Origin of the sequence: Halorussus amylolyticus (assembly GCF_004143485.2) — an archaeon.
GTDB classification, from domain to species: Archaea; Halobacteriota; Halobacteria; order Halobacteriales; family Haladaptataceae; genus Halorussus; species Halorussus amylolyticus.
In genome coordinates this window covers 336,579-391,395 of the sequence record NZ_ML974130.1, presented here as the reverse complement: position 1 = coordinate 391,395, position 54,817 = coordinate 336,579, and the positions used below count along the sequence as shown (strand labels likewise).

Genomic DNA, 54,817 nt, shown 5'->3' with positions numbered 1-54,817 from the left:
CCGCCGTCTCGGGCGGTCTCCATCGCGGTCTCGATGCCGTCTACCTGCTCGTCGTAGGGGTCGTCGTGGCCGAAGATGTCGCGCCACGAATCGGCGGAGGTCACTGGGACGAGGTAGCGCGCCATCGGGTTTGAACGTTTGGATGCGACGGGTCGGACGATGTTCGGAAATCAGAATCGTCGGTCCACAAGAGACGGCCGAGGCGTTTTAGAAAGCCCCCGCCCGGTCGCGGTCGTTGCTCGGCATATCTGCGCTCTCTGCACGGCCCGCGCAGATAGAGGCCGAGCAAGCGACCAAGATAAACGCGACCGGGCGGCCCCTTTCAGTCCCACCCACTGCAGTTGGCCAACCGAGCGTTCGCCCGCGAACCGCCACGCGCGCAACGACATTGCGTTTTTATCGGGAGACGCACAAACCGTGGACAATGGCGAGCGCGAGCGCGGACGAGAATCCCTACATCGAGGACCCGCCGACGGAGTTCGAACCGGTCGAGGAACTGAGCGAAGCCGAGGCCACCGAGCAGGCAGAACTTCTCCGGAAGGCGATTCGCTACCACGACCATCGGTACTACGTCGAAAACGACCCCGCCGTCGCCGACGAGGCCTACGACGCGCTGTTCACCAGATTGCAGGACCTCGAAGCCGCCTTCGACGTGCGGACCGACGACAGTCCCACCCGACGGGTCGGCGGCGAACCTCTCGACGAACTCGGCACGGTCGAACACGTCGCGCCGATGCTCTCCATCGACTCCAGCGGCGAGGCCGACGACGTGCGGGAGTTCGACGCCCGGATGAAACGGGAGGTGGGCGAGGCGGGTGAGCAGGTCGAGTACGTCTGCGAACCCAAGTTCGACGGCCTCTCGGTCGAAGTCGTCTACGAGGACGGCGAGTACGTCCGGGCCGCCACGCGCGGGGACGGCCAGACGGGCGAGGACGTGACCGAGAACGTCCGAACCATCGGCTGTATTCCCCACCGCCTCCGGGGCGACTACCCCGACTTTCTGGCAGTTCGGGGCGAGGTGTACATGCCCGAGGAAGCCTTCCGAGAGCACAACCGCGAGCGCGTCGAGCGCGGCGACAACCCCTTCGCCAACCCCCGGAACGCGGCCGCCGGGAGCCTCCGACAGTTGGACCCCGCCGTCACCGCCGAGCGGCCCCTCGACTGCTTCTTCTTCGACGTGCTCGACGTTCGCCGAACCGGACGCGATTCGTCGGACTCGTCCGACGAATCGCTCGCCGCATCGCGGGAGTTCGACACCCACTGGGAACAGCACGAGCGCCTGCCCGAGTGGGGCCTGAAGGTCAACGACCGCATCGAGCGCACCAAGGACATCGAGGACGCCATCGCGTACCGCGACCGACTCATGGACGACCGGGCCGACCTCGACTACGAAATCGACGGGGTGGTCATCAAGGTGAACGACCTCCGGGCGTGCGAACGACTCGGGACCACCGAGCGCGCCTACCGGTGGGCGTTCGCCTACAAATTCCCGGCCCGCGCCGAAGTCACGACTATCACCGACATCGTGGTGCAGGTGGGTCGGACGGGGCGTCTCACGCCGGTCGCGCTCCTCGAACCCGTGGACGTGGGCGGCGTCACCGTCTCGCGCGCCAGCCTCCACAACCCCGAGGAAATCGCGGCGATGAACGTCAACGTCGGCGACGACGTGCGGGTCGAGCGCGCGGGCGACGTGATTCCCTACGTCGCGGAAGTAGTCGAAAAGCGCGCCGAGGGCCATTACGACTTCCCCGACCGGTGTCCGGTCTGCGACAGCGCGGTCGAGTTCGACGGCCCCATCGCGTACTGCACCGGCGGACTGGCCTGCGACGCCCAACTCCGACGCGCTATCGAGTACTACGCCAGCAAGGACGGTCTCGACGTCGAAGGACTGGGCGGCGAGCGCGTGGACCAACTCCTCGACGCCGGACTCGTCGCCGACGGTCTCGCCGACCTCTACGACCTCACCGACGACGACCTCGCAGAACTCGACGGGTGGGGCGAGACGAGCGCGGCGAATCTGGTGAGAGAGTTAGCGGACTCCAAGCACCCGCCCTTGCGCGATTTCCTCTCGGCCATCGGTATCCCGAAGGTCGGTCCGGCAACTGCGGCCGCCCTCGCCCGCGAGTTCGGCGACATCGAGAAGATTCGGAGCGCCGACCGCGAGGCCTTCGAAGCCGTGGACGGAATCGGTCCCAAGGTCGCCGACCAAATCGCGGAGTTCTTCGACTCCGAGCGGAACCAAGACGCCATCGACGACCTGCTCGACGCGGTCGGACCCCTCGAAACGCCGGACGAGACCGAGACGGGCGAGGAACTCGACGGGCTGACGTTCGTGTTCACGGGCGCGCTCTCGAAGCCGCGAAGCGAGATGCAGGAACTGGTCGAGCGCCACGGTGCGAACGCCACGGGGAGCGTCTCGGGCAACACCGACTACCTCGTCGTCGGCGAGGGCGCGGGCCAGACGAAGTTGGACGACGCCGAGGAGCGCGGCGTGGAGACGCTCGACGAGGACGCGTTCGCGGAGTTGCTGGCCGAACGAGGGGTACGGTAGCGGGCCGTTACGGCGGATTCGAAAGCGCGTTCAATTTCTCGGGGTCTCCCGCCTTCGCGGCCGCGTACCAACACTTGATAACGGCGAGCGTGACCCGTTTCACGTCCTCGTGGCGGATGCACGACTCTCGGTGGGCGTGGAGGTCGTCGGGGGGATGAAAGTGTTTGTCGGGAAACTCGGGACGAATCTCCCATCCGAATCGGAACTGAAGTCCGTTTTCGTTGCCTTCGGTGTAGTGATATTTGTACCCGTGTTGGGTCCACCACGCCACGTCGAATCTGGACTCGGCGGCGTGAATCCCGTCTCGAAGTTCGATTCGCAGGTCTTCGAGGCCAACGTCGTAATCGGGGTGCCACTCCACCGACTTGACGAGTCCGTTCAGCCGCTTTTGGAAGGTTCGTTCGACCGTGTTGAGCCTCTCGCGCGAAATCCGACCTCGCGGTTCCCTACGCATGCTTCGACGCGTCCGACGGATGAGCCGTCCACTTCGAGTCACCGAGGTAGTCTTTCACAGACAGTGCGGCTTCGAGGCGCTTGCGGTCGTCTTCGAGCGTCCGCCACTTGGAGAGGTCGTCCCATCCATCGTCGTCGTCGGGGGCCAGTTCCTCGGCGAGTTCAGTCGGCGAATCGACGGCGTACTTTCGTTCGATGTCTCCGAGACGTGTTTTCGCACGCCTGAGTTTCCCATCGAGTTCCGCAGGGGCGTGATTGTCGGCGAGTTCGGCGACCCGGTTGAGACGGCGCTGGGTCGAACTCCACACGTATCGGGTCATATTTCCGGTCGTCCGGGCTTCGACCATTCCGGCGTCGAGGAGCGGTTCGATGTGTTTGCGAACGGTCGGTTTGGTGGTCGCGGCCTTGTCGGCTATCTCGCCGGTCGTGTGCGGTTCGTAGGTGTTTCTGAGAACGGCGTGGATTCGCTGGAAGGCGGTTGCGGTCGCTTTCCACTCCTCGGTCACGGCCTCGTCGAGGTCGTCCGAGACTTCCCCCGAGAGGGCGTCGGATTCGAAGGGACGTAGCTCCGCAACGGAAGTCGGCCCCTCCTCGTCGTTCGCGGGCATAGTCGAATCGACGTGGTGGTGAAAGTAATATTTTGGGGTGCGAATATATGTGGAACCCCGAGACGAGTTAGCTACAGGTCCGCGTTCTCGAAGACCCAGTAGCCGACGCCGACCGAGACCAACAGCCAGAGCAGGAGGTACGAGACGACGAAGCCGTTCGACAAATACACCGGCAGCGACTCGCCGAGCGTCTGTGCGGCGACCTGCTGGCGCATGAAGCCGAACATCATGATTCGCGACTGGACCGCGGATTCGAGCAGGAACGAGTCGATGAGCGTCTTGTACGCCTGCGTCGGGTTCAGGAGTTTCAGGAACAGCACCGCGTGCAACTGGGTCGCGTCGGCGAGTCCGACATACTTATCGAGCAAATTCACGAGCTGGTTCGCGAACGCGTTCCAGAGGATGACGAACATGAAGAACGCGCCGGTCGCCGACATCATCGCGCGCCGACCCGTGCTGGCCGCCGCCGAGATACCGACCGAAAGCCCGACGAACACGAGACCGAGCACCACTGTCAGCACCGCGAACAGCACGAAGTTCGCCAGCTTGAACGACAGCGAGGTGGCGAGTATCAGCACCGCTGCGACCACGAAGCCGAGGACGATTGGGAGCGTCAGGACGCCCGCTCGACCCACGACTTTGCCGAACACGACGTCCTCGCGCGAGTGGGGAAGCGAGAGTAGGAGCTTCAGCGACCCGGACTCGCGCTCTTGGGTAATCGACGCGTACGCGAGCACGATGGCGATGAGCGGGACGAGCACCGAGGTTCCCTGCTTCATCAGGAAGATGAAGGCGTCGGAACTTCCCTGCTCGCCCTGCGGTGGTGCCGACCCCATCTCCAGATAGAACTGGAGGATGGCGGGCAGCGAGAACACCAGCACGAACAGCGCCGACAGCGCCCAGAGCCACTTCGAGCGCACCGCGTCTTGGAAGTCCTTCCGGGCGACGGCCTGCCACGTCATGCTTCCACCTCCTGTTTGTCCGCGGTGTACGCCATGAACAGGTCTTCGAGCGACGACTCCTCCATCTCGAAGTCCTCGACCTCAGCGCCCGCGGATTCGAGCGTCGTGATGACCGACGCCTTCACGCCGCTGTCGCAGGTCACTCGGAGGGTGTGGTCCTCGCGGCCGACTTCGGCGACGCCCTCGATACCGCGCAGGTCGGCGAGGACGCCCTCGGGAACCGAATCGACCCTGACCTTGAGCGTCGAATCGCTCCCGACGGCGTCTCGAAGTCCCTCGATGGAGTCCTCGGCGACGAGTTCGCCCTCCCGGAGGATGCCGACGCGGTCGCAGACCGCCTCGACTTGCCCGAGGATGTGCGACGAGAAGAAGACGGTCGCGCCGCGGTCGGCCTCCTCGCGCACGATTTCGCGCATCTGTTTCGCGCCGTTCGGGTCGAGACCGGTCGAGGGTTCGTCGAGAACGAGGAGGTCGGGGTCGTCCACGAGACTCATCGCGAGGACGAGTCGCTGGGCCATTCCCTTCGAGTAGCCGCCAGCCTTGCGGTCGCCGTCGCCCGAGAGGCCGACCCGTTCGAGGAGGGCGTCGGGGTCGGCGTCGGCGTCTTTCGACTCGATGGCGAATTCGAGGTGCTGGCGTCCGGTGAGTCGGTCGTACACCGAGAAGCCCTCGGGGAGGACCCCGAGGTGTTCGCGGACCGCGACGCTCTCGTCGTGGACGTCGCGCCCGAGGACCCGGATTTCGCCCTCGGTCGGTCGGACGAAGTCCAACAACATGTTGATGGTGGTGGACTTGCCCGCACCGTTCGGACCGAGGAAGCCGAACACCTCGCCCTCGGCGATATCGAGCGAGAGGTCTCGGACAGCGACCACGTCGCCGTACCGCTTGGTTACTCCGTCTATTTCGATGGCGGCCATAGTTCCGGCTTTTGCGTCACCGTACGTAAACCCTTGTCTTATCCGGATTGTGTGTGTCGGGTTGACGCACCGGTCCGAAACACCGTGTCAAAAGCACACTTATTTCACAGAATATTTCCTTCAATAAATATTTTAAGAACAGGATTCTATCATCTGGTCGTGATACGAAAACAACTACTAGCGGCGATTCTGACGGTAGCGCTCGTTACGAGTATGGCAGTCGCCGGAAGCGCGGCAGTTGCCGGAAGCTCGGCGGTCGCGCCGACGGCTGACGACGCGAATTCGAGTAGCATCAGCGGCTCAGTCACCGTGACCGTCACGAGTGCGGCCGACGGCGACACGGTGGACGTAGAGTACGAAAACGGGACCACCGAGACGGTTCGACTGCTCGGCGTAGACACCCCTGAGGTCCACGTCGAGAACTCGCCGTCCGAGTTCGAGGGCGTCCCGGACACGCAAGCGGGCGAGGACTGTCTCCGTGATGCAGGTGAAGATGCGAGCCAGTACACGAAGGACGCGCTGGTCGGAGAGACGGTCACGCTGAAGTTCGATAGCGAGTCCGACCGACGCGGCGATTACGGCCGTCTGCTCGGGTACATCTACACCGACGGCGAGAACTTCAATCACGACTTGGTGGAGACCGGTCACGCTCGCGTCTACGACAGCACCTTCAGTCAGAGCGATTCGTTCTACAGCGCCGAAACCACGGCGCAGAACGACCTCCGCGGTCTCTGGGAGTGCCGAACCGTCGATGACGGCGACGGCGGCGACGGCGGCGACGGGACGGCCTCTATCGAGTGGGTGTACGCCGAGGCGTCCTACCTGAACGACGAACGCGTCCAAATCAAGAACACCGGTGACGGCGAACTCGACCTGTCGGGCTACACGCTCGTAGACGAGGCCGGACACACCTACACCTTCCCGAGCGGATTCACGCTCGATTCGGGTGCCTCGGTCTGGGTCCACTCCGGGAGCGGTAGCGACGATTACGACGACCTTTATGCCGACTTCGGCCACGAAATCTGGAACGACGACGGCGATACGGCGTACCTCTACGACGAGAACGGCGACGAAGTCGACCGTCGGTCGTACTACTGACCGACGCGGTTCACGGTCTTTTTTCGGCCGAGAAGGGAACCGAACCCTTAGACCGTCTCCTCGGGGTCGTGTCGCTCGGCCATCCGAGTCGCTTCGTCGGCGTACCGAGTCCGAGTCTCCTCGTCTTCGACCGCCTGTAGTTCGTCGGGGTCTGCCGCGATAGCGGCGGTCACGCCGTCGGACTGTCGGAGCGCGTTCATCGACCGCTGTCGGTGGAGACTCCGTCCTCCGTCCGGGGTGGCGTACACCAGCGAGACGAGACCCTTGTCGGTGTACGTCCGCTCGACGAGCCAGAGTTGCGCGTCGTCCATGCGTGGAGAATGGCGGGGGCGAGGGTTGAATCCACCGGGTTCCCTCGGGCGCCATAGGTTCGTATCCCCGGGTCGTCTCGGCTCCGTGTCTCTCGACCCGTCTCGGCTCACCTCCAATCGTTGACACCGCCAGTAGCGTTAAGGCCGGAAACGATGTATCGGTACGCGAATGAAAGACTACGGGTGGCAGACGTGTATGCAGTTTCGGACACGGGGTACGGGTAGCGACCGGTTCGGTGTGCGTTCGGCGACGAGATGACGATGAGCCAGTCCCCGCTGTCGCAGGCGACCGACGACCGCCTGTCGAGCATGCTCTTCCAAGGTGAGGAGGTCGAAGAAGAGCTGTCGGTCGATGGCGCGCGAATCGCGGTCACGACCCACCGCGTCCTGGTGTTCACGCCGAACGGAGAGGGCCGACGGTTCGACCACGAGGACCGGCCGAACGTCCTCGACGCGAGCGTCGAGACCGTCGGCCGAGACGCCTACGCGTCGTGGGGCGCCAAGAGCGCCGTCTACGGCGCGGTCCTGCTCGGCGGCGGCGTCCTGCTGACCGCGAGCGGCGTCCTCGAACGACTCGACGCGGCGACCCCCTCCGAGGGCGCGCCCGACGCGGGTCTCGGGCAGTTCATGGGCATCCTCCCCGACGCGTTCGGGATGTTCGCGACCGGATGTCTGGTCGGCGGCGGCGTCCTGCTCGTCGCGGCCGCGGCGCTGGCCGCGGTCTACGTCAGTTCGCGCTCGAAGGAACTGGTCATCGAGCGCGCGGGCCGCGACCCGATGCGCGTTCCGCTCCGCAACGACGACGGCGAGCAGGTCGCTCGACGGCTTCGAACCGCATTAGGGACAGCTTCAAAGCCGTCGAACGACTAACTCCGTTCGATGGACGGGGACGCGGTTCGGGAGCGCGCCGGGGAGCTACCCCGCGAACCCGGCGTGTACCAGTTTCACGACGGCGAGACGGTCGTCTACGTCGGGAAGGCGGTCGAACTCCGCGACAGAGTGCGGTCGTACGCCGACCCGCGGGGCGAGCGCATCCGCCGGATGGTCGAGCGAGCCGACGCCATCGACTACTCGGTGACCGACACCGAGACGCAGGCGCTCCTGCTCGAAGCCAACCTCATCAAGCGGTTCCAGCCCCGGTACAACGTCCGACTGAAAGACGACAAATCGTACCCGCTGGTTCAGCTCACAGACCACGAGCATCCGCGAATCGAAATCACGCGCGACCCCGACCCGGACGCGACCGCCCGGCGCGGGTCGGGGCGCTCCCACGGGTCGGGCCGTCGCCGCGGGACCCGCGGCGACGGCGGGGGACCCACCGCGAGCGGGCCGCGCGTGTTCGGCCCCTTCACGCAGAAGACGCGGGTCGAAACCGTGGTGAAGGCACTCCGCGAGACCTACGGCGTTCGGGGCTGCTCGGACCACAAGTTCGCCGGGCGCGACCGACCGTGCCTCGATTACGACATCGGTCTCTGCACCGCGCCCTGCACCGGGGAAATCGACCGCGAATCGTACGTCGCCGACGTGGAATCGGTCGTCCGATTTTTCGAGGGCGAGACGGGTATCCTCGCCGACCCGCTCCGTCGGGAGATGGAACGCGCCGCCGCGAATCAGGAGTTCGAGCGCGCCGCGAACCTCCGAGACAAACTCGACGCCGTCGAGGGGTTCCACGGCGGCGCTGGCGACGCGGTCGCGAGCCAAGCCGACGAGCGCTCGGTGGACGCGCTGGGCGTGGCGCTCGAAGGCGACTCGGCGACGGTCGCGCGCCTCCACAGCGAGTCGGGGCAGTTGGTCGAACGCGAGCGCCACGCCGTTGCGGTTCCGGAGGGAGACGATGGGGACACGGATACCCGCGCCGGGGCCGTCCTCTCGGCGTTCGTGCCCCAGTACTACGCCGAACGCGACCTGCCGGACGCCCTCCTGCTCTCGGAGCGCCCGGACAAGGAGGTCCGCGACTGGCTCGACGCCGAGGGCGTCTCGGCCCGCGTCCCCGGTGCGGGCCGCGAAGCGACCTTGGTGGACCTCGCGCTCAAGAACGCTCGGCGGGGCGCGAGCGAACCCGACGCGCTCGCGGCGCTCCGAGACGCGCTCGGACTCGACGCGGTGCCCCGGCGAATCGAGGGGTTCGACGTGAGCCACGCCCAGGGGTCGTCGGTCGTCGGGAGCGACGTGGTGTTCGACGGCGGGTCGCCCGACAAGTCGGGCTACCGCCGGAAGAAGCTCGAAGACCGCAACGACGACTACGGGAACATGTACGACCTCGTGCGCTGGCGCGCCGGACGCGCGCTCGCGGGCCGTGACGACCGCCCGGACCCCGACCTCCTGCTCATCGACGGCGGCGAGGGGCAACTCTCGGCGGCCCGCGACGCGCTCGCTGACACGGGGTGGGACGTGCCCGCCGTCGCGCTCGCGAAGGCCGAGGAGGTCGTGGTTACGCCCGACGGGAGCTACAACTGGCCGAGCAACGCCGCCCACCTCCACGTCCTCCAGCGCGTCCGCGACGAGGCCCACCGGTTTGCGGTTCGGTACCACCAGACGCTCAGAGACGACGTTTCGACCGAACTCGATAACGTCCCGGGCATCGGTCCGGCGACTCGCCGGAGTCTCCTCCGGCGGTTCGGGAGCATCGAGGGGATTCGGGCGGCGTCGGTCGCGGAGTTGCGGGAAGTCGAAGGCGTGGGCGAGAAGACGGCCGAGACTGTGAAAACGCAACTCTAATCCATCCTATCCCGCACTCGTCCCGTCCACCCCAGCACCAGCGCGACGGCCAGCAGTACGGCCAAGCCGAGTAGAAACGGCGACTGCAACAGCGCCAGCACCACCATTCCGATGGTCCCCAAGAGCGAGATGCGATACCGTTCGGTCCAGATGCCCGCCGCGCCCGCGACCGCGAAAAAGAGCGAGAGCAGGTACGCGAGCAGACCCTCTCCGGCGAAGCCACTTCCGAGCAGGACGTATCCGCCGACAAACAGGAGGACGATGACCACTGCGACCGCAAAGCCCTTCGCCAGTGCCGTGCGCGTGTTCGCCATACCTGCCGTTGTTCGCGCTGCGACATAAACGTCAACTGTTAAGCCCGTGGGGACTCGTGTAAACAACATGAACAGCCCGTTCTACGAACTGGGTCGGCTGACCTCGGGCAAGGACCTCGCGAAGACCGGGGCCGCCGCGGTCGCCATCCTTCTCATCGTGTTCACGCTCCCGCTGTTCGACCCGATGGTGTTCGTTGGGCTGTTGGTTCTCGGACTCGTCGCGACGGTCCTCTACAGCGCGGTCGAAATCGTGGACGCGACCGAGAAGCGCGCACTGACCGTGCTCGGCGAGTACCGGAAACTCCTCGAACCCGGTCTCAACCTCGTGCCGCCGTTCGTGAGCGCGACCCACACCTACGACATGCGGACCCAGATGCTCGACGTGCCGCCCCAAGAGGCCATCACGGAGGACAACTCCCCCGTGACCGCCGACGCGGTCATCTACATCCGCGTAATGGACGCCAAGCGGGCGTTTCTGGAAGTCGAAGACTACCGGAAGGCCGTTGCGAACCTCGCCCAGACGACGCTTCGGGCGGTCATCGGCGACATGGAATTAGACGACACGCTCCGAAAGCGCACGGAGATAAATTCCCGAATCCACGAGGAACTCGACCGGCCCACCGACGAGTGGGGCGTCCGGGTCGAGGCGGTCGAAGTGCAGGCCGTGATGCCGACGCCGACCGTCGTGAGCGCGATGGAGAAACAGACCTCCGCCGAGCGCCGACGCCGGGCGATGATTCTCGAAGCCCAGGGCGAGCGCCGGAGTACGGTCGAGCGCGCGCAGGGTGACAAGCAATCGGACATCATCCGGGCGCAGGGCGAAAAGCAGAGCCAGATTTTGGAAGCCCAAGGCGACTCGGTTTCGACCGTCCTCCGCGCGAAATCCGCCGAGTCGATGGGCGAGCGCGCGGTCATCGAGAAGGGCATGGAGACGCTGGACGCCATCGGACAGGGCGAGAGTACGACGTTCGTCCTGCCCCAAGAACTCTCGTCGCTCGTGGGCCGATACGGCAAGCACCTCACCGGAAGCGACGTGAAAGTCGATGGCGAACTGCTGGAGAGCAAGGAGTTCGACGCCGAGACCGAAGAATGGCTTGGACTGGACGACGTGGACGAGCTATTGGCGGAGTTGGACGATACCGAGAACCTAGAAGACTTAGAATCGCCGGAAGCCGACGACTGACCTAAAACTCCCCTTTCGGCTCCGGAACCCCGCCTTCCACGTCAACGTCCACGTCGAACTCCTCGCGCATCTCTCGAATCCGGTCGCGAATGTCCGCCGCGAGTTCGAACTCCAGATTGCTCGCGGCCTCCTGCATCCGGTCTTCGAGTTCCTCGATGTGTCGCGCGGCCTCGTCGTCGGTCTCAGGGTCGCCCGAAGTGATGCCGCCCGTGTCGGTCTTGCTTCCGGGAAGGTTCGCTTCCGAAACTTCCTTGTCGATAGTGGTCGCCTCGAAGCCGTGGTCGTCGTTGTACTGCTGTTGAATCTCGCGGCGGCGCTGGGTCTCCTCGATTGCGGCCGCCATCGCGTCGGTGGTCTCGTCGGCGTAGAGGACGACTTCGCCGTTGACGTTCCGGGCCGCCCGGCCCATCGTCTGGACGAGCGAGGTCTCCGACCGGAGGAATCCCTGCTGGTCGGCGTCGAGGATGGCGACGAGGCTGACTTCCGGGATGTCGAGGCCCTCCCGGAGCAGATTGATACCGACGAGAACGTCGAACTCCCCGAGTCGAAGTCCCCGGACGAGCTCGTGGCGTTCGAGCGTATCGGTCTCGTCGTGCATGTACTCGACCGCGACGCCCGCTTCCTCCAGATACTCGGTGAGGTCCTCGGCCATGCGCTTGGTGAGGGTGGTGACGAGGACGCGCTCGTCGTCGTCGGTCCGGTTCTCGATTCGGTCCATCAGGTCGTCTATCTGACCGGAGGCGTCCGTGACCTCGACCTTGGGGTCCACGAGGTGAGTCGGGCGAACGATTTGTTCGACAATCTGCTCGGACTGCTCGCGCTCGTAGTCGGCGGGAGTTGCCGAGACGTAGAGGGTCTTGTCGGTCTTCTCCTCGAACTCCTCGAACGAGAGCGGGCGGTTGTCGTACGCGGTCGGGAGTCGGAAGCCGTTGCCGACCAGCGACTCCTTCCGGGACTTGTCGCCCGCGAGCTGGCCCTTGATTTGAGGCACCGTCTGGTGGGACTCGTCGATGACCGTGAGGAAGTCGTCGGGGAAGTAATCGAGCAGCGTGAACGGCGCGTCGCCCACTTCGCGGTCCGAGAGGTAGACGGAGTAGTTCTCGATGCCCGAGCAGTAGCCCGCTTCGCGCATCATTTCGAGGTCGAACGTCGTACGCTCCTCAATTCGCTGGGCCGCCACGAGGTCGTTGTTCCGCTCGAAGTACCGGACACGGTCGTCGAGGTCCGACTCGATTTCCGCGATGGCCTCTTCCATCGTTTTCTCGGGGATGGAGTAGTGTTCTGCCGGGTGGACCAGAACCGCTGGCTCTTGGGAAACGACTTCGCCCTCCAAGGGGTCTACCTTCATCATGCGGTCAATTTCGTCGCCCCACAGCTCAACGCGCACCGCGTACCGGCCGTACATCGGGAAGATTTCGACGGTGTCGCCCCGCACCCGAAACGTGCCCTGCGTGAAATCCACGTCGTTGCGCTCGTAGTTCAGGTCCACGAGGCGCGCGAGCATCTCGTCGCGCCCGATTTCGTCGCCGACTTCGAGACGCAGGCTCATCTCCTCGTAGTTGCTCGGGTCGCCGAGTCCGTAAATCGCCGACACCGACGCGACCACGATTACGTCGTCGCGGGTCAAAAGCGAGCGAGTCGCAGAGTGTCGCAGGCGGTCGATTTCCTCGTTGATGGAGGCGTCCTTCTCGATGTACTTGTCGGTCTGCTCGACGTACGCCTCCGGCTGGTAGTAGTCGTAGTAGCTGACGAAGTACTCGACCGCGTTGTCGGGGAACAGATTCCGAAACTCCTCGTACAACTGCGCGGCGAGCGTCTTGTTGTGGGCGATGACGAGCGCGGGCAACTGCGTTTCCTCGACCACCCACGAGACGGTGTTGGTCTTGCCCGACCCCGTCACCCCGAGTAGGGTCTGTTTGTCCATCCCGGAGTCGAACCCCGCGGCCAACTGCTCGATGGCCCCGGGTTGGTCGCCCGCGGGGTCGAAGGGCGCATCGACCCGAAAGTCGCTCTCGGCTTCGGGTCGGTCCGGCGAAAGCGGGCCGGAGTCGGCGTCACTCATTGTGGAGTAGGGTAGGGATTGAAGCTACTTTACCCTCTCGTCGTACCGGTCATAATGGTCGCTGACGCATTAGTTCGTACACTCCTTTACCGTACAACAAACAGAGGCATACAGAGGTAAGTGTCAGTATTGTTGAAGACAACGTGCCGGTCGTAACTGAGGTTAGAAAGATAATCCCGGAACCAACAAACATGATAAGGTTGAAAATAAGCGAGAAAACGTGTCCTCGCTTATAGGGGCCTGCAATAATTCGACGGGGGTGACGAATATCACGGAGAGTTATTTTGCTCCGTGCGAACCACTGTTTCCGTTTTTGACTCACTTGCTCGACCCTCTGAAACTCTCGAAACAGGTAAATCAAACCGAGAGAGATACCGAAGATTACGACAGGGATGAGAGTCGGTGCGGTACGAATTAACAGAGCCATCGTGGCTTTCCAAGCGTAAAAAGCTACGAAACCACCAACCGCTGCAACCACAAACACTATCCTCCGTTCACGTACCGTGGTTCTGGGCGTTAGCCATCTACGCGTAAAAAGTGGGATGCCAAGAATCGGAATCAACGCTAAGAAGACGAGTAGTATTCGCGGAAAATTAGCAAACGAGATGCCTGTGAACCGTTTGATTCCGAGAGTAGCATCAATCGGGAAAACGACACCCATAGCGAACGAACTCGAAAGAATTACCGTTACCACTAGCAATAAACGAGAAGGCTCTAATTCGTGTTCGTCACCGACCATTGTATTTCCGGCCACTAATATCAAATAGAATATTATTAATCTGTTCCTTCAATCGTGGACTTCGAACGGCAAGTCTCGCGGGTCTTCAGCCACGACCCACCAGTGGAGGTCGCGGTCGGGATGTCTTCGCTCGATGTGGTCTTCGAGGTCGCCGCCGCTCTCGAAGTCCTTGCCGCAGAGATTGCATCGGTGGTGCTTCTTGTGAGGCATACCGACCGGGCTACGCCGCAGAGAAGCTAAACCTTGGCGGCAAAATCGGACCGATTAGCACACCGGCTTCGGATTCACACCCATCCCCTCCAGCGTCTCGGTGTACTCGTCGTACGCCGCCTGAATCGCGCCGCTCGCGGCCTCCAGCGCGCGCTCGAAATCCTCGTCGCTCTCACAGACTTCTGCCAAAAGCTCGGTCGCGCGCTCGATTTGCCCGTCCAAGTCGCCGCCCAAGTCCCGGAACAGTTGGGCGGTCTGGGGGTCGGCCTGTCCGACGAAGAAGCCGACCATCTGCTCTTTGGACTTCCCGCTGGCGAGCGTGCGCCCGAGGAAGCCGCCGACTCGACCGGAATCGTCCTCGATTCCCCGAAGGTAGTCGTGAACCGCCGGAACCTCGCTCGGTTCGTGGTCGTCGTCCAGCTTTCCGACGACCTGCTCGTAGTGGTCGCGCTCCTGCTCGGCGAAGTCGGCGAAGGTCTCGCGAACGCTCTCGCTGGCGTCCTCGTCGTCGGCCCACGTCTGGAACGTCTCGCTCGCGGCGTACTCGGCGTCGGCGGCCGCGCGGAACACGGTCTCGGGGTCCATCTCACCCTCGGTCTCGGCGTAGAGCGACTTCGAGGAGCCGAGACGCGAAAGCGCGGTTTCGTTGTCGTCGCGGACGGCGTCGAGGAATTCGTCGGGATTCATGCGTGGGGGTACGGACGGCGGGCGTTTGTAAGTAGCGACGGCGGCGAGGAAACGACGGGATGCGTACCGATGGAATCGCTTCCCGCATCGTCGCGAAGAATGCCTCGAAAGCCCCCGCTTGCTCGACTCCCGCGGCTCGCTGCGCGCTTCAGTCGCTCACCCCGTTCGCTCCTTCCAGTGCTTGCGTCGCCGGGGTTCGCCGAGCAAGCGGCCCCTTTCAGTCCCACCCTCGGCGGCTGGTGTCACCGGGCGTTTCCCGTGGTCTGTGTCACCGAGCGCAACAGGTGGCCGGTCGGCGTTCCGTCTCGGGAGTCTCGGCGCGACGCGAAAAGAACGTTGGATGTCGTCTATTCGCCGGTCTCGATGGGCGCGTCCACGAGATTACCCCACTCGGTCCATGACCCGTCGTAGTTCACGGTGTCCTCGTAGCCCAGCAGTTCGTGGAGCGCGAACCACGCGACCGACGACCGCTCGCCGATGCGGCAGTAGGCGACCGTGGTTCCCTCGCCGTCGATTCCCTCGTCGGCGTAGAGGTCAGCGAGTTCGTCGCGGGTCTTGAACGTGCCGTCGTCGTTGGTGACCGCGGCCCACGAGATATTCTTCGCGCCGGGGATGTGGCCGCCGCGCTGGGCGGTCTCCTGAAGGCCCGGCGGAGCGAGCACTTCGCCGCTGTACTCCTCGGGCGAGCGAACGTCCACGAGGGGAACGCCGCGGTCGATGGCTTTCTCGACGTCGTCGCGGTACGCGCGGATGGACTCGCGCGGGCCGCCGGCGTCGTAGGTCTGCTCGGAGAACTCCGGCACCTCGTCGGTGGTGGGGTAGTCGTTTTCGACCCAGTACTCGCGGCCGCCGTCGAGCAGGCGCACGTCGTCGTGGCCGTAGTACTTGAACTGCCAGTAGGCGTAGGCCGCGAACCAGTTCGCGTTGTCGCCGTACAGCACGACCGTCGAGTCCTCGGTGATGCCGTGGCTCCCCAGCAGGTCCTCGAAGTCGTCCTTTTCGAGGATGTCGCGCTGGGTCTGGTCCTGAAGCTGAGTCTCCCAGTTGAAGCCGATGGCTCCGGGCGCGTGGGCCTCGTCGTAGGCCTCGGTGTCCACGTCCACTTCTACGAGTCGGTACTCGGGGTCGTCGCTCTCGAAGTCGTCGAGGTGGTCTTCCACCCAGTCGGCGGTGACGACCACGTCGTTTGCGTACGCTGAATCGCTCATACGTCTTCCCGTACGACCTCCGTCCCCTTATCCTTGTTAGCCACGGTAGGTTCCGCCACATGTCGCCCCTTCCGGAAAGGATTGCCGGGATTGCGGGCCGGGGGGAGACGTTCGCTGAATCTGATACGTCCGGGGCGGACGAAACCGGTGATCGTTTCCGGAATCTGCGAGACGGTGCGAATCCGCCCCGGAACCGGACACCTATACTCGCGGAGGACCAACCCCGAACCCATGAGCGAGAACGTCGTAGTGAGCGCCGACTGGCTCGCCGACCACCTCTCGGAAGTCCGAGTCGTGGACGTGCGCGACGCGTGGGAGTACGACGGCATCGGCCACGTTCCCGGCGCGGTCAACATTCCGTTCGACAGATTTCGGAGCGCAGACGACTCCGACGAGGGGATGCTCCCTGGCGCGGATGCGTGGGCCGACCTGCTGGGCGAAGCGGGCGTCTCGGCCGCCGACACCCTCGTCGCCTACGACGATATGCACGGCGTGTTCGCCGCGCGGTTTCTCGTGACCGCGGAACTGTACGGCCACGAGAAACTCCACCTGCTCGACGGCGACTACAGTTCGTGGACTCGCGCACACGAGACCACGACCGAAGTCCCCGAAATCGACCCGGTCGAGTACGACGTTCAAGAGCCAGCGAACTCCCCGCTCGTGGACCACGAAACCGTCGAGGACGCCATCGACGACCCCGACTCGGTCATCGTGGACACCCGCGACGACTGGGAGTTCGCGGAGGGCCACATCCGCGGCGCTATCAACCTCGACTGGAAGGAACTCGTGGACGACGAGACTCGCGGGCTGAAACCCCGCGACGAATTGGAGTCGGTTCTCGACTCCTACGGCATCGCGCCCGACAAGCGCGTGGTCCTCTACTGTAACACCGCCCGGAGAATCAGCCACACCTACGTCGTCCTCTCGTCGCTCGGCTACGAGGATTTGGCGTTCTACGAGGGGAGCCTGACCGAGTGGGAGCAGGTCGGCGGCCCCCTCGAAACCGAGGAGTGACGGCGAGTCGCGGAGTGTCCGCGCTCCGAGCGCGCACGCGCGCTCGAAGCGCGACCCGGAACCCGGAGCGTCGAGACGCTGACTGGAGGAGAAGTTCAAGGCGACTACGCAACTATTAAATGTTGTGGCTGATACCACCGCTCATAGTCGATGTCCGCGCCCTCCGACACCCTCTCCGACCCCGATTCGGTCGAATCGCCCGACGCTCCGGACGCACCGACCCCCGATAGCTCCGACGCTCCCGATAGCTCCGACGCCTCCAACCGCTCCGAGACCTCGGACCCGTCAGATGCCACGGACCCCCGACTGAACGCCGAGTACGTCCGAACCGTCTCTCACTCCGACCACGGCGACGTGACGCTCGTCGGGGTGGTTCACGACCACCCCGCGAGCGCGTTCCGCGCGCGAGCGGTGGTGCGCGAGCGCGCTCCCGAGGCGGTCGCGCTCGAACTCCCGGCGCTTGCGGTACCCCTCTACCGGGCCTACGCCGGGGACGACGGCGCGCCGCCGTCGTTCGGCGGCGAGATGAGCGCCGCGGTGCAGGCCGCCCGCGATTCGGACAGCGAGGTGGTCGGCATCGACGCGCCGACGCCCGCGTTTCTAGCGCGACTCGCCCGGAACTGCTGGGAGGAACGCGCGACGGCCGGGACCGTCCGGCGCGTGGCATCGGGAGTCGCGTCGGTGACTCGCCACGCGATGGTCTGCCGGGCCGCCGCGAGCCTCGCCACCCGGACCTCGCTCCGGGTCGAGGTCGGCGACCCGGTAGCCCACGACTGCACGCGCTCGGACCCGCCGGAGGCGCAGGCCCGCGACGAGCGCCAGCAGGCCGAGCGGTCGCTATCGTTCCTCCGGACGTTCGACGCCCCGGAGTCGATTCGACTCCGCGACGAGACGCGCGAGGAGTGCATGGCGCAGAATCTGCGGAATCTTCGAAAGCGAGGCGACGCCGTGGCTGTCGTGGGCATCGACCACCTCGACGGCATCGCGCGTCGGCTAAAGAAATAGTTCGGACGGCACCGCGCCCCCGACGGGCCTACATGTGGCTTTCGAGTCTGACTTCGTCGTCGGTAATCGTCTCGACGTGGTTCTCCTCGATTGGGTAGGTGTCCTCGTCGGCGTCGCCCCAGTCGAGTGTGGACTTGATTTTGTCGGTGATGCCCGCGTCGGGCTTGACGTGTGCGGTGCCGTGTTCGACTCGCGAAATCATGCCCACCTTTTCGTCTCCCATTACGACGGGTTTGCCCTCGTCGCGCTCTGTAAAGTTCGCCATTGCAACGGAGGTACGCCGGATTCACACATCACTGCTGTGGCCACCTGTCGAGGGACGGAGAGGGAAGCGTTCGCACGCGGTTTTCGCTCGGCACGGCAGCCGATTTCGACGGCTCAGGTCTCTTTGGAGAAGAGTTCTCTGACCAAGAGGACGGACCCGCCGAGCGTCAAAACGCCTCCGAACAGCGAGAGGAGAGTAGAGTCGAGCAGACGGTCGTATCCGAACAGCAGGGAGAGCACGTCCGGGAACAGTCCGAGAGCGCCGCCGACGGCGACCAATAGCGGTCCGGTTCGGTTCATTTTCGGTCTGCTCGTTGGAAACGAATCCGCGTTCGCACATACTATTTTTCATCGACAGTTTTTCGCGGCGAGTGCCGGACACCTGACGTTTTTCGATGGAAAGGGCGTCATTTGCGAGCATCAGCGACTTTAAGCCGTCGGCCGCCGTCAGTTCGCCCATGCGAGAGGACTTCCTCCTCCTGAATCCGGGTCCGGTCCCCGTGACGCGAGAGGTGTGTCAGTCGATGAGCGAACCGATGGTATCGCACCGCTCCGCCGAGTTCGAAGCGGTCTACGAGCGCGCCCAAGACGCGCTCGACTACGTGTTCACCGAATCGACGCTCGACGGGTCTTCGACCGCGAGCGACGGCACGAGCCTCATCTTCAACGGGACCGCGACGATGGCGATGGAGGCCGCGGTCGCCAACCTCGTCGGCGACGGCGGGAAGGTCGTCCCGCTCGTCAACGGGAAGTTCGGTCGGCGATTCAAGCGAATCGCCGACCGGTACGCCTCGGTCGATGCGGTGGAGGCGACGTGGGGCCAGTCGCTCGACCTCGACGCGGTCGCCGACGCGGTGGACGACGACACCGACGTGGTGACGATGGTCCACAACGAGACCTCGACCGGCCTCCTGAACCCCGTCGAAGCGGTCGGCGAAATCGCGGCCGAACACGACGCCACCTTCGTGGTGGACGGCGTGACCTCCATCGGCGGCGACGAGTTCCGCATCGACGACTGGAACGTGGACGTGGCCGTGACCGACGCCCAGAAGTGTCTGGCCGCGCCGCCCGGAACCTCGGCGATGTACGCCACCGAGCGCGCACAGGAGGCGTTCGACGGCGAGTCCGCGCCGTTCTACGAGGACTTAGACTGGCATCTCCGGAAGGCCGAGTCCCACCAGACGCCGTTCACGAGCGCGGTTCCGCTGTTCCGCGGTCTCGCCATCGCCGTCGAGGACATCGCCGACGAGGGGATGCCCGCCCGCATCGAGCGCCACCGCCAGCAGTCCCGAGCGTTCCGCGAGGGCTTCTATGCGATGGGTCTCGAATCGTTCCCCGAGCGCAACGACGCGACCGAGTACTCGAACACCCTGACCGCCATCTCGCTCCCGGCGGACGTTCGCGAGAATCCGGACGCCTTCTTCGACGCGGTGGCCGACCGCGGCGTCTCCATCTCGGGCGGCCAAGCCCACCTCGGCGGCGAAATCTTCCGCGTGAGCAACATGGGCCACCTCTCCGCGGAACAGATTCTTCGCGGCGTGCGGACCATCGGCGAAGCCTTCGAGGAAGTCGGCGCTGACGTGGACAAGCAGGCCGGAATCGACGCGGCGCGAGAAGAACTGCGGTAATCGAGACAGTATCCGTACGGATACGTGGCTCTAGTCGCTCGTTCTTCGTCCTGGGTTGATAGCGGAGTTCTTGAGGTTCCAACTATACCGAAAAGGTATACAGTCCGAAAAGACAAAGTTGCTAACGTGAAGAACAGAGCGAATATCCGGTCCTCCGTGACGGAGAAGTGGAGATACAGTGTTCCCGGTGGAATTTTAGCGGCCGTTTTTGTTGCGTTGAGCTATTCGGATGACGGGTCAACGGTGTCTCTCGGAGCGGTGTTCTTCGTCGGCATACTCGTCGGCGTCCTCTCTAAACGACACTACGGCACCAGTAAAGGAACAGGGGTCCTGACGGGACTCGTCGGAGCAGTGCCGGTCGTTTGGATGCTCGGTCAGATGCTCACAGATGTCTCCGGGTTGTCTGGCCCTGCATGGTTCACCGCCACAGCTACAATCATGACGCTATTTGTCGTAGCCTTCGGGTTCGCACTCTCCGCTGTCGTCGGAGAGGTCGGCGCACGAATCGGAGGAGCAATCACGGGAACCGGCCCCACTCCGGACGCTAACTGAAGGCGACACCTCATTCTGCGGTCCGGAACAGTGAGCAGTTCACGGAATTCGAGATTGTCGTGCCGTCGCTGAATCGGAGTATAACTAGGGGAGGAACCTCGAAACGACCCGAAATGTTTTATTTATGTGACGAACGAACAGGAAGCCGTGAGAAGTGTTCTGAGTCGTTCATTTTGGTTTCCGGACCATGCGCCGACCTGGAGCGACATCGTAATGGCGGGGTTGGCCGTCGTGTGGACCGCACTCAACGTCCAAACGGTCGAGAGCATCGTTTGGGAACTTTCGGTGTTCGGGTTCATTTCGACGATGATAGCGATGGGGCCGATTGCGAGTTCGTCACTCGGAAAGCGGGTCGAAAACTGGTTCGAAGCAATCGGAATTCTCGGCCGAGCGTTACTGCTCGTTCTCTTTGTCGTTTGCATCTGGGGCCTCGCGCAGGTAATCGAAATCCCGACCACATTGGTCTTCAGTTTCGTCAGCGGGAGTATGCTCGCTATCGCGTCGTTCGTCGTGGTACACGTTCTGTACGCGGGCGAGGTGTCGGGATGGCAACGGTAGCCGAAGCGCAAGCGGAGGTCCAATCTCTACCGCCCGAAAACGGCCGTCTCTCCCGTCTCCCCAATTTTCAAAAACGCCGGAATCGAGACCAGCGCAATCACCGTCTCCAGCACACCCGCCACGACGAACGCCGCGAGGAAGCCGACCTCGTCGGCGACCGTCCCGCCGATGAGGATGCCGCCGAGAAAACCCAAACTCCCGAAGACGTTGAATCCGGCCATCGCGGTCCCACGGCCCGAATCCGGCGAGAGGTCGGTCACGAGCGCCATCGTCGCGGGGGCCATGAACGCGCCGATGACGCCCACGCCGACCATCGCCGCGCCAGCGGTCGTGACGGTGGGCGCGAGACCGACCGCGAGGACCGCGAGACCGTACACCGCCGACCCGGCGACGATGGGTAGCGTGCGCCCGATGCTGTCCGAGAGGACGCCGAAGGGGTACTGGAGTAGCGCGAACGGCGCGAAGAATAGGCCGAGCATCAGGCCGGTCGCGGCGGCGTCGAGACCGAACGCCTCCCGGAAGTAGACGGTGCCGACGAGCGCGAAAAAGCCCGCCGTAAAGCGGTCGATGAACCCGAAGACGTAGGGCACGCCGAGCGCCGGGCGCGCGGTCAGGGTGTCGATTGCGCGGCGGAGTCGCCCGCCGTGCACGGCGGGCGACTCCGCGGGCGCCCGGTCGGGCACGAGGAGCGCGAGAACCGCGGCGACGAGAAGCAGGCCGCCCGCGGCGTACACCGGGGCGAGCGCGCCGACGCCGTAGAGTCGCCCGCCGAGCGGCGCGCCGATGGCGGTACCGAGACCGATGGCGATGCCCGCCGCGCCCATGTTCTTGCCGTGGCCGCCCTCCAAGTCCATCAGCATCGTCATCGCCAGCGAGAACGCGCCGATAGTGGTCGCGCCCTGAAGCGCGCGGACCACCAGCACCTCGCTGAACGACAGCGAGAGCGCGGCGGGAAGGAGCGCGAGCGCGAAGTAGCCGACCGCACCGCCGACCGCGCCCGCGACGATGAGCGGGACGCGCCGACCCAAGTTGTCGCTCATCGCGCCCCAGACGCCCGCGAACGCGACGAACGCCGCGAACTCCGCGGCGAGAAACCACATGCTGGCGTCGAGCGCGGTGGTCGCGCCGACCGCCGCCACGAGGTCCGGAACGCCGGGGTAGAGCAACACCTGCGCGAGCAGGACCGCGAACACCACGGCCGCGAGCAACTGTCTGGCGCGTTCGGTGGAGGTCACGGTTGAATACTTCCGTGTGGGAACTCCGCCGCCTTATAAATCGGTGAAGGGAGTCGGTGGACCAATTGTCGAACGCGATTTGCGTACTCATATGGGGAATCGCGGTTCGCAAAACGCTTATGACAATCACGGGGGATTTTCCGAAAAGGAGGGCCGAGAAATCACCGAACCCGAACGGAATGCCGACGAAATCATCGAAGACCTCGAACGTCGAATCGAACAAGCAGCGTCACAGCGGAAACCGATACCCTGCGACGAGCTGAGCGCCGAAGCCAGCGACCATCTCGAAAGTATCCGACGACGAGCAGATGGCCAGTAATGCGAATTGAACGAGTATTTCGAACGTGAGACCGAGAGGCGCTCAGCCGCCGAAAACAAGGCGCTCGCTCTCAGGGTCAAGTTCCGCGACCCCGCCGACCGGAACCGGAATCGCGGGCGCAGTGTGGCCGAAGTCCACGTCGAAGACGACCGGCGCGTCGGGGTTGTACTCGGCGACCACCTCCGCAATCGTCTCGCGCTGATTCTCGCGGTACTCCGCACGGGCCTCCGGGCCGGGGTCTTCGAAGAGATTGCGCGCCTTCGCGCGCCCGACGAGGACGCCCGCGAAGCGGGAGAGCAGACCGCGCTCGCCCATGCCGATTAGAATCTCCCGGACGTGTATCGCATCGGGCAGTTCCTCGGACGTTTCGAGCAGGAGAATCCGGCCGTCCAAGTCCTCGGGTGCCGGGAGGAAGCGGCCGGTCCGGAGTTGCATGTCGAGCGATTCGAGACACCCGCCCCACGTTCGGCCCGAAACCGCGCGGTCGGCCCCCCGCCACGTCAACCCCGGATTGGGTTCCATCTCGCGATGCTCGTCCAGATTCTCGGGGTCGGCCCAGTCCAGGTCCTCGTCGGTGAACCGCTCTGCGGGACGAATATCGCCGAAGGCGTCGAGGTCGTCGGCGAAGAACGCGCGTTCGAGATGCTCGACGGTGTAGTCGTGCATCGACCCCTGCATGGCGAGGTCGGTCAGCACAGTTCCACCGTAGAACGAGACGATGCCGAGATTCCAGAGGTAGCACGCGAGGTTGGTGTTGTCGCTGATGCCGTAGAATCTGGTGGGGTTCTCGCGCAGCACTTCTGGGTCGAGATGCTTTAGGATTCGAATCTGGTCGAATCCGCCGAGGGTCGTGACGACGCCCGAAATCTCGGGGTCGGCGAAGGCGTCCATCACGTCCCGAGCGCGCTTCTCGGGGTGGTCGTAGAGGTACTCGCTGTCTTTCGTCGCGGTCGGGAATTCGATGGGTTCGAGGTCGAAGACTTCGCGGAGGCGTTCGAGTCCGAGTTCGTAGACGTGGGGGTAGTCGGTCGCTCGGTTGGAACCGGGCGCGACTATCGCCACGCGGTCGCCGGGTTCGAGCGCGGACGGGACGACGAAGTCGGTCATGGTCGAACAGTTTGGTGTCGGCTTCCGTAGGAGTTTCGGAGCGGTGGTCGAGACATCGGCGACGGCGAGATTGTCGATGAGAACGCTACTGTCGGACAGCGTCACCGAGGCCGTACGCTCTGTTTTGTGTTCTTTCGTGCTTCGTGAGCCTTCTCTGCGGCGTCCGAGTCTGACCAGAGGCCTGCACCCTCACGGATGCTCTTGCTCAGGTCTCTTAGTAAGCTGATTCGCATACAAGGACATTGCGGTGACTTTTCGACCGAATTCGCAATCCTTGCCGTAACTGAGAGTTATAAACTCCTCCAAGAATATGACTCTAACACATGACCGACCGCGACGACGAGCCGCGCTTCGACACCCGGAGCCTCCACGCGGGCCACGGTGCCGACCCGGCGACGGGGGCGCGCGCGCCGCCAATCTACCAGACTACCTCCTACGCCTTCGAGGACGCCGAGCACGCCGCCGACCTCTACGCGCTCGACGCCGAAGGCGACGTGTACTCGCGCATCTCGAACCCCACGACCCGCGCGCTCGAACGGCGACTCGCGTCGCTGGAGGGCGGAACCGGTGCGGTGGCCACCGCGAGCGGGATGGCCGCGCTCGATTCGCTCACGCTCGTCCTCGCCGACGCGGGCGATAACGTGGTCTGCTCGACTGACACCTACGGCGGGACGACTGCGTACCTCCAACACACCGCGAGCAAGCGCGGCGTCGAAGCCCGATTCGTGGACACCCTCGACTACGACGCCTACGCCGACGCTATCGACTCGGACACCGCCTACGTCCACCTCGAGACGGTCGGAAACCCCTCGCTCGTCACGCCAGACATCGAGCGCGTGGCCGAGGTGGCACACGACGCTGGCGCGCCTCTCGTCGTGGACAACACCTTCGCCACGCCGTACCTCTGTCGCCCGCTCGAACACGGTGCGGATGTCGTCTGGAACTCCACGACCAAGTGGCTCCACGGGAGCGGGACCACAGTCGGCGGGGTGCTGGTAGACGGCGGGAGCTTCGACTGGGAGGCCCGCGCCGAGAAGTATCCCGAACTCGCGGGCGACAACCCCGCCTACGACGGCACCGACTTCTCGCGGGACTTCGCGGGGGCCCCGCTCGCGGCGGCCGTCCGATTCCGCGCGCTCCGGAGTCTGGGCAATCAGCAGTCGCCGTTCGACGCGTGGCAGACTCTCCAAGGGCTGGAATCGTTCCCGCTCCGGATGGAGCGCCACTGCGAGAACGCCGCCGTCGTCGCGGAGTACCTCGAAAATCACGACGAGGTGGCGTGGGTCGCCTACCCCGGACTGGAGAGCCACCAGACCCACGACAACGCGAGCGAGTATCTGGACGGCGGCTACGGCGGGATGATAGCGTTCGGACTCGAAGGAGGGTACGAGGCCGGGAAGACGTTCTGCGAGCGCGTCGAACTCGCGAGCTTCCTCGCCAACATCGGCGACGCGAAGACGCTCGTGATTCATCCGGGAAGCACGACTCACGGCCAACTCTCGCCCGACGAACAGCGTGCCGCGGGCGTCTCGCCCGACCTGATTCGGCTCTCGGTCGGCATCGAGGACCCCGCGAATCTGCTCGCCGACTTCGAGCAGGCAATCGAGACAGCTACCGACGCGGCGGGGGTGCGAACATGAATCGGACCTGCGACACCACCGACCTCGGGGAGTTCGAGTTCGAGTGCGGCCGGACGATTCCCCTCGAAATCTCCTACGAGACCTACGGCGAGTACGACGGCGACAACGCGATTCTGGTGTGTCACGCGCTCACCGGGAGCGCCCACGTCACCGGCCCGAACCGGGGCGCAACGGACGGACAGGCCGCGGCGTGGTGGAGCGACGTAGTCGGGCCGGGCAAGGCCGTAGACACCCGCGAGTACTTCGTCGTCTGCGCGAACGTGCCGGGGTCGTGCTACGGCACGACCGGTCCCGAGAGCGAGGACCCCGAAACCGGAGAGCCGTACGGCACCGACTTTCCGGCCGTGACCGTGACCGACTGGACTCGCGCGCAGGCCCGACTCCTCGACCACCTCGGAATCGGCCCCCTCCGCGCGGTTATCGGCGGGAGCGTCGGCGGCATGAACGTCCTGGAGTGGGCGAAACGCTATCCCGAGCGCGTGGACCGCGTGGTTCCGGTCGCCACCGCGGCCCGCCTCGACCCCCAGATTCTCGCCATCGAGGCCATCGCGCGCCGGGCCATCACGAGCGACGACGCGTGGAACGGCGGCGACTACTACGGCGTCTCCGGGAGCGACGCGACCGGAGGCTCGTCGGACTCGTCCGACGGCGAGGACCGTCCGAACCCCGAGGAGGGTCTCGCGGTCGCGCGCCAGCTCGGTCACGTCACCTACCTCTCGAAGGATTCGATGGACCAGAAGTTCGGTCGGCGGTCGGCCGGGATGGTGATTCCCGACGGCTTCGCGCCCGACGACCCCGCGGGCGAGTACTTCCCCTACCGGGAGGTCGAGTCGTACCTCGACTATCAGGCCGAGAAGTTCGTGGAGCGATTCGACGCCAACAGCTACCTCTACCTCAGCAGGGCGATGGACGACTACGACCTCGCGTCGGGCTACGACTCGGACGCCGACGCGCTCGCGGGGTTCTCCGGCGAAGCCCTCGTAATCAGCTTCACCGGCGACTGGCACTTCACGGTCGAGCAGGCCGACCGACTCGCGGCCGCCTTCGAGTCGGCGGGCGTGGACGTGGCGAACCACGTCGTCGAGAGCGACCACGGCCACGACGCCTTCCTCGTCGAACCCGAGGAGGTCGGGCCGCCGGTTCGGGACTTCCTCGCGGCGGGCGTCGATGGCAAGGCGGTCAGCGACACCGACGAGGACCGGGAGTTCGCACCGGTCCACACGAGTCTGTTCGGGGATTAAGCGTCGAGACCGCCGCTCCGGTCGTCGGTATCGCTCGCGTTCTCCGAAAGTCGCTCGTCGCCGTACGGCGAGCAGTTTCGAATCACCGAGACAGTCCGGTCGTCGCCGAGGTCGCCGGTCGAGGCGAACGCCGCGACGAGCGTCCCCTCGTCGACTGACACCGTCTCGTTGCCCGCGAGCGTCCGGGTCGCGCTGCTCGCGGACGTGCCCGTGGGCGAGACGTTCACGGAGACCGTCTTCGCGACGTACTCCGTCTCTTCGGGCGCGGTGTACGCGACCTCGCTCTCGTTGCAGTCGATTCGAATCCCGGGGTCGTCGTCGGACTCCGTCGCGGTCGTGCCCTCGTCGCTGGCCGACTGTTCGGTCGCGACCGAACAGTCGGTCACGGCGGTCGCGACGACGCCACCGCCGTCCGTCGAATCCTTCGCGAAGACGAACACGATTCCCTCGCCGTCGAGCGCGACAGTTTCGTTCCCCGAGACTGAACCGAGGGTCGAACGCGACACGTCGTTCGACGACGGCGTGATGTTCGCGACGGTCACCGTCACCTCGTACCGGAAGTCCTCGGAAGCCGCGAGTTCGACCCGGCTTCGATTACAGTCGACCTCGACTTCGACCGGTGTTTCGTTCGTTGTCATGGTTGGAATCAGTCTCTGTTCGGACTCACCGCCGTGGCTTCCCACCCCGTCACCCGCGGCCGGGGCCGCCGCCAAGAGGCTTCCCACCAGCAACCCCGCGAGTAGGAGTGCAGTCGGGCGGTTCGGCAAGCGTGACATAGCACTACCACGCTGGACGGTCACAAACGGTTTCCCCTGCAGTTCAGCGTCGGCCGCGTTGAAATTGGCGTCGAGGACTCGGTATCGAAGCGGGAGCTAACAGAAGTTCTGAGTCGCGTACACTTTCCCCTCGGACGTGACGTACACGCCGATACCCTCGTTGTTCCACGCCTCGGTCAAGATGTTCTCGCGGTGGCCCTCCGAGTTCATCCACCCGCGAACGACTCCCTCGGCGAGTTCGTCGGCGGTCGTGTACCGGACGGTGCCGTCGTCGGTCGCGACGTTCGCGTCGTAATACGTGTACGCTATGTTCTCGCCGCCGGTGTAGTATCGGCTCTCGTCAATGTACGCCCGGCAGTCGTAGCCGAACTCGTCGTACCGGTCGCTTCGCGTCTCGCCGTCGGGCGACTCGTGGCTGAAGTAGTCGTTCTCGGCCATGTCCTCGCTGTGAGACCGAGCGATTTCGCGGAGGTCCGTATCGAAATCGACCGCACCCAGTCCGTGGTCGCTCCGGCGTTCGTTGACGTGTTCGTGGACGAGGTCCTCGATCCGGTCCCTGTCGAGGTCCGAGAGCGGGGTGCTCTCGTCCGATTCCTCCCGGTCGTCGGCCTCGCCGTCCTCCTCGTCGGCCCCTTCGACGACGAAATATCCCACGCGTTCGCCGAGGTGGGCCGTCTCTCTGTCGGCGCTTCGCTCCTCCTCGACCTTGACATCGACCGACGATCCCCCAAGGTTCCGGTACCGGACCGAGCAGGTGTTCGACCCGCGAAACGTCTGCACGTCGGCGAGTAACACCGGCTCGCGGTAGTCGCCGTCGAACTCGATGGTCTCCCACCCGTGGCCCACGCCGGAGCGCGACCCCGCCTCGAACGCGCGGCCGTCGAGCGTCCCCGACCCGGGTTCGACCGCGAGGTAGCCCACGTCCTCGAAGCGGTGGGGACCCTGAGCCTCCTCCTCCTGAACCCGGACCGCCGCGCCCGACCGGGAGACGCCCCGGTTCCGGGTCACCATCGGTTGCGGACCCGCGACCGTCTGGGCGTGCGTGAACACGAGCGGCGTCGTCGCGAACGCCGAGTCGAACTCGAAAGCAGTCCAGTCGTGGTTCGTCCGCACTCGCCCGACTTCGAGTTCGAGGTCACCGACGCCGTATCGCCCGGGGTCGGTCGCGACGCATCCCACGGTCTCCTCGCGGTGTGGGCCGTCGAGGTAGAGCCACTCCTCGACCGCGATGTCGAACGCCGAGTCCGTGACGTTCCGGAGACGCGGAGACGCGGGTTGGGGTCCTCGATAGGATAGTGCGGGGGCGACGACGACCGGATCCGAGTGCGAGTCGGAGAGTCGAACCGTCTTCCAGTTCTCGTCGACGGTGACCGCGGTCGCGTCCACGGCCGGACCGTTCGGACGTGCCGATACTCGGCCCCCGAACCCCACTCCGAGAGCTCCGACCGCACCAACGGTTCGGAGGTAGTTTCGTCTGCCGAGCAGCGATGCCTCTGGGCTACAGTCGCGTTCTCGCTCGCGTGCCATGCGCGGTCAAGTGCTTCGGCCGGTCCCCTATCAACGTTCTGTTGCCCGCGGAACGTCGGTCGCGAACAGCGTCTCCGCGTTCGCACAGCACCGAAAAAATAGACCGGTCAGTTCGGGTAGTCGCTACAACGCGACGGGCGCGACCATGGCGTCGTTGTCCTCGTCGTCCTCGTCGTCTTCGTCATCGTCATCGTCGCCCTGGCTCTGGTCCTGGTTGGACTCGACGTTTATCGACGAACTCGAACTCTGCTCGTTGCCGTCACCGTCTTGGCTCTGCTCGTCGTCCTGCTCGATGTCCACGTCGGAGCTCTGGCTCTGTTCGTCGTCGCCGTCAGCGTCCTGTTCGCTGTTCTGCTCGACGTTGCTCTCCTGTTCGACGCTCTGCTCGTTGTCGTCACCGTCGGACTCCTGGTCGATTTCCTGCTCGACTTCGGCGTCCTGTTCGGCCTCCTGTTCGTTGTCGTCGCCCTCAGCCTCCTGCTCGGCCTCTTGGTCGACGTTGCTCTCCTGTTCGGCGTCCTGTTCGTTGTCGTCACCGTCGGCTTCCTGCTCGACCTCGTTCTCCTGTTCGTTCTCCTGTTCGACATCCTGCTCGTTGTCGTCGCCGTCCGCCTCTTGTTCGGCCTCTTGCTCAGCCTCGTTTTCCTGTTCGGCTTCCTGTTCGTTGTCCTCGCCGTCAGCCTCCTGTTCGGCCTCGTTCTCCTGTTCGTTCTCCTGTTCGGCTTCCTGTTCGTTGTCCTCGCCGTCAGCTTCCTGTTCGACCTCTTGCTCACCTTCGTTCTCTTGCTCGGCTTCCTGTTCGTTGTCCTCGCCGTCGGCTTCCTGCTCGACCTCGTTTTCTTGCTCGTTCTCCTGTTCGGCCTCTTGTTCGTTGTCGTCGTCCTCAGCCTCTTGCTCGACTTCCTGTTCGTTCTCGTTCTCTTGCTCGGCTTCCTGTTCGTTGTCCTCGCCGTCAGCCTCCTGTTCGGCCTCGTTTTCTTGCTCGTTCTCTTGCTCGGCTTCCTGTTCGTTGTCGTCACCGTCCTCGACTTCCTGCTCGGCCTCCTGCTCGTCCTCGTTCTCTTGGTCGGCTTCCTGTTCGTTGTCGTCGCCGTCGGCTTCCTGCTCGGCTTCGTTCTCTTGGTCGCTCTCCTGTTCGGCCTCCTGCTCGTTGTCGTCACCGTCTTCGACTTCCTGCTCAACGTCCTGTTCCTCTTCGTTCTCCTGTTCTAGGTCCTGCTCGTTGTCGTCGCCCTCAGCCTCTTGTTCGCCCTCGTTCTCCTGCTCGGCTTCCTGTTCGGCCTCCTGCTCGTTGTCGTCACCGTCTTCGACCTCTTGCTCAACGTCCTGTTCGAGTTCGTTCTCCTGTTCGCCCTCTTGTTCGTTGTCGTCGTCCTCAGCTTCCTGTTCGATTTCGTTCTCCTGTTCGCCCTCCTGCTCGTTCTCCTGCTCGTTGTCGTCACCGTCCTCGACTTCCTGTTCGCCTTCCTGCTCGGCCTCGTTCTCCTGTTCGGCCTCCTGTTCGTTGTCGTTACCGTCCTCGACTTCCTGCTCGCCCTCGTTCTCCTGCTCAATTTCCTGCTCGCCGTCCTGCTCGTTGTCGTCACCGTCTTCGACCTCCTGCTCGTTCTCTTGCTCGGCCTCGTTCTCCTGTTCGCCTTCCTGCTCGTTGTCGTTACCGGCGTCCGCGCCGATACTCAGGCTCGCGTCACCTTCGACTTCCTGTTCGAGGTCGTTCTCCTGTTCGCCCTCCTGTTCGTTCTCCTGCTCGTTGTCGTCGCCATCCTCGACTTCCTGCTCGTTCTCCTGCTCGCCTTCGTTCTCCTGCTCGGCTTCCTGCTCGTTGTCGTTACCGGCGTCCGAAGCGATACTCTGGCTCGCGTCACCCTCGACTTCCTGCTCGTTCTCGTTCTCCTGCTCGAACTCCTGTTCGTTCTCTTGGTCGTTGTCGTCACCGTCTTCGACTTCCTGCTCGTTCTCCTGTTCGGCCTCGTTCTCCTGTTCGGCTTCTTGCTCGTTGTCCTCACCAGCGTCCGAACCGAAGCTATCGCTCGCGTCACCCTCGACTTCCTGCTCGTTCTCGTTCTCCTGTTCGACCTCTTGCTCGCCGTCCTGTTCGTTGTCGTCACCGTCCTCGACTTCCTGTTCGTTCTCCTGTTCGGCCTCGTTCTCCTGTTCGTTCTCCTGTTCGTTGTCGTTACCGGCGTCCGACCCAGCACTGAAATCGGTGTCACCCTCGACTTCCTGTTCGTTCTCGTTCTCCTGTTCGACCTCTTGCTCGCCGTCCTGTTCGTTGTCGTCACCGTCCTCGACTTCCTGTTCGTTCTCCTGTTCGGCCTCGTTCTCCTGTTCGTTCTCCTGTTCGTTGTCGTCACCGGCGTCCGAGCCGATGCTCAGGCTGTCGTCACCCTCGACTTCCTGCTCGTTCTCGTTCTCCAGTTCGGCTTCTTGGTCGCTGTACTGCTCGTTGTCGTCACCGTCGATTTCTTGGTCGTTCTCTTGGTCGAGTTCGCTCTCCTGTTCGTTCTCCTGTTCGTTGTCGTCGCCGCCCTCGATATCCTGCTCGTTCTCGTTCTCGATGACGTTAGGCTCCTCGTCGTCCTCGTCTTGGAGCTGGTCGGCGTCCTGAACGTTGTCGTCACCGTCGATCTCCTGGTCGTTCTCTAGGTCAACCTCGCTGTCTTGGTCCGACTCTTGACAATTATTGTCGCTGTCCTCGTCGATATCTTGGTTCGAATTTTGAATGATGTCAAGCAAGCGGAGCAACTGTTGGCGGTTGTCGTCGCCGATCTCGATTTGCGTATTCGACACCACAGCATCGACATCGTCTTCCGCGTCCTGACAGTTATCGTCCTGTGCGACTGCCGCTCCAGCCATTCCGAAACTGACCACGCTGACCATCATTACGATGGCGAGCGTGAGTGCGACCGCACGTCCCGTTCTGGTCTCGTTTGCTCTCATAGGTTCCTACTGCGGCACTGGGACCGCAGGAGGTTGCACAACGAACCGTGGTTTTGTTATTGGCACTCCCACACATCAATAATCGGAATTTCTACCGAGGAGGATAACAGTAACGACCAGTAAATCGGGTCGCAAGCAAAGAAACGTCCATCTCGAATAGCGGAAACGTGTGTTTCAGGAGTAGTATCAAACGCTCGAACGCGCCAACACGTCGATTCGAACCAGACTCAGGACAGAATCATGCGACATTCTAACACGCCCTCTTCTGGTGATTGGACGACGGTAAGCGAGCATACACTCGGTTCAGACGCTCATCCTTGACGATGTCTATGCTCGTAACGTTCGTTCACGGAGACCGGTACGCCACCGGACGGACGCGGCCGAGGCCGGAGCGCGACGACTGCTCGTTCGGCGATGCTCGACTCACTGTCGCCCGAAATGTCGCGGCTCTCGCTACGAAATCGCTGAGCGATAGCCGCGATTGGACTCCCCGACTGTAATCGATGCCGGAGCGAAAAACGCCACGGCGGTCCGTGGTGCCTGTCGCCGATACAAAATCGCGTCAGCGAGCGGGCGTCCGTCGTTCGTGGACGGCGGCGTTCGAAGTCGTTCGGAAAAGTGAGACCGGCCTACCCGATGGTCGGCGAGGTTACGATGGCGTCTGATTCGTTCCCCGTTCCTTCGTCGGACGGTTCGGCGTCTTCGCCGGTCTCCGTCTCCTCGCTGTCTCCGTCACTACTCTCGCTTTCGTCGTTCTCCTCGGACGGCGAGTCGCCCTCGTTCTCGCTTTCGTCGGATTGGTCTTCTTCGCCCGCCTCGGCGTCCTCACCCGACGTATCGTCCCCCTCGGCTTCGCTCTCGTCCGACTGGTCGTCTTCCGTGGTCTCGTCGTTCGACTCGTCTCCGTCCGTCCCCTCGTTCTCGGCGTTGCTTTCGTCGGCATCTGAGTCATCCGTCTCGGCGTCCGATTCGGACTCGCCTTCATCGGCCGACGACTCGTTTCCGTCGTTGTCGGCGTTTTCTTCCCCTGCTTCGTTATCGCTTTCTTCCTCGTTGTCCTCGTCCGCTTCCTCGTCGTTGTCGTTTGCTTCCGCGTCGTCACCGTCATTTTCCTCCGACTCGGTCGGTTCATTCGTTTCCGATTCGTCCTCCTCGGCGTTCTCATCCGACGGCGGTTCTTCGCCGTCCGTCTCTTCGGTCTCCTCGGGGTCGTCGTCTCCGCCGTCGCTTGCCGGTTCGTCCTCGTTTTCACCGTCACTCGACGACGATTGTTCGTCAGTCTCGTCGCCGGGTCCGTCGGCGCTACGGTCCTCGTCGTCGCTCGTCGTCGAATCCTCCTCGGTGTCGTCTTCCCCGGTCGTCGATTCGCTCTTCTCCGCGTTCTCGCTGGATGTCCCTCCTTCTTCCGTATCTTCTCTGGACCGGTCTTGTTCCTCCGCGTTCTCGTCCGGCGAGTCGTCACTGTCGTCCGTCTCGTCGTTCGACGACTCGGCATCCTCGGAGTCCGAAGTCGTCGAGTCGCGTTCGGATTCGTCCGTCTCGGTGTCCGTCGATTGCGTCTCCTCGACGGTCGTCGGTTCGTCCGCTTCGGAGTCCTCGTCCACGGACTCGTCCGTCTCGGCGTCTTCGTCCGAAGCCTCACCCGCCTCGGTCTCCGTCGAGGATGCCGACGCCGCTTCGCTCGGGTCCGCCGTCGTCCCGGACGTGTTCCGCGACTGATTCTGGGTCTGGTTCGCCGACACCGAACCGGTCTGATTCAGCGACTGGGTGTTGTTGTCGCCGGTCTGGTTCTGCACCTGCGACTGGTTCGCATCGACCGAAACGCGCTGGTCGGCCGAATCGTTTTCGAGCGTCTGGTTCTGGGACTGGCTCTGGTTCGAGCTAATCGTCTGGTTCTGAGATTGGGTCTGGTTCTCACCGCCGCTCTGGGTGGCGTTCTGCTCGGCTTCGACGCGCTGGCTCTGATTCTGAGTCTGATTGAACTCCTCGCCGCCCTGAGACTGATTCTGGCTCTGATTGACGGCCACCGACTGATTCTGCGTCTGGTTCGCGGAGGCGTTCTGCTGGCCCTGCGTTTGATTCTGCGCTATCGTGACGTTCTCCGCTTGGGTCTGGTTCTGACTCCCGTTCTCGTCCTGCTCTTGGTTCTGATACTGCTCGGCATCGACCGATTGGTTCTGAGACTGGGCCTGGTCGTCCTGGACCTGTTCCTGTCCCATGTAGACGACGTTGGTCCGTTGGTACTGGGTCTGAGTCTGGTTCGTCCCGTTCCCTTGGGTCTGGTCGCCGTTCTGGTCAATCTCAATACGCTGTTCCTGAGACTGTCGGTTCGAGTCGTTGCCAGCCGACTGGTCCTCGTCCTGCATGAAGAAGACGGTGAACACCTGCGTCTGGGTCTGCCGTTGGGAATCGTCCTCCTGATTCTGCGAAGACGATTGGTCGGAGTCGATGAATTGGTCCTGACTTTGCGCGTCGTCTTCGCCGTCTTCGATTTGACTCTCGTCTTGGACGAAGACGATGTTCAGGAACTGCATCTGCGTCTGGTCGTTGTCGGTGCCGTCGCCCTGCTGCTGGCACTGATTCTGCTCGACGTAGATGCTCTGGGATTGGGACTGCACGACTGCCGAATCGCCCGACTGCTGTTGCGTCTGGTCCCCGGTTATCCCCTGATTCTGTTCCTGGTGTTGGTCGCCGTTTTCCTGGCTTTGACACTGATTCTGGAAGATGAAGACGCCCTGCTGTTGTTCCTGTTCGTCACTTCCCGTGTCCGTTCGGTCGTCTTGGTCGTCCTCACCTTCGTCACTCTCGTTTTCGTCTCGGTCGTTGTTCTCGTCGTCCTCATTGCGGTCGTCTTCGTCTTGGTCGTTCTCGTCACTCTCATCTCCGTCTCGGTCGTCCTCGTCACTTTCGTCTCCGTCGCCCTCGCCTTCGTTGCGCTCGTCTCCGTCGTTGTCGTCCCCGGTCTCGTCGCTGTTTTCGTCTTCCTCCCCGCCAGTTCTCTCGTCTTGGTTATCTTCCTCGGTGTTCTCGTCTTGATTGCGGTCGTTAGTCCCGTCTTCACCACTTCCGTCCGAATTGCTCTCGTCTTCGTTACTCTCGTCCGAACTGCTTTCACCTCCGTCGCTCTCGCCATCGCTCGCCTCGTCTTGGCCGCGGTCCTCGCCTTCGTCCGACTCACTTTCGTCTCCACTCTCGTCCGGAGTACCGTCGTCTACCTCGCTGTCGTCCGCATTGCTCCCGTCTCGCTCGCCGTCGTCGGCCACCGACTCGTCGTTTTCTGACGGATTGCTCGCTTGTCCGTCGCTCGCGTCGTCCGACGAGGCGTCACCGCCGTCCGGTTCGTCGTCCTGGAACGATTCGTCGGCCGCCGAGTCGTCGTTCTCGGTCGGGCTATTCGCTTGCCCGTCGTCGCGCCGCTCGTCACTGCTCGCGTCGTTCTCGCCGACATCGGCGTCCGATTCGGAACTGCCCTCGCCGTCGCTCTGCCGGTCGGAGTTCTGGTCTCCCTCCGGGCCGTCGAACACCTCCTCGGTGACCTGCTCGTTCGCGCCCGCTCGGCTTTCGTCGCTCGACGGTTCGTCTTCCCCAGCATCCGCTTCGCCGTTTTGCTCCGACTCATCCACCTGAGCGTCGTTCTCGACGCCTTGTTCGTCCTCAACGCCTTGTTCGTCCTCGACGCCTTGTTCGTCCTCGACGCCTTGTTCGTCCTCGACACCTTGCTCCACATCGCCCGTTCGTCCGTCGGAGCGTTCGCTCTCGGACTCGTCCTCGTCGGCAATCAGTTGCCGGTCGAGTACCTGTTCGACTGCTTCGAGGAGGCCGCCTTCGGACTGCCGGTCGAGCGTCTGTTCGATTTCTTCGAGCACACCGCCTGCAGACTGCCGGTCGGCCTCCTGTTCCAGCCCTCCGGACGTGCCGGTGAGCAGGTATGCCGCGCCAGCGGCCGACTCGCCCTCGCCGGGCGCGCCGACGAGAACGTCGTCCGTCCCGTCGCCGTTCGTGTCACCGACACCCGCGACGGACGCGCCGACCATGCCGCCGGAGCCTTCGCCCTGAAGCTTCGCCACCTTCAGTTGACCCGCCGTCGAACTCCCGTAGAGTAAGTAGGCAGCACCGCGCTGGTCGTGATTCGGCGCACCGATGAGGAGGTCGGCGTAGCCGTCGGCGTCTATGTCGCCAGCACTCCCGACCGACCATCCCAATCGGTCCCCGGCCGATTCGCCTTGAACACGCCCGCCAACGTCCGCGAGGTCGACGACGCCCGAGAGCGAGTCGGACTCGAACGCGATGTAGCCGGTGCCAGCGTTCGGCCCGCGGTCGTCGTTGAGCGGCGCGCCGATGGCAACCTCGGCGCGGTCGTCACCGTTGACATCGCCCACGCCACTCACGGAGAACCCGGCGTTGTCACCGGCGTTCGAACCGACGAACTTCACGTCGGCGTCGGCGAGACTCGACTCGCCGCGAACGTCCTCCGAGACGAGGTACGCGGCCCCGGAGTCGTTTCCGGCCGGGCCGTCGTGCCATCTGGCACCGACGACCGCCTGCGCGTCACCGGTCCAATCGACCGACCAGCCAGCGAGGTCGCCGTTCTCCTCGCCGACGAGCTTCGCGTCCGCCCCCGAGAGGTCGGCTTGGCTCTCGGCTGACTCCAGCGAGAGGAGGTACGCGGACCCGTTGTCAGGGCTCCGTTCGTCCGTCGGAGCGCCGACGACGAGACCCGGTTCGCTGGCGTTCGAGACGTTGCGGGCCGCGACCGACCACCCTGCACGGTCGCCCTCGGCTTCGCCCGTCGCTTTCGCGTCGGCGTCGGCGAGCGAGACCGTTCCGGAGAGCGAGCGCCCGTCCTCGAACACGTAGACCGCGCCCGAATCCCCGGCGCGTGGTGCCCCGACGACGAGTTCGGACCGGTCGTCCCCGTTCAGGTCGCCCGTCGCGACGGAGAAGCCAGCCCAGTCGCCAGCGTCCTCGCCGACGAGTGTCGCGTCGGCCTCGCTGACATCGAGGTCGTCCGTATCGACGGGACCGTAGAACAGATACACCGCACCGGAATCGTTTCCGGCTCCGTCGTTGAACGGCGCGGTGACGACGACATCGTCGATGCCGTCGCCGTTCACGTCGCCAGCGTTGGTTACCGACCATCCCGACTGCTCGCCGGATTCTGCACCCGTCACCTTTGTCGAGCTATTTTCGAGGTCGACCAACCCCGTGGGCGTCATCGACCCCTCGTCGTCCTGACTACCGTTCTGTGCATCGACTACGTCGGTTTCACCGTCTGAAACTCCCGTCGGTTCAGCGAACCCCACTCCCGTAAAAAGGACACTGGTCACGACGATGCAAGCGAGAAGCACCGCGATAGCCTTTCGTCGCGCCGGTCCGTCTTCGATTGGTATCATCCCTACGCCGAACTAGTCACTAGTTCCACACATTGTTATTCGCAGGTCGCAGTAACCGTAATCTAAATTACCAGTGCGAATACGGACGCCATAACGCGGTCGACGACCCGGTATTGGAGAATTCCGGGCGTCCGCTGACCGCCCGGAACGCGTCTCGCTACATCCCGAGCAGTTCCTCGGCGCGCTCGCGCTTTTCGTCTGCGTCGAGTCCGTCGGTGTCGAACGACCCCTTCGACACCCAACCGTCCATCCCGTAGAAGAGGACGTGAGCCGTGCCGTCGGCTTCGAGTATCCACGACCCGACGGTACCGGCCTTCGCGTTCGACCCGAGCGCGAGCGAGTCGGTCCACGCGACCGACTCGCTCGCGCCGAGGCGCTCGACTTCGGACTCCGCCATCGCGCGGTCGGGGAGTGATTCCAAGACGCTTGGTTCGGACATATCTCCGGCGTTGCGCGTCTGTCACAAAAAACACCCGTCTCGAAGTTCGGCAGGAACGAGACGACCCGGACTACGGACGACCCGGACTACGGACGACCCGGATTACGAACCGCAGAGATTGGAAGGAGGCCACGACTTTCTTTGCGGACGGTGCCGTTTCCGGGTCGCATGCGCGAACCATTCGCCGTACTTCTCGCACTCGCGCTTCTCGGGGTGGGACCGGCGAGCGCGGGCGCAGGCGCTGGAGCGCCTGCGCCCTCACTCGGAGAGTCGAACGCGCTCGACGACTCGGACGGAGAACTGCGCGTCACGCACGCCAGCGTCCAGACCCAAATCGCGTGCGACTTCGAATCGCTGTACGACGAGACGATAGAGTCGGTCGTCACCGTGCGGGTCAGCGGCCAGAACGCGAGCGGACTCGGGTCGGGATTCGTCTACGACGAGTCAGGGCACGTCGTTACGAATCAGCACGTCGTCGGCAACGCCTCGGAGGTCGAAGTCCAGTTCGACCGCGGCCAGTGGCGGACCGCCGAAGTCGTCGGCACCGACGCCTACAGCGACCTCGCGGTCCTCCGAGTCGGGAACGCACCCGACTACGCCGACCCGCTCGGGGTGAACGCGAGCGAACCCGAACCCGGCCAGCGAGTCGCGGCGTTCGGAAGCCCGCTCGGGCTTCAGGGAACCATCACCGACGGCATCGTGAGCGGAACGAATCGGTCGATGCCCGCGGTCGCCGCGGAGGGACCGCGGTTCACGATTCCGAACACCATCCAGACGACCGCGGCCATCAATCCCGGCAACAGCGGCGGGCCGCTCGTGAACTGCGCGGGCGCGGTCGTCGGCGTCAACACCGCGAGCGCGGCGGGCGGGGAGAACACCGGGTTCGCGGTCCCGGCGAGTCGGCTCAAACGGGTCGTCCCCGCGCTGATTCAGAACGGGTCGTACACCCACTCGTACCTCGGCATCACCTCGACAGACGTGACGCCGACCGTCGCCGACGCCAACGACCTCGGCGTCAATCGCGGCGTGCTGGTGAACGACGTGGTTCCGGGGTCGCCCGTGGCGGGGACGCTTCGCGGGAGCGACGACAGCAAGCGAATCGACGATTTCGAAATCCCGGTCGGCGGCGACGTGATTCTCCGAGTGGACGGCCAGCGAATCGCCTCGCAGGAGGACCTCGCGAGCGTCCTCACCCAAAAACGCCCCGGAGATACGGTGAGAATGCGAATCCTGCGCGACGGCGAGCGCCAGCGAGTCCGGGTGACGCTCGGCGAGCGACCGCCGCCGGAGGAGGCGTAGCCGTCGCCTACGTGAGCGAGTCGGCGACTCGCTCGCCCGCCTCCAGACCGCTTTCGAGCGCGGCGTGAAGCCGACCCTCACCGGCGACCCAGTCGCCCGCGAAGAAGAGGTCGGCGTCCGCGGCGCGCGCGAGCGCGCCGCGGTCGGCCCCCGAGTCCGGGAGCGCGTTCTGCCACCGAACCACGTCGGCCCAGTCGAACGACCGGAGCGCGTGGTCGTCGAGCAGGTCGGCGGTGCGGTCGGCGGCGGCTTCGGCGATTTCGTCGTCGGCGTCGTCGTGCCGCGCGGCCGACCACTCGGGCGAGGGCTGGACGACGAGCAGGCTCTCGCCGTCGGGGACGTGGCCTGGCTTGCACTCCTCGCGGGCGACCCACCCGAGGTCGTGGGCCTTATCGGTGTTCACCAGCGCGTAGAAGGGCCGGTCTATCGGCCGGTCGTATCGGAGCGCGACCGTGAGAATCGTGCGATACGAGACGCTCGAAATCTCGTCTCGGAGGGCTTCGCGCCGCGAGTCGTCCCACCTCGCGCGGTCGAGCAAGCCCGCGGTCGCGGGCGCAGGCGGGGTGAGAACCACGGCGTCCGCAGTCTCAGGCGTGGTATCCGCGGTCTCGATACGCCAGTCCTCGTCCTCCCGAGAGAGACCCGTGACCTCGGTTCCGAGTCGGACCGTGGCACCGCCCGCGTCCCGGAGGCGCTCACCGAGCGCGGCCACGCCCTCGCGGTAGGTCCACTTGGGTGCGTCGTCGTCGCGGCCCGGCGATATTTCCCCTTCGGCGTCGAACGTCCAGACCGCTCCCTCGACCTCGGCGAGACCGTCGGCCAGTTCCTCGCGGACGAGTCGGGAGACGCGCTCGCTGTCGCTCTTGAGGTAGTTCGCGCCCACGTCGTAGACGCACTCGTCCCGTCGGCGGGTCGCCGCGCGACCGCCGACCGACTCGCGGCGCTCGAAGACAGTTACGTCAGCGTCGGCGTCCCGGAGCGCGTAGGCGGCCCCGAGTCCGGCGACGCCCGCGCCGACGACGGCGACTGTGGTCGTGGTCCCTCCGGTCGTGGGCGCTCCGGTCACTGTCGTATCGTCGGAGCGCGCCGGGAAAAGTGTACTTGCTGACGGGCAGAGAGATACGTGCAGGGTCGCTGACCGGAGGCGTGCCACCGGACCCTGGGCGCGTCACCGAGACCATCGCGGCGAACGACTGACAGTGGAGAGTCACAGAGCCGAGCGAACCGAGAGACGAAGCCGCAAAAACTGAAGTTCGGCCGATACTGTTGCGCGGCCGAGAGGTTTTTATGGTTGACGGGGATTGGTGGTGTATGTACCCTCCGTGCGGAAACCGAGTCCTGAAATTCGTCCGCGACCGGGTCGGCGAGTCGCTGTACGCGGTCAGCGTCTACGACATGGACGACTTTTCGGTGCTGTACCAGCGGCCCGAAATCGAGCGTGTGTTCTCCACCGGTGAAGTCGAAGAATACTTCGACCTCCTCCGGACCGTCCACAGAAGCCTGTACGAAGTCGAACACCTCAACTCGAAAGTCGGCGAACCCCGGGCGAATCTGACCTACTACGAGGGGATGCACGTCCTGCTCCTTCCGGTAGACGAGGTGAACGGCGTCGCAGTCGCCATTTCGAGCGAATCGGGGACGCAGTTCTCCGCGTTCGCCGACGAGTGTCTGCAACGCGCGCGAGCGCCCGTCAACTGAGTCGAATCGCGACCTGCCCTCCCAAAAAACGGCTCAGTCCTCGATGCTGATTTTCGTCTCGTCGTCCTCGTCTTCCGCCTCCAAGAGCGGCAGATGGACTTCCAGCACGCCGTTGCGGTAGGACGCCGTGATTTCGTCGGCCACGACTTCGGCGGGGAGGGTCACGCGCTCGGCCACGCGGCGCGAGCGGTGGAACTGGGCCGCGTCGTCGGTCATCTCGTCGCCCGTCTCGTCGTCGAGTTCGTGTTCGGCCGCGAGGACGAGCGTACCGTTGTCGAACGTGAGGTCGATTTCGTCGGTCTCGAACCCCGGCAGGTCGGCGACGAAGACGTACTCGTCGTCGCGCTTGTCGAGGTCCATGCTGATGTCCGAGCGCCCGCGAGCGGGTACGTCGAGACCGCCGAACGGTCGGTCGGCGTTCCACATTCGGGTCCGGAACTGGTCGAGCATGCGGTCCATCTCCTCGAAGGGGTCGTATCGAGTCATTCTAATTCACCGCACATCTATAGGCTCGGCGAGGAGATAAGGGTGCCGAGAAACAGTGTCTCGCACGCTGAGGCGTCGATATTCGCCAAACAGTCAGTCGAACAGCCCCTCCTCGTCGAGGAGGTCGCGGAGTCGCTCCATCGTGGCGACGACCTCGTCGCACGCCGGGCGAACCGCTGGCTTGGGCACGAATCCGACGGCGAGACCCGCGACTTCGAGCATCGGGAGGTCGTTCGCGCCGTCCCCGACCGCGATAGTTCGACTGATGGGAATCTCGCGCTCGCCCGCGAGGCGTTCGAGCGCGTCGTCTTTCGTCCCCTCGATGAGCGGCCCTTCGACCTCGCCGGTGAGATGGCCGTCCGCGACCGGAAGCCGATTCGCGACGATGACATCGACCGAGACGCCTTCCTTTTCGAGGGCGGCCTCGACCCCGCGCTCGAACCCACCCGTTAGAATCGCGGTGGTCACACCAGCATCGTTGAGTTCCCGAATCACGGTTCCGGCGTCGGGCCGAAGCACCACCTCGCCGAAGGCGGCCTCGGCTTCGGAGACGGGCAAGCCCTCAAGCAGGGCGGCCCGGTCGCGGAGGCTCTTGGCGTAGCTGATTTCGTCGTTCATCGCTCGCTCGGTGATGTCGGCCATCTGGTCCGCAACGTCCTTCTTGTCGCCGAGGAGGACCGTCATCTCCGAGTCCGAGAGCGTGCCGTCGAAGTCGAACGCGACGAGCGTCATGCACGTCGGTTCTCGGGCCGGGGGCTTGAAACGACCGAAAGGTGCGGACGTTGCGCGGGAGTAACTCACTTCGCGCATCTTCGCCGCGGCCCCGCACGCGCAGTCGCACCCGTCGGGTGCGACTGCGCGAGGGACGAGGACCGCACGGACCACTGAAAGGAGCGACGAGAGCCGCAATCGGTTGGGAAGGGCGTGGTGTGCGGTCGCAATGCAATGCGTCGTATCGCATTGCATTGCGATGCTGTGCGGTCTGCGTAGGTACTGGGAGTAGCTAGCTTCGTCGCAGTACGAGCGTCACGATTCGACACGAAAAGACGAAATTACGATTCGAAACGAAAGCACGAACCCTTAACTCCCGGTCTACCAACACCCACCCATGACCGCATTCCCCGAGTTCGAGGTGATTCCCGCCGTGGACATGCAGGACGGCGAAGTCGTTCAGTTGGTTCAAGGCGAGCGCGGCACCGAGAAGACGTACGGCGACCCCGTGGCGGCGGCCGAGCAGTGGGTCAAGCGGGGCGCGGAGACGCTCCATCTCGTGGACTTAGACGGCGCGTTCGAGGGCGAGCGCAAGAACGCCGAGGCGGTGGACGCGATTCTCGACACGGTGGACGTGGACGTGCAGTTAGGCGGCGGGATTCGAACGGCCGAGGACGCCATCGGCCTGCTCTCTCGCGGCGTGGACCGCGTGATTTTGGGAACTGCCGCAATCGAGAACCCCGACATCGTCGCCGAGATATCCGCGGAGTACCCCGAATCGGTGACGGTCAGCCTCGACGCGAAGGACGGCGAAGTCGTCGTCTCGGGGTGGACCGAGGGCACGGGACTCGACCCCGCCGAGGCCGCCGGACGCTACGAGGAACTGGGCGCGGGCGCGATTCTGTTCACCGACGTGGACGTAGAGGGCCGACTCGAAGGCGTCCAGACCGACCCCGTCAAGGCGGTGGTCGAGGCGGTCGATATCCCGGTCATCGCTTCCGGTGGGGTCGCCACGCTCGACGACGTGCGCGCGCTCCGCGAGGCGGGCGCGAGCGCGGTCGTCGTCGGGACCGCGCTCTACGAGGGCGAGTTCACGCTCGAAGAAGCCAAGTCGGTTTAGCGCGAGCGCGCACCGAGCGCCCGGAGCGCCCCGAGTTTCCGGAGCGACTCGAACTTCGCGGCGATACCCCCGCGAGTCGGCCGCTTTTTCGGTCCCGCGAGCAGGTAACCGCAGGCCGCCAGCATCGGCGCGGCGACGACCGCGCTCTCTCCCGGTAGCGCGAGCAGTCCTCCCGTCAGCAGTGCGAGTGCACTCAGCGCATCACGTTTTCTCATGCCGAGCAGTCGTACAACGAATTGATATAAAAACCCCTGTCAGACGCGCGTCACATGACGGAGGACAACGGCCTTGTATCTCCGGGCCAACGCTCGCACATGAGCGACCGAACCGCCGCGGTGACGCGCGAGACGGCCGAGACCGACATCGAGGTCACGCTCGACGTGGACGGCGACGGCGACGCCACCGTCGAGACGGGCGTAGGGTTCTTCGACCACATGCTCGAAAGCTTCGCCAAGCACGGCCTGTTCGACCTGACGGTGCGATGCGACGGCGACCTCGAAATCGACGACCACCACACGGTCGAAGACGTGGCAATCGCGCTCGGCCAAGCCTTCGAGAACGCGCTCGGCGATAAGCGCGGAATCGTGCGCTTCGCGGACCGGAAGGTTCCGCTGGACGAAGCGGTCGCCTCGGTCGTCGTGGACGTGAGCGGACGCCCGCTGTTCGAGTTCGACGGCGAATTTTCCCAGGACAGCGTGGGCGAGATGACGAGCCACATGGCCGGACACTTCTTCCGGTCGCTGGCGATGAACGCGGGCCTGACGCTCCACGTCGGCGTCGAAGGCGAGAACGCCCACCACGAAATCGAGGCGCTGTTCAAGAGCGTGGCGCGGGCGCTGGACGACGCGACGAGGATTGACGATAGGCGGGGCGACGTGGCGAGTACGAAAGGGCAGTTGTAGCGCGTCACTTGATTTTCCATTCCGGCGCGCGCTGGCGCTGGCCCGTGGTTTGGGCCAGCGCCCATGCGTGCGAGGGATGAGCATCGCAACGACCGGAGGGAGTGAGACGCGCAGTCGGTTGGGGAGGGCGTGGCCTGCGGGGGCGGTGCTGTGCGGTCTTCATAGGTACCGGGAGTAGCTATCTCTTTCCATCTTCCGATAACACTCGAACCGATGTGAATGGAGAGCCGAAAATCACAACAACACCACTAAGCCCCTTCCCAACACACTATTTTCAAAATGTTCGACGAAATTATGCGGAAGTTCGAGGGGAGTCCCTCCCAACAAGCGGTAATCCGACTCCTCCTCGAACGCGGGTTCTCGGTCAGCGACGAGGGGCGGGTCGTCTCCGGGAGCATCGAGATTCCGAACACCCAAATCGCCCGCGAAATCGACGTGGACCGCCGGGTCGTAGACTCGACGACGAAGGCCATCCTCGACGACGAACAGCTCCGGCGCATCTTCCAGAACATCTCCTCGATTCCGAGCCTGATGGACCTCGCGCCCGTCCTCGACTTGACCGTCCTCACGGTCGAGGTGACCGACGCCGACGAGTCGGGCATCGTGGCGACCGTGACCGGCTTGCTCGCCGACAGCGGCATCTCGATTCGCCAGACGATAAGCGAGGACCCGGAGTTCACCGACGACCCGCGACTGTATCTGGTGACCGACGACGACATCCCGGGCGACGTGCTGAACGACCTCAAGAATCTCGACTTTGTCCGGAAAATCGAGCTGAAGTGAGTTGTCGGACTACTCGCGCTTCTCGGTGACGACCGTCTCCGACTCGCCCATCGAGTCGTGAGTCACGCTCACTTCGTCGGGAAGCCCACCCGCGAATTCGAACGTGGCTTCGTAGTCGATGTCGGTAATGCACTCGGCGCACACCTCGGTGTCCTCTCGCTCCTCGGTGGCGACGGTTACGTCGAGGATTCCTTCGTCAGGGTCGTAGCTCGTGTCGGCGAGCGTTCCTGTCTGGCAGGCGTCTGACCCCGTAATGGTGCCGGTGACGACCACCGACTCGTCCTCGAAGGAAACGGTGGCCTCGTTCGACCCCTGTCCGCATTCTGAGTCCGTCACCTCGAACGACTCGTCGGCGAGCGTTGGCGAGTCGTCGGTCGTCTGATCGCCCGTTCCGGGATTCGGGTACTGGCCGAGACAGCCGCCGAGCGAGGCCGCTCCGAGGAGCGCGCCGGTTCGCGTCAGGAGTTCGCGTCGGTTCATACTCGACGTAACGGCCCCCTGTTTCATAGGTTTCATGGATGGAAAAATGGGTGTTTGAGTTATCGTGTGGTCCCCTGCCACTCGAAACACAGACCGTAACCCCTATTAGTAGAACCGGCCAAGGAATGATTGAGTCCTGGTAGGGTAGTGGACCATCCTATGGGCTTGCGGAGCCTGTGACCGGAGTTCAAATCTCCGTCAGGACGTTTCTACGCGACGCAACGACGACGAGCGAAGCGAGGAGTCCGCGTCGCGGAAACTCTATCTACGGAGATTTGAGCAGACCAGATGCACGCCCGCGCAACGAAGTGAGCAGGAACATCTGGGCCAGTTCAAATCTCCGTCAGGACGCTACATTTTGCGGCGCTACTCCGTGAGAGGCTTTTATGCCTCTCACACGACTGCGCCGCTTATGCGCCACTACGGAGATTTGAGCAGGCGAGTCGCACGCCCGGAATGGCGCGAAGCGCCACACGCCCGGACCGTCTCGACCAGTTCAAATCTCCGTCAGGACGTTTCTACGCGACGCAACTCCGCGAGAATTCTCTGTGATTCTCGCAACACTGCGTCGCGGAAACTCCAACTACGGAGATTTGAGCAGACGAGTCACACGCCCCGATTCACCACGGCGCGCCGCGGACCTTGGCCAGTTCGCGCCGCACCGCGTGACGGTTCACGAGGAGGAATCCCGCGAGGATGGCGACGAAGCCCAGAAGCGACAGCGCGGACAGGCGCTCGTCGAGGTACCACCAGCCGACCACCGCGGCCACCGGCGGGATGGCGTAGTTGACGAGGTTGACCGCGAACGGGCCGGTCCGCTCCAGCAGGGTGAAGTAGATGCCGTAGGCGAGGGCGCTCCCACCGATTCCGAGGTACGCGATGGCGGCCAGCGACGGCACCGCGGTCGGGGGCACGACGGATTCGCCAGCTATCAGGCTCGCGCCGTGGAGCAGGACCGCTCCGAGCGCCATCGACCAGCCGGTCAGCGAGAGGCTGTCGATGTCGCCGTCGAAGCGCCGGACGAGGACGCTGCCCGAGGAGACGGCCAGAACCGCACAGAAGACCAACAGCGCACCCACCGCGTCGGCTCCCGGATTCGCGGGGTTCGGGCGCGCGACCATGCCGACGCCGAGCAGGCCGAGGCCGACGCCGACGATACTCCGGAAGTCCAGTCCAGCCGTATCGAGCAAGAGCGCGGCGAAGACGGCCGTCATGACCGGGTTCAGGCTGTAGACGACCGCGGCGACTGAGCCGGAGGTGTAGACCTGCCCGAAGAACAGGAAGAAGACGTTGCCGAAGACCAGGAGCGTGCCAGCCGCGACGATACCGAGGACGCCGGACCGGTCCGAGGGGAGCGAGAGCCGATTCAGCGCGGCCAGCGCGAGGAGCGTGACCGCCGCGCCCAGGTCGAAGCGGTAGGCCGCGAACAGCAGCGGGTCGAGCGTTTCGAGACCCACCTCAATGGCCGTGAAACCGCCGCCCCAAAGCAGCGCCAGCGCGGAGAACAGGGCGGCGTCGCGGTAGCGGGACATGATTGGAGTCGCGCCGGGGAGGACTTGAGGCTGTCCGTCTGCGCGCGAGGAGAACGCGTCGGGGTGTGACGGTGTTCCGGTGACGCTGGTCTGTCGCTCGCGTCGGATGTTGTTGCTTCGGAGTGTCCTGCTCGTACTGGGTGCTGTTTCTCCGGAGTGCTCTGCTCGTACCGGATGTGCTGTTTTTCCGTAGTGCTCTGCTCGCACGTCACCTATGAGGACCGCACAGCACCGCGACCGCAGGCCACACCCTCCCCAACCGATTCCCTCGTTCGCGCCTCCGGCGCGTCACTCAGTCATCCCTCGCGCGACTGATGGCGCTCCACGAGGGAGCGCCAGCGCGCGCCGGGTGGATGGCTCGTTGCGAAATCAGCCGGTGAAACAGTCCACCGAGCAACAGCCGGTGGACCAATCCGCGGGGCGGGAATGAAAGGGGCCGGGCGCTCGCGTTCATCTTGGTCGTCTGACCGACCTCTATCCGCGCGGGTGGTGGTCACGCGAGCGAAGTGAGCGTGACCTCGGAAGACGCGGTTTGTCTTCCGGTGCGGAGAGCGCGGATATGTCGGTCAGCGACCGCGAGCGTCCGGGGGCTTTCGAAGACTGCATCGCTGTCGAAGCAGTTTGCTGTTCAGAACGAGTTCCCCGCCAAGAAAACGAGTCCCGAAGAATCTTCCACACAGAAACCAAAGATTCCCCCATGAAACACCATCTCCGGGCGGGAATCGCGGTCTACAACGCCGGGGAGTTCCACGCGGCCCACGACGCGTGGGAGGCGTTCTGGCTCGACCTCGACCCCGGAACCGACGACGAGCGATTCCTCCACGGTCTCATCCAGTTCACGGCGGTGGTCCACCATGCCCACGGCGCGAACTGGGAGGGCGTCCGGGGACTGGCCGAGAGCGCCGCGGGGTACCTCGCCGACCTCCCGGCCGACTACCGCGAGGTGAACGTCGGCGAGGTCCGGGCGTACCTCCGGGCGGTCGCGGCCGACCCGGAACACGTCGAGCGCGCCGCGCCGCCGAAACTGACCCACGAGGGGCGGGCCGTGATGCCCGAAGACCTCCGGTTCGACGCGGCCGCAATCGCGGCCGAAATTATCGCGGAAGAGTACGGCTACGACGAGGAAGTCATCGAACGGGCCGCCGAGTACGCCCGCGCCGACCTCGATTCGGGACGGGCGTCCAGCGAGTTCGTGACCTTCGTGATGGACTTCGCTCGGGATGCGCCGAATCGCGGGATTATCTTCCAGCGACTCCGCCAGCACGTCGAGAAGCGACGCCACCGCGAGGAGGACGTGGACGGACTGTTCGAGTGAGGCGGGGAGTCGGAGTTACTCGTCGGAAAATTCCGCGGAGTTGTCTTCGGGGTCGTACCCCAGTACTTCCTTCGCGCGCTCGATGGAGTAGTACTTCCGGTCATTGTCCGAGATGCCGTAGACGATTTCGAAGTCGTAGTCGGCCTGCAGGCATCTGTCGAACAGGTGGGCACAGTCCCGATGCGAGAGCCACATCGCCTGTCCGCGCTCGTAGTCGCGCGGCGGGTGGCCCTTGGTGAGGTTTCCGATGCGGACACAGACCACGCTCAGGTCGTGGTGGTCGTGGTAGTACCGCCCGAGGACTTCGCCGCTGGCCTTGCTCACGCCGTAGAGGTTGCTCGGTCGCGGGAGTTCGGTGCCGTCGAGTCGGAAGTCGTCGTGGGGGCGATAGAGGTCGGGCGTGCGCTCGTCGGTCTCGTAGGCTCCGACCGCGTGATTCGAGGAGGCGAACGCGAACTTCTCGACGCCCTCGTCGGCGGCGGCCGCCAGGAGCTTCTGGGTGCCGTCGATGTTGTTGGCCAAGACGCTGTTCCACGGGGCCTCCGGCCGGGGGTCGCCCGCGAGGTGGATAATCGCGCTCACGCCCTCGACCGCTTCGCGGACGGCCTCCTCGTCGGTGATGTCGGCGACGACGAACTCGTGGGAAGTGTCGCGAGTCGGCGGGTCGCGGTCGAGCAGTCGCCACTCGTATTCGTCGGAGAGGTCCGAGAGGATGGCCTGCCCGACGCGGCCCTCCGCGCCCGTCAGCAGGACTGGGTCGTCCATTCAAGCGGAGGGACGGATGGGGGCGATAAGTAAGGTGCGATTCATAGTGAGTGCTGTGACTCTTTCCCACCAGATAGTCACATATCGGCGGGTTCACCCCCTCGATACCCCGAAAATTCCGGAGGTGCTGACAATAATCACAGCAATCACTATCACGCCGACTGGTCGCGGCCCGCGAGACGCGGTAGCACCTTCTCGCGCAGGAGGGTCGCGCCGAACGCGAGCGCGACGACGCCGACGTAGGCGTACCACGCCGCGAGGAGTTGGTCCCCCCCGAGCAACTGCTGGAGGCCGTTGTACTCTGCGGCGACACCGAGCGCGGAAAGTGCGAGCGTTCCCGCGACGTACAGCAGTGTCGCGAGGAGTTCGGCTCCGAGGTCGAGTAACGCTTCGTTCATCAGTTCCGCGAAGGAGTTCGCGTCATATGGTCCTTTCGCGTGGGTCAGATGTAGGAACACTTTTCGGGTGCCGAAACGGACCACGGCGGTATGGGTCGATACGGAGCCGTAAATTACGAACGGTGGGCGAAAATGGGATTCCTGATGAGTCTGGCGGTACTCGCGGTCGGCGCGGGCGGCGAACTCGCCGCGTCGGCGATGCACCTCTCGCTTCCGGCGTGGGAGCACACGCTGTTCTTCGAGATGGAGGTTTTCGGCACGCTCGGCATCCTGCTGTTCCCGCTGGTGTTCGGCGTCGTGCTACCGCTGACCGAGTAGCGGAGCGGAGATGAGAGACGAAAGACGAGAGAGAAGAGACGAGAGAGAAAGCGCGGACTCAGGCGAGTCGCGCGAACGCGAGGTTCCCGCTGATGTTCTTGATGTAAATCTGCACCACGTCGCCCTCCTGTGCGCCGGGGACGAAGATGGTGTACTTGCCCTTCTCGGCCACGCCGTCGCCTTTGCGGCCGGTGCCCGTAATCTTGACCTCGTAGGTGGCACCCTCCTCGACCGCCTCGCGGTTCTGATTCTTCGAGGTGGTCGAACGCTTGGTGACGGGACGGAACGCACCGCAGGCGTCACACCGGAGCATCAGATTCCGGTTCTCGCGGACGAGTCGGGTGTCGGGCAGACCGCACTCCGAACAGAGGACGAACTCCTCGACGTAGCTTTCGAGCGCGGCGTCGAAGTCCGCACCGGTGAACGTCCCGTTGTATCGGGCGCGTCCGTCCTCCAGTTTGCCGTTCGTACCGAGTTCGCGCTGGAGCGCGCTGTGGATGTGTTCGGTGTCCCGGCCGAGCGCGTCGGCGATGTCGCTCAGGTTCGTGAGTCGGGTGAACGCGCCGTCCTTCTGGGCGGTCGCGTCGGGGTAGCTGAATCGCTCGTCGTGGCCCTCGAAATCCGGGACCTTGTCCATCGCGCGGTCGAGGCTTGCTCCATAGTCCATACGCCAAGAAGGTATCCGAGACGGATAGGTATTCCGTGTCGTCTCGGCGCGGAGCGTTCGAGGCGAAAGCACAGTCACTTATTTCCCCGAAGTCGTCGTGGCGAGTATGAACCCCACCGACCGAGACGCCGCCTGTTTCGAGGCGGGAATCAAGTTCGGCGCGCTCTACCACCAGTTCGCTGGCACGCCCGTCAGTCCCGAGAGCGCGGCGAGCCTCGAAACCGCAATCGAGGAGTCCATCGAGAATCAGCCGTTCTGCGAGGACGTGCGAGTCGAGATTCTGACCGAGAAACTCGACGCCGAAATCGACGACGCGTCCGCCGGGAGCTACACCGAACTCACCGGTCGGTTCATGGAGGTCGAAATCGCGGTCGAACACGAGGGCGTCGAAGTCCACACGCGGATGGAGATGGAGGATGGCTACCCCCTGATGAAAATCGAGTCGGTCGAAGAGTAACGCGGCGAGGCCGCCCGCTTCGCGTCCTTCGCTCGCCGCTTACATCTCCGAGAGGTACGCGGTGAGGTCGGTCGCCGAGAGCATCCCCACGACGTTGTCGTCGGCGTCCACGACCGGGACGTGCTGGAAGCCGCGTTCGAGCATCACGTCGGCGACGTCGGCGATGGAGTCGTTCGCCGTCGTCGTCACCACGTCGGTCGTCATGTACGTCGCGACCGTCGCGTCGGCGGCCCACCGCTGCTCGGCCGCGACGTGAACGAAGTCGGTCGCGGTGAGGATGCCTTCGAGTCGGCCCTCCTCGACGACGACCACCGAACCGATGTCGTGGTCGAGCATCGTCTCTGCAGCCACGTGCGCGGGCGTGTCGGGCGTGACCGTTCGAACCGGCGAAGACATGAGTCGTCCGACGAAAATGTCGTCCATAGCGTTCACGTCCCGCTCATCGGGCATAAGGATTTGTGTTCGTTCAAAGGTGATGCCGGATGCGATTTTTCTCGGCGCGGGTCGTTGGTTTCGATTTCGCTCGACTCGACCGCGATGCGTCCGGTGGTTTCACTTTCGGTTTCGGGCGTGGTTTTAAAAGGAATGGGGTCGAAACCGAACGTATGAGCCAATCGACACTCGACGAGGACGAACTGTTCGGCGAGGCGGCCACCGAAGTTCGGGACGATGTCGAATCGAGTCTCGCGGACGCCGCGGCCGCGCTCCCCGACGCCGACGACATCTGGAGCGTGGACGCCGACAACACCCTCGGCGCGCTCAACGCGCTCCGGTCGGCGCTCGACACCGGCGACGCCGAGGACCACCTCCGAGACGCCAAGAAGTGGTACACGATGGGCGAGCGCGCCGACGCCTTCGACGACGCCGAGGACCTTCAGGACGAAATCGAGCGCATCGAAGGAGCCGTCGAGGACGTGGCCGACGCGAAAGAGCAGGTGGGTGACCTGACGAGCACGATTCCGGGCCTGAAGAACGCGCTGGAGGAACTGCACTCCGAAGATGAACAAGCGGAAGCAGACGAGGGCGACGAAGATGAGGACGAAGAGGAGGCCGAAGCAGCCGAAGCGTGAGGCCGGGGTTTGATTGAGACGGTCGGATTTGACGGCGGTTCTCGTGCTACCGGAGCGTCTTGCTCGCGTTCTCTCGATTGGTGGCGGGTTCGTCTCGTTCTCGCTGTCAGTCGGGCGTTCTCGCTCGTATCGTAATGAGGTGTCCGTACCCTGTTGTATCGTAATGAGGCGTCCTCACTCGGTTGTATCGTCAACAAAGCGCCCTCACTCACTTATTTCGTCAACAAGGCGTCCTCATTCACTTATTTCGTCAACAAGGCGTCCTCATTCACTTATTTCGTCAACAAGGCGTCCTCACTCACTTATTTCGTCAACAAAGCGTCCTGCTCGCACGTCACCTATGAAGACCGCACAGCACCGCGACCGCAGGCCTCACGCCTCCCCAACCGACTGCGTTTCTCAGTCAGTCGCTCCCTTCGGTCGCTCCTTCCCTGCGATACTCATCCCTCGCACGATTTGGCGCGCCACGAGGGCGCGCCAGCGCGCGCCGACCGCCGAGAGTGAAAATGTTGGGAACAAACCCCGGACGACTCACTTGTGCGGCGGCCTGCTCACGTCGCGCTCCTCGACCGTGGCGAGGAGTTTCGCCAGCGCCGCACCCGCGAGTTCGAGCAGTCGCTCGCCCCGGTCGGCGTCGCCCTCTTCGGGGTCGCCGACGACGCCGTTCTCGGTGAACTCCGCCGAGTCGAACGCGAGATTCGCGTGGCTAACCCACTCGCCCCATCCCTCGCTGGCTCCCTCGCGTGCCTCCTCGATTCGGCCCTCTCTCACTAATTCGGGCGCGACGGCCCGGAGGAGCGCGGTTTCGAGCGGCCCGCCGTGACCCATGTCGTCTGCGTGTTCGCCCACCGCTTCGAACCACGTGAACGGGACGGCGTAGGCGTCGTCGTGGCGGGTGATGGTGCCCGCGACTTCCCGGAGCGCCGCGACGTTCCCGCCGTGGCCGTTGACGATGACCACCCGGTCCCAGCCGTGGGACGCGAGGCTCTGGACCGTCTCGCGGACGTAGCTCCGAAACGTCTCGTCGCTGACCCACAGCGTTCCGGTGAACTGGCGGTGTTCCTCGGCGACTCCGATTGGAATCGCGGGCGCGACGACCACTTCGCCAGTGTGTGACTCTGCACCCGCCTCCGCGACCGCCTCGGCAGTCAGCGCGTCAGTTCCGAGCGGTGCGTGGGGACCGTGCTGTTCGGTGCTCCCGACCGGCAGAATCGCGAGGTCCGTCGCCGCGGCGTCGGCGTCGGTCCACGTCGCGTCGAAGAGGTCCATGCTCTCCGAAAAGGCGAGCGCGGACTTGTAGCCCCCGGATTCGGTCCAGATTCGGTAGGGGCCACCGGCCTTATTCGGATTCGTGGCGTACCTCGGTCCATGAGTGAATCCGGCGACGACAGCCGCGAACTTGGTCTCGAACTCGGCGACCTCGAAGACGAACTCCAGAGCGAGGAGTATCCCGTCTCGGCCGACGAACTCCTCGACCGATACGGCGACCACGAAGTCGAGATGTCGGGCGGGTCCGAATCGTTCCGAGAGGTACTCGTGACCGGCGGCGACGAGGAGTTCGAGTCGGCCGACGAGGTGAAACAGACCATCCTGAACCGGGTGAGTAGCGAGGCGGTGGGTCGGCAAGGCTACTCCGACCGTGGACCGAACACCGAGGGAAGCGAGAACGACGAGGCGCTGTAGCGCCGAAGTCGTCGCTTCGGGATTCGGACTTCCGGGAGCCGAAACCCTAACGACCCGGCCCGCGAACCGCCGATATGGTTCGCATCCTCTCCGACGGCGAAGTGGCCGACTGTCTCTCGCTCGACGACCTTCTGCCGGTCGTCCGCGACGCGTTCGTCAAACAGGGCCGGGGCGAAGTCGAGCGTCCGGAACGCCCGCACTTCCCGGTCGGTGCGGGATTCGGGAGTTCCGACCCGAAGGGGACCGGTCTGGTGATGCCCGCGTACCTCCACGGTTTGGCCCACTACGCGACGAAGTTGGCGAGCGTCCACGAGGGCAACGCCGAGCGCGGCCTGCCGACCGTCAACGCCCAAATCGCGCTGACAGAGGCCGACACGGGCCTTCCCGCGGCCTACATGGCGGGGACCAGAGTCACCAGCGCTCGAACGGGGTGTATCGGCGGCCTCGCGGCCGCCGAACTCGCAGCGGACCCGGAGGCGGTCACGCTCGGAATCCTCGGCGCGGGCACGCAGGCGCGCTGGCAAGCGCGCGCAATCGCGGCCGCGACCGGCCTCGAATCGGTCCGAGTATTCTCGCCGAGCGATTCGAAATACGAGTGCGCCGACGACCTCCGGGCGGAGCTCGGCGTACCGGTGGAAGCCGTCGAGTCGTCCGAGGACGCCGTCTCGGGCGCGAGCGTCGTCGTGACCGCGACGACCGCGACCAGTCCGGTGTTCCCCGGCACAGCACTCGATACCGGAACGCTCGTGGTGGCGGTCGGGGCCTACGCCGCGGAGATGCGCGAACTCGACACCGAGACGTTCGAGCGCGCCAGCGGGATTTTCGCCGACGTGCCCGAAGAGGTCGCGGAAATCGGGGACGCGCTGGAGGCAGGGCTCGACGCCGACGATTTCGCCCCGCTCTCGGACGTGTTCGAGGGCCGGGCGGGTCGGGAAGGTGAGGACGAAATCATCGTGGTCGAGAGCGTCGGGACCGCGGTACTCGACGCCGCGACAGCGGGATACGTCTTCGAGGAGGCCGAGGAGAAGGGAATCGGGACGGACGTGGCGCTGTAGGTGGTGTGACGGTTATTTGCTCTCGGAAGTTCCTGAAGCGTCGGGCGACCCGGCGGTCGGTTCGACCTCCGGTTCCTCGTCGATGACGGTCTCCTTCCACGTCCCTCGGGTGAACCAGAGCGCGGCCGCGATTGCGCCGAGGACGTTGCCGAGCGCCATCCCGACCCAGATGCCGGTCGGTCCCCAGTCGGCGACGAACGCGAGGTAGTACACCGTCGGAACGCGGCCGAGCCAGAGTGCGACCATCGAGAACATCATCGCGGTCTTGGTGTTGCCCGCGCCGCGGTACGCGCCGAGCATCACCTGGAGGACTGCCATGAAGCCGAACTCGACCGACCGGATGCGGAGGTACTCCGCGCCGTACTCGACCGTCTGGGCCGCGGCGTCGGTGCCGGTCGCCATGAACACCGCGACGATTG

General features: G+C 64.4%; 55 protein-coding genes and 1 tRNA gene (2 of these 56 only partly in view). 24 read left to right on the top strand and 32 right to left on the bottom strand.

The window, feature by feature from the left end; genetic code table 11:
• Positions 1–104: the start of an ATP-dependent DNA helicase gene (locus EKH81_RS01990; RefSeq protein ID WP_238392098.1), read on the bottom strand. The gene continues 2,248 nt to the left of window position 1, outside the view; only the first 104 of its 2,352 coding nucleotides appear in the window; the start codon lies at positions 102–104; its stop codon lies off the left edge, out of view.
• Between the two features lie 320 nt (positions 105–424).
• Here EKH81_RS01990 and ligA point away from each other — a divergent pair, with 320 nt between their 5' ends.
• Entirely contained in the window at positions 425–2,551 is a 2,127-nt protein-coding gene (ligA, locus tag EKH81_RS01985; RefSeq protein ID WP_132058010.1) for an NAD-dependent DNA ligase LigA, read from the top strand.
• Between the two features lie 7 nt (positions 2,552–2,558).
• Here ligA and EKH81_RS01980 read toward each other — a convergent pair whose 3' ends face one another.
• The 4 genes from EKH81_RS01980 to EKH81_RS01965 form a co-directional block, all read right to left on the bottom strand.
• A complete protein-coding gene (locus tag EKH81_RS01980; protein ID WP_132058011.1) occupies positions 2,559–3,005 on the bottom strand; it encodes a toxin-antitoxin system TumE family protein in 447 nt (148 codons plus the stop codon).
• Positions 2,998–3,612 carry a transcriptional regulator gene (locus EKH81_RS01975; protein WP_132058012.1) on the bottom strand — a complete coding sequence of 205 codons (615 nt, stop codon included), beginning with the start codon at positions 3,610–3,612 and terminating at the stop codon, positions 2,998–3,000. The genes EKH81_RS01980 and EKH81_RS01975 overlap by 8 nt, the downstream gene beginning before the upstream one ends.
• 71 nt (positions 3,613–3,683) lie before the next feature.
• On the bottom strand, positions 3,684–4,574 hold the full coding sequence (locus EKH81_RS01970) for an ABC transporter permease subunit (protein ID WP_132058013.1): 891 nt from the start codon (positions 4,572–4,574) through the stop codon (positions 3,684–3,686).
• Positions 4,571–5,491, bottom strand: coding sequence for an ABC transporter ATP-binding protein (locus tag EKH81_RS01965; protein WP_132058014.1), 921 nt, complete (start codon positions 5,489–5,491; stop codon positions 4,571–4,573). Before EKH81_RS01965 ends, EKH81_RS01970 begins: the two co-directional genes overlap by 4 nt.
• A 159-nt stretch (positions 5,492–5,650) precedes the next feature.
• Between EKH81_RS01965 and EKH81_RS01960 the strand changes: the two genes are divergently transcribed.
• Positions 5,651–6,589: a lamin tail domain-containing protein gene (locus EKH81_RS01960; protein ID WP_238392097.1), complete on the top strand. Its 939-nt coding sequence runs from the start codon at positions 5,651–5,653 to the stop codon at positions 6,587–6,589.
• 47 nt (positions 6,590–6,636) lie between these two features.
• On the opposite strand, the gene EKH81_RS01955 is transcribed toward EKH81_RS01960, so the two are convergent.
• Positions 6,637–6,900, bottom strand: coding sequence for a DUF7967 family protein (locus EKH81_RS01955; protein ID WP_132058015.1), 264 nt, complete (start codon positions 6,898–6,900; stop codon positions 6,637–6,639).
• Positions 6,901–7,161: 261 nt separating this feature from the next.
• Between EKH81_RS01955 and EKH81_RS01950 the strand changes: the two genes are divergently transcribed.
• Positions 7,162–7,770: a hypothetical protein gene (locus tag EKH81_RS01950; protein WP_132058016.1), complete on the top strand. Its 609-nt coding sequence runs from the start codon at positions 7,162–7,164 to the stop codon at positions 7,768–7,770.
• Between the two features lie 9 nt (positions 7,771–7,779).
• Positions 7,780–9,618, top strand: a complete 1,839-nt coding sequence (locus tag EKH81_RS01945; RefSeq protein WP_132058017.1) for an excinuclease ABC subunit C — start codon at positions 7,780–7,782, stop codon at positions 9,616–9,618.
• Here EKH81_RS01945 and EKH81_RS01940 read toward each other — a convergent pair.
• Positions 9,615–9,932: a hypothetical protein gene (locus tag EKH81_RS01940; RefSeq protein WP_132058018.1), complete on the bottom strand. Its 318-nt coding sequence runs from the start codon at positions 9,930–9,932 to the stop codon at positions 9,615–9,617. The two genes, EKH81_RS01945 and EKH81_RS01940, sit on opposite strands and share 4 nt — an antisense overlap.
• 184 nt (positions 9,933–10,116) lie before the next feature.
• Here EKH81_RS01940 and EKH81_RS01935 point away from each other — a divergent pair, with 184 nt between their 5' ends.
• Positions 10,117–11,115 carry an SPFH domain-containing protein gene (locus tag EKH81_RS01935; RefSeq protein WP_238392113.1) on the top strand — a complete coding sequence of 333 codons (999 nt, stop codon included), beginning with the start codon at positions 10,117–10,119 and terminating at the stop codon, positions 11,113–11,115.
• A 1-nt stretch (position 11,116) separates the two neighbouring features.
• Here EKH81_RS01935 and uvrB read toward each other — a convergent pair whose 3' ends face one another.
• The 4 genes from uvrB to EKH81_RS01920 all read right to left on the bottom strand — a co-directional run bounded on the left by uvrB (position 11,117) and on the right by EKH81_RS01920 (position 16,021).
• Positions 11,117–13,177: an excinuclease ABC subunit UvrB gene (gene uvrB, locus EKH81_RS01930; RefSeq protein ID WP_132058020.1), complete on the bottom strand. Its 2,061-nt coding sequence runs from the start codon at positions 13,175–13,177 to the stop codon at positions 11,117–11,119.
• Between the two features lie 787 nt (positions 13,178–13,964).
• On the bottom strand, positions 13,965–14,126 hold the full coding sequence (locus tag EKH81_RS19230; RefSeq protein ID WP_202935032.1) for a hypothetical protein: 162 nt from the start codon (positions 14,124–14,126) through the stop codon (positions 13,965–13,967).
• A 54-nt stretch (positions 14,127–14,180) separates the two neighbouring features.
• Positions 14,181–14,813 (bottom strand): rubrerythrin family protein, encoded by a 633-nt coding sequence (locus tag EKH81_RS01925; RefSeq protein WP_132058021.1) that lies wholly within the window; start codon positions 14,811–14,813, stop codon positions 14,181–14,183.
• Positions 14,814–15,160: 347 nt separating this feature from the next.
• Complete coding sequence (locus EKH81_RS01920; RefSeq protein WP_132058023.1) at positions 15,161–16,021, bottom strand: sulfurtransferase; 861 nt, start codon at positions 16,019–16,021, stop codon at positions 15,161–15,163.
• Positions 16,022–16,252: 231 nt separating this feature from the next.
• On the opposite strand from EKH81_RS01920, the gene EKH81_RS01915 reads away from it, so the two are divergent.
• Together EKH81_RS01915 and EKH81_RS01910 are read left to right on the top strand one after the other, a co-directional pair.
• Positions 16,253–17,035 carry a sulfurtransferase gene (locus EKH81_RS01915; RefSeq protein WP_132058024.1) on the top strand — a complete coding sequence of 261 codons (783 nt, stop codon included), beginning with the start codon at positions 16,253–16,255 and terminating at the stop codon, positions 17,033–17,035.
• Positions 17,036–17,185: 150 nt separating this feature from the next.
• The gene (locus EKH81_RS01910; protein WP_202935031.1) at positions 17,186–18,040 is read left to right on the top strand and encodes a TraB/GumN family protein; all 855 of its coding nucleotides are present in this window, start codon (positions 17,186–17,188) and stop codon (positions 18,038–18,040) included.
• A gap of 28 nt (positions 18,041–18,068) precedes the next feature.
• Here EKH81_RS01910 and EKH81_RS01905 read toward each other — a convergent pair whose 3' ends face one another.
• Entirely contained in the window at positions 18,069–18,305 is a 237-nt protein-coding gene (locus EKH81_RS01905) for a PRC-barrel domain containing protein (protein ID WP_132058025.1), read from the bottom strand.
• A gap of 113 nt (positions 18,306–18,418) precedes the next feature.
• The gene (locus EKH81_RS01900) at positions 18,419–18,604 is read right to left on the bottom strand and encodes a hypothetical protein (protein ID WP_132058026.1); all 186 of its coding nucleotides are present in this window, start codon (positions 18,602–18,604) and stop codon (positions 18,419–18,421) included.
• Positions 18,605–18,762: 158 nt separating this feature from the next.
• On the opposite strand from EKH81_RS01900, the gene EKH81_RS01895 reads away from it, so the two are divergent.
• The 3 genes from EKH81_RS01895 (at position 18,763) to EKH81_RS01885 (ending at position 21,042) form a co-directional block, all read left to right on the top strand.
• Complete coding sequence (locus EKH81_RS01895) at positions 18,763–19,932, top strand: pyridoxal-phosphate-dependent aminotransferase family protein (RefSeq protein ID WP_132058027.1); 1,170 nt, start codon at positions 18,763–18,765, stop codon at positions 19,930–19,932.
• A 126-nt stretch (positions 19,933–20,058) separates the two neighbouring features.
• Entirely contained in the window at positions 20,059–20,484 is a 426-nt protein-coding gene (locus EKH81_RS01890) for a DUF5518 domain-containing protein (RefSeq protein ID WP_202935030.1), read from the top strand.
• Between the two features lie 213 nt (positions 20,485–20,697).
• Positions 20,698–21,042, top strand: a complete 345-nt coding sequence (locus tag EKH81_RS01885) for a hypothetical protein (RefSeq protein ID WP_132058028.1) — start codon at positions 20,698–20,700, stop codon at positions 21,040–21,042.
• A 26-nt stretch (positions 21,043–21,068) separates the two neighbouring features.
• Here EKH81_RS01885 and EKH81_RS01880 read toward each other — a convergent pair whose 3' ends face one another.
• Positions 21,069–22,277, bottom strand: coding sequence for an MFS transporter (locus EKH81_RS01880; protein WP_238392096.1), 1,209 nt, complete (start codon positions 22,275–22,277; stop codon positions 21,069–21,071).
• Between the two features lie 361 nt (positions 22,278–22,638).
• Positions 22,639–23,703 (bottom strand): S66 family peptidase, encoded by a 1,065-nt coding sequence (locus tag EKH81_RS01875; protein ID WP_132058029.1) that lies wholly within the window; start codon positions 23,701–23,703, stop codon positions 22,639–22,641.
• 323 nt (positions 23,704–24,026) lie between these two features.
• Between EKH81_RS01875 and EKH81_RS01870 the strand changes: the two genes are divergently transcribed.
• Both EKH81_RS01870 and metX read left to right on the top strand, forming a co-directional pair.
• Complete coding sequence (locus EKH81_RS01870; RefSeq protein WP_132058030.1) at positions 24,027–25,343, top strand: O-acetylhomoserine aminocarboxypropyltransferase/cysteine synthase family protein; 1,317 nt, start codon at positions 24,027–24,029, stop codon at positions 25,341–25,343.
• A complete protein-coding gene (gene metX, locus EKH81_RS01865) occupies positions 25,340–26,584 on the top strand; it encodes a homoserine O-acetyltransferase MetX (protein ID WP_132058031.1) in 1,245 nt (414 codons plus the stop codon). The genes EKH81_RS01870 and metX overlap by 4 nt, the downstream gene beginning before the upstream one ends.
• On the opposite strand, the gene EKH81_RS01860 is transcribed toward metX, so the two are convergent.
• The 5 genes from EKH81_RS01860 to EKH81_RS01840 all read right to left on the bottom strand — a co-directional run bounded on the left by EKH81_RS01860 (position 26,581) and on the right by EKH81_RS01840 (position 37,659).
• Positions 26,581–27,360 carry a hypothetical protein gene (locus tag EKH81_RS01860; RefSeq protein ID WP_132058032.1) on the bottom strand — a complete coding sequence of 260 codons (780 nt, stop codon included), beginning with the start codon at positions 27,358–27,360 and terminating at the stop codon, positions 26,581–26,583. The two genes, metX and EKH81_RS01860, sit on opposite strands and share 4 nt — an antisense overlap.
• Positions 27,361–27,456: 96 nt before the next feature.
• The gene (locus EKH81_RS01855) at positions 27,457–28,746 is read right to left on the bottom strand and encodes a CAP domain-containing protein (protein ID WP_162224342.1); all 1,290 of its coding nucleotides are present in this window, start codon (positions 28,744–28,746) and stop codon (positions 27,457–27,459) included.
• A 264-nt stretch (positions 28,747–29,010) separates the two neighbouring features.
• A complete protein-coding gene (locus tag EKH81_RS01850) occupies positions 29,011–31,827 on the bottom strand; it encodes a midas domain-containing protein (protein ID WP_132058034.1) in 2,817 nt (938 codons plus the stop codon).
• Positions 31,828–32,456: 629 nt separating this feature from the next.
• Complete coding sequence (locus EKH81_RS01845) at positions 32,457–37,154, bottom strand: integrin alpha (RefSeq protein ID WP_162224341.1); 4,698 nt, start codon at positions 37,152–37,154, stop codon at positions 32,457–32,459.
• Positions 37,155–37,377: 223 nt separating this feature from the next.
• A complete protein-coding gene (locus EKH81_RS01840; RefSeq protein WP_132058036.1) occupies positions 37,378–37,659 on the bottom strand; it encodes a DUF7964 domain-containing protein in 282 nt (93 codons plus the stop codon).
• A gap of 168 nt (positions 37,660–37,827) precedes the next feature.
• Here EKH81_RS01840 and EKH81_RS01835 point away from each other — a divergent pair, with 168 nt between their 5' ends.
• Positions 37,828–38,958: a S1C family serine protease gene (locus EKH81_RS01835; RefSeq protein WP_132058037.1), complete on the top strand. Its 1,131-nt coding sequence runs from the start codon at positions 37,828–37,830 to the stop codon at positions 38,956–38,958.
• Between the two features lie 7 nt (positions 38,959–38,965).
• Here EKH81_RS01835 and EKH81_RS01830 read toward each other — a convergent pair whose 3' ends face one another.
• The gene (locus EKH81_RS01830; protein ID WP_132058038.1) at positions 38,966–40,024 is read right to left on the bottom strand and encodes an NAD(P)/FAD-dependent oxidoreductase; all 1,059 of its coding nucleotides are present in this window, start codon (positions 40,022–40,024) and stop codon (positions 38,966–38,968) included.
• 245 nt (positions 40,025–40,269) lie between these two features.
• Between EKH81_RS01830 and EKH81_RS01825 the strand changes: the two genes are divergently transcribed.
• A complete protein-coding gene (locus EKH81_RS01825) occupies positions 40,270–40,656 on the top strand; it encodes a DUF7522 family protein (RefSeq protein ID WP_132058039.1) in 387 nt (128 codons plus the stop codon).
• Between the two features lie 33 nt (positions 40,657–40,689).
• Here EKH81_RS01825 and EKH81_RS01820 read toward each other — a convergent pair whose 3' ends face one another.
• Entirely contained in the window at positions 40,690–41,142 is a 453-nt protein-coding gene (locus tag EKH81_RS01820; RefSeq protein WP_132058040.1) for an Hsp20/alpha crystallin family protein, read from the bottom strand.
• A 93-nt stretch (positions 41,143–41,235) separates the two neighbouring features.
• The gene (serB, locus tag EKH81_RS01815; RefSeq protein ID WP_132058041.1) at positions 41,236–41,874 is read right to left on the bottom strand and encodes a phosphoserine phosphatase SerB; all 639 of its coding nucleotides are present in this window, start codon (positions 41,872–41,874) and stop codon (positions 41,236–41,238) included.
• A 376-nt stretch (positions 41,875–42,250) separates the two neighbouring features.
• Between serB and hisA the strand changes: the two genes are divergently transcribed.
• Positions 42,251–42,973, top strand: a complete 723-nt coding sequence (hisA, locus tag EKH81_RS01810) for a 1-(5-phosphoribosyl)-5-[(5-phosphoribosylamino)methylideneamino]imidazole-4-carboxamide isomerase (RefSeq protein ID WP_132058042.1) — start codon at positions 42,251–42,253, stop codon at positions 42,971–42,973.
• Here hisA and EKH81_RS01805 read toward each other — a convergent pair.
• Positions 42,970–43,188, bottom strand: a complete 219-nt coding sequence (locus EKH81_RS01805; protein ID WP_132058043.1) for a hypothetical protein — start codon at positions 43,186–43,188, stop codon at positions 42,970–42,972. The two genes, hisA and EKH81_RS01805, sit on opposite strands and share 4 nt — an antisense overlap.
• A 99-nt stretch (positions 43,189–43,287) precedes the next feature.
• On the opposite strand from EKH81_RS01805, the gene hisB reads away from it, so the two are divergent.
• Both hisB and EKH81_RS01795 read left to right on the top strand, forming a co-directional pair.
• On the top strand, positions 43,288–43,875 hold the full coding sequence (gene hisB, locus EKH81_RS01800) for an imidazoleglycerol-phosphate dehydratase HisB (RefSeq protein ID WP_132058044.1): 588 nt from the start codon (positions 43,288–43,290) through the stop codon (positions 43,873–43,875).
• Between the two features lie 279 nt (positions 43,876–44,154).
• Positions 44,155–44,658, top strand: coding sequence for a TrpY family transcription regulator (locus tag EKH81_RS01795; RefSeq protein ID WP_132058045.1), 504 nt, complete (start codon positions 44,155–44,157; stop codon positions 44,656–44,658).
• Between the two features lie 9 nt (positions 44,659–44,667).
• Here the strand turns inward: EKH81_RS01795 and EKH81_RS01790 are convergent, their stop codons facing one another.
• Positions 44,668–45,138, bottom strand: coding sequence for a hypothetical protein (locus EKH81_RS01790; protein ID WP_132058046.1), 471 nt, complete (start codon positions 45,136–45,138; stop codon positions 44,668–44,670).
• Between the two features lie 133 nt (positions 45,139–45,271).
• Here EKH81_RS01790 and EKH81_RS01785 point away from each other — a divergent pair.
• Positions 45,272–45,344, top strand: a tRNA-Arg gene (locus EKH81_RS01785).
• A gap of 414 nt (positions 45,345–45,758) precedes the next feature.
• Here the strand turns inward: EKH81_RS01785 and EKH81_RS01780 are convergent.
• A complete protein-coding gene (locus EKH81_RS01780) occupies positions 45,759–46,670 on the bottom strand; it encodes a DMT family transporter (RefSeq protein WP_132058047.1) in 912 nt (303 codons plus the stop codon).
• A 697-nt stretch (positions 46,671–47,367) separates the two neighbouring features.
• Between EKH81_RS01780 and EKH81_RS01775 the strand changes: the two genes are divergently transcribed.
• Positions 47,368–47,985: a DUF309 domain-containing protein gene (locus EKH81_RS01775; RefSeq protein WP_132058048.1), complete on the top strand. Its 618-nt coding sequence runs from the start codon at positions 47,368–47,370 to the stop codon at positions 47,983–47,985.
• A gap of 15 nt (positions 47,986–48,000) precedes the next feature.
• Here the strand turns inward: EKH81_RS01775 and azf are convergent, their stop codons facing one another.
• Positions 48,001–48,750 carry an NAD-dependent glucose-6-phosphate dehydrogenase Azf gene (azf, locus tag EKH81_RS01770; RefSeq protein ID WP_132058049.1) on the bottom strand — a complete coding sequence of 250 codons (750 nt, stop codon included), beginning with the start codon at positions 48,748–48,750 and terminating at the stop codon, positions 48,001–48,003.
• A 152-nt stretch (positions 48,751–48,902) separates the two neighbouring features.
• Positions 48,903–49,148 carry a DUF8151 family protein gene (locus EKH81_RS01765; protein ID WP_132058050.1) on the bottom strand — a complete coding sequence of 82 codons (246 nt, stop codon included), beginning with the start codon at positions 49,146–49,148 and terminating at the stop codon, positions 48,903–48,905.
• A gap of 90 nt (positions 49,149–49,238) precedes the next feature.
• On the opposite strand from EKH81_RS01765, the gene EKH81_RS01760 reads away from it, so the two are divergent.
• Complete coding sequence (locus EKH81_RS01760) at positions 49,239–49,466, top strand: DUF7860 family protein (protein ID WP_132058051.1); 228 nt, start codon at positions 49,239–49,241, stop codon at positions 49,464–49,466.
• A 58-nt stretch (positions 49,467–49,524) separates the two neighbouring features.
• Here the strand turns inward: EKH81_RS01760 and EKH81_RS01755 are convergent, their stop codons facing one another.
• Positions 49,525–50,133: a translation initiation factor IF-2 subunit beta gene (locus EKH81_RS01755; RefSeq protein ID WP_132058052.1), complete on the bottom strand. Its 609-nt coding sequence runs from the start codon at positions 50,131–50,133 to the stop codon at positions 49,525–49,527.
• Positions 50,134–50,239: 106 nt separating this feature from the next.
• Between EKH81_RS01755 and EKH81_RS01750 the strand changes: the two genes are divergently transcribed.
• Complete coding sequence (locus EKH81_RS01750; protein ID WP_132058053.1) at positions 50,240–50,590, top strand: dihydroneopterin aldolase family protein; 351 nt, start codon at positions 50,240–50,242, stop codon at positions 50,588–50,590.
• Positions 50,591–50,629: 39 nt separating this feature from the next.
• Here EKH81_RS01750 and EKH81_RS01745 read toward each other — a convergent pair whose 3' ends face one another.
• Positions 50,630–51,013: a CBS domain-containing protein gene (locus EKH81_RS01745; protein WP_132058054.1), complete on the bottom strand. Its 384-nt coding sequence runs from the start codon at positions 51,011–51,013 to the stop codon at positions 50,630–50,632.
• Positions 51,014–51,195: 182 nt separating this feature from the next.
• Here EKH81_RS01745 and EKH81_RS01740 point away from each other — a divergent pair, with 182 nt between their 5' ends.
• Positions 51,196–51,660 (top strand): DUF5790 family protein, encoded by a 465-nt coding sequence (locus EKH81_RS01740; RefSeq protein ID WP_132058055.1) that lies wholly within the window; start codon positions 51,196–51,198, stop codon positions 51,658–51,660.
• Between the two features lie 531 nt (positions 51,661–52,191).
• Here the strand turns inward: EKH81_RS01740 and EKH81_RS01735 are convergent.
• A complete protein-coding gene (locus tag EKH81_RS01735) occupies positions 52,192–52,929 on the bottom strand; it encodes a creatininase family protein (RefSeq protein WP_132058056.1) in 738 nt (245 codons plus the stop codon).
• A 99-nt stretch (positions 52,930–53,028) separates the two neighbouring features.
• Between EKH81_RS01735 and EKH81_RS01730 the strand changes: the two genes are divergently transcribed.
• Both EKH81_RS01730 and EKH81_RS01725 read left to right on the top strand, forming a co-directional pair.
• Entirely contained in the window at positions 53,029–53,343 is a 315-nt protein-coding gene (locus EKH81_RS01730; RefSeq protein WP_132058057.1) for a DUF5789 family protein, read from the top strand.
• Between the two features lie 74 nt (positions 53,344–53,417).
• Positions 53,418–54,398 carry an ornithine cyclodeaminase family protein gene (locus EKH81_RS01725; protein WP_132058058.1) on the top strand — a complete coding sequence of 327 codons (981 nt, stop codon included), beginning with the start codon at positions 53,418–53,420 and terminating at the stop codon, positions 54,396–54,398.
• Positions 54,399–54,410: 12 nt separating this feature from the next.
• Here the strand turns inward: EKH81_RS01725 and EKH81_RS01720 are convergent, their stop codons facing one another.
• A protein-coding gene (locus EKH81_RS01720; protein WP_303646698.1) for an MATE family efflux transporter crosses the window boundary here: on the bottom strand, positions 54,411–54,817 show its 3' portion. 1,045 nt of this gene lie beyond the right edge of the window; only the last 407 of its 1,452 coding nucleotides appear in the window; its start codon lies beyond the right edge, outside the window; its stop codon occupies positions 54,411–54,413.

What these genes read in the sequence shown, in the direction of transcription:
- azf (WP_132058049.1), bottom strand. Translation starts at nt 48,750, where the DNA reads ATGGACGACCCAGTCCTGCTGACGGGCGCGGAGGGCCGCGTCGGGCAG.
- EKH81_RS01760 (WP_132058051.1), top strand. Translation starts at nt 49,239, where the DNA reads ATGGGTCGATACGGAGCCGTAAATTACGAACGGTGGGCGAAAATGGGA.
- EKH81_RS01870 (WP_132058030.1), top strand. Translation starts at nt 24,027, where the DNA reads ATGACCGACCGCGACGACGAGCCGCGCTTCGACACCCGGAGCCTCCAC.
- EKH81_RS01820 (WP_132058040.1), bottom strand. Translation starts at nt 41,142, where the DNA reads ATGACTCGATACGACCCCTTCGAGGAGATGGACCGCATGCTCGACCAG.
- EKH81_RS01980 (WP_132058011.1), bottom strand. Translation starts at nt 3,005, where the DNA reads ATGCGTAGGGAACCGCGAGGTCGGATTTCGCGCGAGAGGCTCAACACG.
- EKH81_RS01965 (WP_132058014.1), bottom strand. Translation starts at nt 5,491, where the DNA reads ATGGCCGCCATCGAAATAGACGGAGTAACCAAGCGGTACGGCGACGTG.
- EKH81_RS01875 (WP_132058029.1), bottom strand. Translation starts at nt 23,703, where the DNA reads ATGACCGACTTCGTCGTCCCGTCCGCGCTCGAACCCGGCGACCGCGTG.
- EKH81_RS01950 (WP_132058016.1), top strand. Translation starts at nt 7,162, where the DNA reads ATGAGCCAGTCCCCGCTGTCGCAGGCGACCGACGACCGCCTGTCGAGC.
- EKH81_RS01775 (WP_132058048.1), top strand. Translation starts at nt 47,368, where the DNA reads ATGAAACACCATCTCCGGGCGGGAATCGCGGTCTACAACGCCGGGGAG.
- EKH81_RS01805 (WP_132058043.1), bottom strand. Translation starts at nt 43,188, where the DNA reads ATGAGAAAACGTGATGCGCTGAGTGCACTCGCACTGCTGACGGGAGGA.
- EKH81_RS01735 (WP_132058056.1), bottom strand. Translation starts at nt 52,929, where the DNA reads ATGGACCTCTTCGACGCGACGTGGACCGACGCCGACGCCGCGGCGACG.
- EKH81_RS01755 (WP_132058052.1), bottom strand. Translation starts at nt 50,133, where the DNA reads ATGGACTATGGAGCAAGCCTCGACCGCGCGATGGACAAGGTCCCGGAT.
- EKH81_RS01750 (WP_132058053.1), top strand. Translation starts at nt 50,240, where the DNA reads ATGAACCCCACCGACCGAGACGCCGCCTGTTTCGAGGCGGGAATCAAG.
- EKH81_RS01740 (WP_132058055.1), top strand. Translation starts at nt 51,196, where the DNA reads ATGAGCCAATCGACACTCGACGAGGACGAACTGTTCGGCGAGGCGGCC.
- EKH81_RS01795 (WP_132058045.1), top strand. Translation starts at nt 44,155, where the DNA reads ATGTTCGACGAAATTATGCGGAAGTTCGAGGGGAGTCCCTCCCAACAA.
- EKH81_RS01895 (WP_132058027.1), top strand. Translation starts at nt 18,763, where the DNA reads ATGCGAGAGGACTTCCTCCTCCTGAATCCGGGTCCGGTCCCCGTGACG.
- serB (WP_132058041.1), bottom strand. Translation starts at nt 41,874, where the DNA reads ATGACGCTCGTCGCGTTCGACTTCGACGGCACGCTCTCGGACTCGGAG.
- EKH81_RS01975 (WP_132058012.1), bottom strand. Translation starts at nt 3,612, where the DNA reads ATGCCCGCGAACGACGAGGAGGGGCCGACTTCCGTTGCGGAGCTACGT.
- EKH81_RS01885 (WP_132058028.1), top strand. Translation starts at nt 20,698, where the DNA reads ATGGCGGGGTTGGCCGTCGTGTGGACCGCACTCAACGTCCAAACGGTC.
- EKH81_RS01835 (WP_132058037.1), top strand. Translation starts at nt 37,828, where the DNA reads ATGCGCGAACCATTCGCCGTACTTCTCGCACTCGCGCTTCTCGGGGTG.
- EKH81_RS01790 (WP_132058046.1), bottom strand. Translation starts at nt 45,138, where the DNA reads ATGAACCGACGCGAACTCCTGACGCGAACCGGCGCGCTCCTCGGAGCG.
- EKH81_RS01780 (WP_132058047.1), bottom strand. Translation starts at nt 46,670, where the DNA reads ATGTCCCGCTACCGCGACGCCGCCCTGTTCTCCGCGCTGGCGCTGCTT.
- EKH81_RS01955 (WP_132058015.1), bottom strand. Translation starts at nt 6,900, where the DNA reads ATGGACGACGCGCAACTCTGGCTCGTCGAGCGGACGTACACCGACAAG.
- EKH81_RS01915 (WP_132058024.1), top strand. Translation starts at nt 16,253, where the DNA reads ATGAGCGAGAACGTCGTAGTGAGCGCCGACTGGCTCGCCGACCACCTC.
- EKH81_RS01940 (WP_132058018.1), bottom strand. Translation starts at nt 9,932, where the DNA reads ATGGCGAACACGCGCACGGCACTGGCGAAGGGCTTTGCGGTCGCAGTG.
- EKH81_RS01730 (WP_132058057.1), top strand. Translation starts at nt 53,029, where the DNA reads ATGAGTGAATCCGGCGACGACAGCCGCGAACTTGGTCTCGAACTCGGC.
- ligA (WP_132058010.1), top strand. Translation starts at nt 425, where the DNA reads ATGGCGAGCGCGAGCGCGGACGAGAATCCCTACATCGAGGACCCGCCG.
- metX (WP_132058031.1), top strand. Translation starts at nt 25,340, where the DNA reads ATGAATCGGACCTGCGACACCACCGACCTCGGGGAGTTCGAGTTCGAG.
- EKH81_RS01850 (WP_132058034.1), bottom strand. Translation starts at nt 31,827, where the DNA reads ATGAGAGCAAACGAGACCAGAACGGGACGTGCGGTCGCACTCACGCTC.
- EKH81_RS01825 (WP_132058039.1), top strand. Translation starts at nt 40,270, where the DNA reads ATGTACCCTCCGTGCGGAAACCGAGTCCTGAAATTCGTCCGCGACCGG.
- EKH81_RS01860 (WP_132058032.1), bottom strand. Translation starts at nt 27,360, where the DNA reads ATGTCACGCTTGCCGAACCGCCCGACTGCACTCCTACTCGCGGGGTTG.
- EKH81_RS01725 (WP_132058058.1), top strand. Translation starts at nt 53,418, where the DNA reads ATGGTTCGCATCCTCTCCGACGGCGAAGTGGCCGACTGTCTCTCGCTC.
- uvrB (WP_132058020.1), bottom strand. Translation starts at nt 13,177, where the DNA reads ATGAGTGACGCCGACTCCGGCCCGCTTTCGCCGGACCGACCCGAAGCC.
- EKH81_RS01910 (WP_202935031.1), top strand. Translation starts at nt 17,186, where the DNA reads ATGTCCGCGCCCTCCGACACCCTCTCCGACCCCGATTCGGTCGAATCG.
- EKH81_RS19230 (WP_202935032.1), bottom strand. Translation starts at nt 14,126, where the DNA reads ATGCCTCACAAGAAGCACCACCGATGCAATCTCTGCGGCAAGGACTTC.
- EKH81_RS01905 (WP_132058025.1), bottom strand. Translation starts at nt 18,305, where the DNA reads ATGGCGAACTTTACAGAGCGCGACGAGGGCAAACCCGTCGTAATGGGA.
- EKH81_RS01900 (WP_132058026.1), bottom strand. Translation starts at nt 18,604, where the DNA reads ATGAACCGAACCGGACCGCTATTGGTCGCCGTCGGCGGCGCTCTCGGA.
- hisA (WP_132058042.1), top strand. Translation starts at nt 42,251, where the DNA reads ATGACCGCATTCCCCGAGTTCGAGGTGATTCCCGCCGTGGACATGCAG.
- EKH81_RS01745 (WP_132058054.1), bottom strand. Translation starts at nt 51,013, where the DNA reads ATGGACGACATTTTCGTCGGACGACTCATGTCTTCGCCGGTTCGAACG.
- EKH81_RS01765 (WP_132058050.1), bottom strand. Translation starts at nt 49,148, where the DNA reads ATGAACGAAGCGTTACTCGACCTCGGAGCCGAACTCCTCGCGACACTG.
- EKH81_RS01925 (WP_132058021.1), bottom strand. Translation starts at nt 14,813, where the DNA reads ATGAATCCCGACGAATTCCTCGACGCCGTCCGCGACGACAACGAAACC.
- EKH81_RS01920 (WP_132058023.1), bottom strand. Translation starts at nt 16,021, where the DNA reads ATGAGCGATTCAGCGTACGCAAACGACGTGGTCGTCACCGCCGACTGG.
- hisB (WP_132058044.1), top strand. Translation starts at nt 43,288, where the DNA reads ATGAGCGACCGAACCGCCGCGGTGACGCGCGAGACGGCCGAGACCGAC.
- EKH81_RS01840 (WP_132058036.1), bottom strand. Translation starts at nt 37,659, where the DNA reads ATGTCCGAACCAAGCGTCTTGGAATCACTCCCCGACCGCGCGATGGCG.
- EKH81_RS01935 (WP_238392113.1), top strand. Translation starts at nt 10,117, where the DNA reads ATGGTGTTCGTTGGGCTGTTGGTTCTCGGACTCGTCGCGACGGTCCTC.
- EKH81_RS01945 (WP_132058017.1), top strand. Translation starts at nt 7,780, where the DNA reads ATGGACGGGGACGCGGTTCGGGAGCGCGCCGGGGAGCTACCCCGCGAA.
- EKH81_RS01970 (WP_132058013.1), bottom strand. Translation starts at nt 4,574, where the DNA reads ATGACGTGGCAGGCCGTCGCCCGGAAGGACTTCCAAGACGCGGTGCGC.